The sequence below is a fragment of the Bacillus cereus group sp. MYBK15-3 genome, from assembly GCF_051916765.1.
In the GTDB taxonomy this organism is placed as follows: Bacteria; Bacillota; Bacilli; order Bacillales; family Bacillaceae_G; genus Bacillus_A; species Bacillus_A cereus.
The window spans coordinates 230686-288356 of the sequence record NZ_JBQAHG010000005.1 but is presented as its reverse complement, the minus strand read 5'-3'; the positions used below and the strand labels follow the sequence as shown (position 1 = coordinate 288356).

The window sequence follows — 57671 nt, the reverse complement described above, 5'->3', positions numbered from 1 at the left end:
GTACCGATCTATCAAGCGCTGGAAAAAGTAAACGGAATTGCAGAAGATTTAACGTGGGAAGTATATCGTGATACGTTAATTGAGCAGGCGGAGCAAGGCGTTGATTACTTTACGATTCACGCTGGTGTATTGCTTCGTTACATTCCAATCACGGCAAAGCGTACGACAGGTATCGTTTCGCGCGGTGGTTCGATTATGGCGCAGTGGTGTTTATTCCATCATAAAGAAAACTTCCTATATACTCACTTTGAAGAGATTTGTGAAATTATGAAGCAGTATGATGTTTCGTTCTCTCTTGGAGATGGATTACGTCCAGGGTCTATTGCAGATGCCAATGACGAAGCACAGTTTTCTGAGCTTGAAACACTTGGTGAATTAACCAAAATTGCTTGGAAACATGATGTGCAAGTTATGATTGAAGGACCTGGACACGTACCGATGCACTTAATTAAAGAGAATATGGAGAAAGAGCTTGATATTTGTCAGGGCGCGCCGTTTTACACACTTGGGCCACTAACGACAGATATTGCACCAGGTTATGACCATATTACATCTGCAATTGGAGCTGCGATGATTGGCTGGTTTGGAACAGCGATGCTTTGTTATGTAACGCCGAAAGAACATTTAGGTTTGCCAAACAAAGATGATGTACGCACGGGTGTTATTACGTACAAAATTGCAGCGCATGCGGCTGATCTTGCGAAAGGACATAAAACGGCTCATCAGCGTGATGATGCACTTTCAAAAGCACGCTTCGAATTCCGTTGGCGCGATCAATTTAATTTATCTTTAGATCCTGAACGTGCGATGGAATATCATGATGAAACGTTGCCTGCAGAAGGGGCAAAGACAGCTCACTTCTGTTCAATGTGTGGACCGAAGTTTTGTAGTATGAGAATTTCACATGATATTCGTGAATATGCAAAAGAAAATGATTTAGAAACGACAGAAGCAATTGAAAAAGGAATGAAAGAGAAAGCAGAAGAATTTAAAGAAGCTGGTAGTCATTTATATCAATAACATGTTACACCTCTTTACTTGATTGATCACACTGTAGTACCTAACTTTATTATAGAAGAAGCCCCATTTGCTAAGACGGTAGCAAATGGGGCTTCTGTTGTTTATAAGGCGAAGAAGAGATGTACCCAGTAGAATAAGAGGAATAGTGTGACGACTGTTGTGAGCGGGATAACGATAAGGGATACACTTAAATAGTCTTTCCATTTTACTTTAATTTTGTTTTGTTTCAGAATATACATCCAAATGAGTGAAGCTAGCGTACCAATTGGTAGTAATAGTGAACCGATGTCACTACCAATGATGTTTGCAAGATAGATAGTTTTTAATGTGACTGGATCTAGTCCCATTTCTGTTAATGTGATTGTACCAATCATAAGGGCAGGATGGTTATTGAAGACGTTAGAGAGGATGGATACAAGTCCGCCCATTGCAAAGCTAGCATAGAGTAGATGCTGATTCACAATTGGCTCGAGCCATTGTACAAGTGCAGCTGTTAATCCTGCGTTGTGGAGTCCGTAAATAATGACGTACATAGAGAAAGCGAAAATTAAAATGTGCCACGGTGTCTTTTTCAAAATGTCGACAGGATTTGTTCGTAAGTAGTACCATCTCCAAATGAGCAGAACGAGTGAACCAAGTACCGCAACGATTTCAATTGGGATGGATAAGAAGGATGCAACGAATAGAAGACAGCGCATAAGGAAGACGAAACCTAATACTTTTAACATGAATCTTGTCCGTTTTTGTTTCGTATCAACAGAATTATTTCCTTTTAGTGGATGGAAGTTTTTCGTGAAGAAAATTTCTTCAATATCATATGAAGAAACAGGTAATTTTTTCGGAAGTTTTTTCTTCAAAACTGTATACATGAGCCATGACATAAATAATAAGCCTAATGTTGCAGGTACAAACATCATAGCGGTATGCATATAAAGAGTCATATGGACGATGTTTAATGCGATTAAATTTACGATATTACTTACACCAATTGGTGCACTAGATGCCGTAGCGATTAAAGCTCCGCTTAATAAATAAGGAATTTGTTGATGTGGTTTTAATTGAAGGTTTTTTAGAAGAAGAATTAAAATGGGAGTTGTAATTAAAATACTACCGTCGTTATTAAATAAAAGAGTCATAAGAAAACATAATAATTGAATATACCAGTATAGACGGCGTCCGGAACCTTTCGCTAGATTTGCCAGTTTCGCTGCGGACCAATGGAAGAAGCCGAAGCTTTCTAATATAACTGCCATAACAATAGTTGCTAATATTGTTATGGAAGCACCGCCAATTTTACTTATAATATCCATGATGTCTGGTTTTGATACAAGTCCAGTAATTATGATGATACCAGCTCCGATTGCTGCTGGCCATGCCTCATTTAAGCCGCGAGGTCGCCAAAAGATAACGATCATCGTTAAGAAAAATACAATAATAGTAATCCATATTTCAATGCTCATATTTTGCCTACCTTTCTATTTTCCCTTGAACAGATGTAGCTTGTCTCAAGTTTATATTGGTAGTATATTCAGCAAAAAATAAGAAGAACTAGACGTATAACGAGATGAACCGAATATGTGTTTTTCAAGCTAAAGGACAAGTGTCACGAATAGTGAAATAACTATTATGAGAGGAGTCTATAAATTATTGGGCAGTAAGATAGTAAATGAAATTTATATGGGCGATTATTGAGATATATTGGCGCAAGTTAAAATATATCAGCGATTATTGAGATATATCGGCGCAAGTTAAAATATATCAGCGATTATTGAGATATATCGGCGCAACTAAAAATATATCAGCGATTATTGAAATATATCGGCGCAAGTTAAAATATATCAGCGATTTTTAAAATATATCGACTTATCGACAAAACATGAAAAAAGGAGCCCATCCCAAAATGCCTTTTGGAACAGACTCCAATGCTATATTATTTTTCTTTCAAAAAAGTACGATCCTTCAAGAATAAGTTCCAGAAGAAAATAAATCCTGGTAATAAAATTGCAATCCCAATTGCGTATAGAATGAGCAGTGCATAGAACGTTTCTTTCGTTGTAAAGCTTGTAAATACCGTTACGTCAGGATAAATAATATACGGTAAATGCGCGACCCCGTAAGCATAGCTTGCAAATGCATATTGAGCGACGACAGCTAAAACGGCAATGCGAGGGTATCCTAGTGTATTGTACTTTTTGTTTGTCCACCAAAGGGACGAGTATCCGATAACGAATAAAACAATAGAAACTGTAAACCATGGGAATTGCTTTATTAATCCTTGCATAAGCCAATGTGTTTCTGGATCCATTACAACGAGGGCAATAATTGCCGTAACGAGCGTTGCAGGACCAAGGATGATAGCATTTCTTCTATAAATTCTATACGTATCTTCTGAACTTTGTTCTCTCGAAAAATCAGCAAGAAAGAGAGAGGAGAGAAATAGTTCAGAAGTTAGTCCGAAGAGCATATAACAGTAGATAACTGGGCTAGAAAGAAGTTTTCCATATAGGAGTACTTCCTTTCCTTCAGACATTGTAATATAGGCTCCCTCTGTAACGGGTAAAACGGTAATTAATAGTGCTGGAATTAATAGACCAGTAATACCTGAAATAACCCGAAGAAGGTATTGATATTTTGGCAAGGAGTAAGCAAATACCATAAATGTACTACGTACTGCAATGAGCACTAAAATTAACATAACTGGTACGAACATTACTGTCGCAAGAGTAAAGGCCGCTTTCGGAAAGAAGCCGAGAAATGCGACAACGACGAAAACGAGAAACGTATTTGTTACTTCCCAAGTTGGTGATAAGTATCGATTCGCAAGTTTAGCAGCGAGCGTCGGATGTTTTGCGTATACCATGCCCCAAAAACCAGCGCCAAAATCAATGGACCCTAGTATACTGTATACGAAAATAAGGGCCCATAAGATGATGATTGCAATACTTTCCTCATACATGAGAATCGCCTCCTTGGTGTTGTAAATCATTCTTTAATGGATGTCTTCTAAAGAATGTCCGTAGAACAATGACTGTTAAAATAGCGAGTCCAATATACAAAATGATGAACAAAACAAATAAAGGACCGACGAAATCGGCGCGTGTAGATGCATCGACGGTACGTTGCATACCATAAATTGTCCATGGTTGACGACCGCTACAACTGAAAATCCATCCGAATTCAATACCGAGCATCATAATTGGTCCGCATGCGGCAGCCCCCCAAAGTAGCCACTTCGGTAGTTCTGTTCCCTTTTTTCGGTACACGAAATACCAATATAAGAGTGCAATTGTTGCAACAGCAAAGGTAAACGCAGCAGTTCCTACCATTAAGTTGAATAGTGTATGTGTATAAAATGGTGGCCATGTTTCTTGTGGGAATTCGTTTAGTCCTTTTACGACAGTGCTAGGGTCTAGTCCCACTAATAAGCTAAGCATGTTTGGAATTTCAAGTGCATAGTTTAGTTCAAGTGTATTAGGATCCACAACTCCGCCAATGGATAGCGGTGCGTGTGATGTCGTTTCAAATAAAGCTTCAGCAGATGCAAGTTTTTCAGGTGAGTGTTTATGTAAGGCAATCGCTGATTCATGTCCTGAAAGCCACATCGTAGCGCCTGTAATAAATGTAACGACAAGCCCTAATAGCAGCCCTTTTTTATGATAAGCAATTTCACGTGTACTTAAATTTTTCTTCAATAATTTAAATCCAGCAATAGAAGCAATGACAGCCGCACCGGTTGCATAAGCCGTAATAACGACATGAAATGCACTTGTGCCAAAACTTGGATTAAAGAAAGCTTTCCACGGATCAACGTTAAAAACAGATCCATCTGGATTCATTGAAAAGCCTGCTGGTGTATTCATCCATGTATTTGCTGATGTAATAAGCACGGCGGATGCCGTGGCACCAAGCATGACGAAAAATAGCGAGATTAATCTCATAAATGGAGGAAGTTTATCAGCTGCATATACGTAAATCGACATGAATAAAGCCTCCAAAAAGAAGGCGAAAATCTCAATTTGGAAGGGAACAGAAATAACTTGCCCAACAATTTTGGCGAAACCAGGCCAAAGAAGTGAGATTTGCACACCAACAATTGTTCCAGTTGGAATTGCTACACCGAGAAGAATAGCAAACGCCTTTGTCCATCTTTTCGCCATAATGGCATAGTCGGAGTCTTTCTTCCAGTGATAGAGTATTTCGCTTATAAAAATCATCAATGAAAGTCCGACGCCAAGTGTTGCAAAAATAATGTGGAATGCTAATGAAGAACCAAAAAATGCTCTTGCTAATGTTACCGTATCCATATGTAAACTCCTCTTCTTTTTTGCCATTATTTTCTGATTGAATTGGAAGATTTATTCAAAAAAACTACCAAAAATATATATGTATTTAAAAAGTGAATATGATAATATAATGTTGTAATATTTTGAATAGAAAGAAATAAATAGTTTCTCATGTTTTGTTTGTTTTTTTTACAGGAATCTTTTATAATCTTTTATGCGAACATAAGTTCTATTTTTCAAAAAGAAGAAGTTTATGTGAAATGGAGAGGGTGTTTTATGTATCCTGAAGTCATTAAAAAGATGGCATTTTCAAAAGAGCATAGAGATTTATTATTGAAGCTATATAATAAAGAGATTACACGTCGTGAATATGATCGGCTTGTACAATCGCTATATAAACCTTCTAAAGAGGTTTACGAGGGATAGAAATGGGGGAGACAATCTAGTGGATTGTCTTTTTTAAATTTATGTATGTTCTGATAAAATTAAGGTTAGCCTTACTAGGGAGGTGAAAAGATTGCGGAAACGTTTATATATAGGGATTGGAATTATCTTCTTGATCGCTTTAGGTGGAATTGTATTTTGGTCAGCTTTACAAGGAAACCGTACAGAAAATTTTATTTTAAGACATATGGTGAATGACAATGGAACGCTTGCCACGTACCGTTTAGTAGATACTAAGGCAGGTACGGGTGAAGCAAAGGGACGTGAAGCTTTATCAGAATCAGCGGGATTATGGTTACAATATACACTTGATAAAGATGATCAGGCGTTATTTGATGAGCAAGTAAAGGTTATTCAAGATAATTTCGTATATAAGAATCATATCGTTTTATGGAAACTCTCTGAAAAGGGAGAGAGGCAGTCAGCTACAAATGCACTTATAGATGATCTTCGTATTATAGAACAATTATATCGTGCTTATGAAATGTATAAGGAAGAGCGTTATAAAAACCTTGCCGATCAATTAAGTGATGCTGTACTTCGTTATAATAAAAAAGATAATTATTATGTTGATTATTATGATGCAGATGCAGGGAAACAAAATAATTTTGTAACAACATCATACATAAATCCACGTGCATTCTCCTATATGAAGAAGTACGACAAAGTTTCTGCTCAGCAATATCAGGAAGTCGTTCAATTTTTAGCGGACTATCCAAGGCATGGCTGGGCATTCCCGAAAGAGTATAAAGAAGATGGTACATTTACGTACGATAAAGAAGTGAATCTTATTGACCAATCATACGTTGCATATCATCGAAGTTTAGGTGGTCTTTCATCAACTGCTTATTTGGAATTTATAAAGAAGAAATTCCAGGAGGATGGAAAGCTATACGGTCGTTACAATTTAGAAACGGGAAAACAAACTGTGAATTATGAATCGCCAGCCGCATACGGATTAACGATTTTGTACGTACTACAAACAGGTGATAAAAAGTTTGCGAAAGAATTGTATGATCATATGGCCACATTCCGAAATGATAACGTATTTAGTAGATATTACGGTGGATATGTAACAGGTGAAAATAATAATACGCATATTTTTGATAATGTACTACCACTTTTAGCTGAAATGGAATTAAAAAAGAGTGAACAATAAAAGTTGCCACCATATGAGGGTGGCAACTTTTATTTGTTGATATAATTTTACGTCCTAATGTTGGAGAAGTAATCAATCACGAATTCACGGAATTGCTGAGCTGTTTTTGATAAGTAGCGTTTTTTTGACCAACTTAATCCGATGGTTCGCTGACAATTGGGTTCAATAATACGCAACTTGCTTGATGCTAAAGTAGAGTTTTTTAATAAAGTTAAACTTGGAACAAAAGCGATGCCGAGACCTTGCTTAATGAGGTCGCTAATCACGGTCGGTTCATCTACTTCAAAAGCAATATGCGGAGTGAAACCAGCTTCTTTGCAAAATCCATCCGTTAAGTGTCGAAATCCATAGCCAGTGTTCATACTAATAAACGGTTCGTTTTTTACTTCATGCAGGTGGATATTTTCTCGGCCTGATAAACGATGGCCTGAAGGGACGACTAAGAAAATTTCTTCTGTAATAAGTGGTTCCCAAACAATCTCCTCACCTTCAATTGGCACAGAGGAGATACAAAAGTCAATTTCTATATTATCTAGTTGTCGTTTCATAGAAGGAGTGGATGCAAGAAATTGTTGGAATCGAACGTTAGGATGTTCTAGTAAAAAAGAGCCAAGTAGTTCTGGTAATATTCTCGGAATAGAAACGGCCAGTGTAATAGAGCTTTGTTGTAATTCGGCTAAATCTTTAATTTCTCGTTGCCCTTCGCTTAATTCATGAAAAATACGTTCTACTCGTTTTAAAAATACTTTTCCGAAAGAATTTAAAGTAATCTGTCGGCCTTGGCGATCAAATAAAGGGACTCCTAAATCCTTTTCGAGTCTAGCGATTGTTTTGCTGAGTGAAGGTTGCGCGATATGCAATTCTTCAGCTGCCTTTGTCATGTGTTCTAGTCGTGCAACTGTCTGAAAGTATTTTAACTGGAGCAGTTCCATTTCGAGTCTCCTTTCTATAGACCAAAAGGAATGAATTAATAATTAAAGATGTATTATACAGTATGTAAAGTGACGTGTATAGTAAATCTGTTAAACCATTCGAAGGGTGTTAAATTAGAAGAGGAGTATGTTTCATGAAGGGAATTAAACTTATATTTAAAGATTGGAAAGCGATGTGGCACCATAAACATGGACGTATCGCTTTAATTTTTTTATTAATCGTTCCGTTAATTTATTCAGGATTCTTTTTAGCTGGATATTGGGATCCGTACGGAAAATTAGATAAATTACCTGTTGCGGTTGTGAATTTAGATAAGGGTGCTGCGATGGATGAAAAAACAATTCATGCAGGAGACGATTTTGTTAAAAATTTAAAAGAGAATAAGGAATTGGCTTTTCATTTCGTATCAGAAAAAAGTGCGGATGAAGGGTTAAAAGAAGATAAATATTATATGGTTGTTACGATTCCGGAAGATTTCTCTAAAAAGGTAAGTACACTTATGGATGAGAAACCAGAGCCAGCAAAGTTGCAGTACAAAGTAAATCCAGGTAAAAACTTTGTAGCGGCTCAAATTGGAACGACAGCTGTTGAAAATATGAAAACAAAAATCTCAAACAGTATTACGAAATCATATACAGAAGGTGTTTTTTCAAAGTTTCAAGATTTGGCACAAGGGTTGAGTGATGCAAGTAATGGTGCTGAGAAGTTACATGAAGGAACGACCGATGCAAAAAATGGAGCGAATCAGCTTGCGAATGGTATTGATCGTTTAAGTGACGGGACATCGAAATTGAAAGAAGGAAGTGACAAGCTTGAGTCTAGCCAATCTGCCTTAACGGGGGGAGCAAATGAGCTGAGTCAAGGAGCGACATCACTTCATAGTGGTATGGAGTTATTAGCACAAGGTGAAAAAACGTTACAATCAGGAGTTAGTGAATTAAGTGCTGGTACAAATGAATGGGTGAGCGGAAGTGAGAAGCTTGCTGAAGGGCAAGTAAAAGCGGATGGGGCGGCTAATAGTGTGAAACAACAATTAGAAGAGTACGTGAAAAATCATCCAGAAGTGCAGCAAGATCCCGCTTTTCAAAAAATTGTTGCTACGTCTAATGGACTAGCTAAAGCAACAAGTACTTTAAATAGTAGCCAACAACAATTGACACAAGGTGCGAAGAAGCTAACTGATGGTCAACATAAGATTGAAGAAGGCATGAATACATTCGGATTTAAGTTAAATGAAGCTACTGCTGGAACGAAAAAGATAGCAGATGGTGCATCGAATTTGGCTGATGGATTTATGAAGTGGGGAAATGGATTTACATCCCTGCAAGAAGGTGTAAATCAGCTTGCGAGTGGTGGAACGGAGCTGAATAACGGTGCTAGTAAATTAACAAATGGACTTGTTAAACTTGATGATGGTGCGAAAGAACTTTCTACGAAATTAGGAGAGGGCGCAGAGAAGATAGCGGATGTTCGTAATGATGATGCACGCAATACGATGTTCTCAGAGCCAGTTCAGTTAGTGAAGTCAACAGTTTCTGACGTTCCTAACTACGGTTCAGGCATTGCACCATATTTCTTATCACTTGCATTTTATGTTGGCGGAATTATGGCATCGAATATTTTACCTCTTGGCCGCAGACAAAACATGAAGGTAAGCGGAACGGTACATTTTATCAATAAACTAGGATTGGTATATTTAATTGGACTCATTCAAGCGCTACTCGTAGATGTAGTTGTGCTAGGAGTTATGAAATTAGAAGTTGCAAGTGTGCCACTTTTTGTTTTATCAAGTATTGTTATTTCCTTTACGTTCATGACATTTATTCTTATGTTAGTAACAGTATTTGGTCTTGTTGGAAAATTCTTAGCGGTAACGCTTCTTGTCCTGCAATTAGCGACGAGCGGAGGTACTTTCCCAGGAGAATTAAACATAGCTGTTCTTAGCAAAATTGGACAGTTTCTCCCAATGTCTCATTCTCTTAGAGGATTACAAGATGTTATTTCTTTAGGAGATTGGTCGCAATTACAAATGCAAATTTTAATATTGTTATGTTATCTCGTTGTTGCCGGTGGAATTGCTTGGATCACGAGCCATATACAGCATAGAGAAACGAATGCAGAACAAGTTTCTTAAAATGAAATAAGCTATCCGATTTTTCGGATAGCTTATTTTTTATTTGCGTTCCATTACTGCAAAGTAATTATTTTCATTATCAGCAAAGTTGAATGCTCTACCAGTAGGTAAATCTACAACCTGTCCAACTGTGACATTTTTCTCAGAAAGATCTTTATATAGACGGTCTAAGTCATTTGAGAAGAACATAAGTGAAGGTGTATTTAGGTTTAGTTCAGGTTGCATCTTCGCGATTAACGCTTTATCGTGAAGGACGATGCTTGTTCCTGCTTCTTTCGCCGGTGCAATTTCAATCCAGCGGAATCCGTTTCCGTTATTTTCTTCCGCAATGATTTGGAACCCTACTTTTTCTGTCCAAAATTGTACTGTTTCGTCTTGGTTATTTACATATAGCATAATTTGTCCAACTTGATTAATCATAGGTGTCTCTCGCTTTCTTTTTATATGCGTATTATTATATCAAATATATGGCTTGAATAGTTTTTTATGATTTTTTCGTAATACAACCTTCGTCCATTTCATCTTTGTTGTAGGAGAAGGCCCTGTAATCCAAGTATGAAATAGTATTGTGCTACAAATGACCATTGTTGAAATAGAGATAATGGCCGTTAACACAAATAGTAATAGGCTATATAATATAGTATTTTCTTGCAGTGTGAATAAGGAAAGAAGTTTTGTGCATAGTTGCAAGAAGAATAAATGAGCTAAATAAGCACCATACGTGTAATTACCAATGAAACGTAACGTTTTATATAAGAAACCCCGACGCTGTACTATCATAATAGATAACACATACAGTATGATAATTTCGCATACGATATATAAAAACATAGATGGTTTTAAATAGGTAGAAACAGTTAAATGAATAGAGTTTGCTCCGTAAAAACTAAACAACTCATAATTGATGAATAAAAATAAGATGAAAAATAATATTGTTATAAGCGGGATATGTTTCATGACGAATAGACGCCAAGTTTTTAGTGCTACAGCGGCAATGCCGCCCATAACGAAATAGAATGAGTAGAATAGAAATGATCGATCTGTATAATGTAAAATTGTTGAACTTGTTAATTTTTCTCCATTAAAAATATAGTGAGAAGAGAACCACATTAATAGAAAATATAGGCAAGCGAAAAAGGTCATATATTTATATATGTCTTTTTTATTTTCTGTTCGTTTTTGAAACCAATAAAAAAGTGTGCATAGTAAAGGGAACAATAAGTGAATTTGGAACATCATAATAACGTACCAAAGATGGGGCGCGGCTGTTCCGAGTAATAAACTTTTTATTCCGCTTTGTAATGTAATAAGATCGTTTGTTGTTAATAAGTAAAGAATAGACCAAAAGAAATACGGAATGAGTAAGTGTATCGCTTTTTCGGAAATATATTCTTTATATACTAATTGCTTTGTATAGTGACGAATTAAGTGAAATCCAACGATAAATATGAATGCTGGTGCTGAGAATTTTGCAAGATTAAATAGCATGCCCATAATGAGGGATTGCTCAAGTAAGACATTTCCTTGATTCATTGTATATAATAAGGAACTTTGCAAAACGACAGCGAGAAATGCAATGCTTTGCAAAACTTTAAATTCTGGTGCGCTTTGTGTCATTATTTCCATCTCCTGTTCCATACATGATTATAGTACGGAGAATGGATAATGGATGTGGAATATTTGTGAAGGTTTTAACAAATTTGTGGCGGAATGGATTAACAACAAAGAAAGAGGATGCTCGTTTGGAGCATCCTCTTTGTATTTATTAAGCAAATTTGTTTTTGATCCAGTTCTTACCTTCTACAAGGCGAGCTGTCATTACGGCACAAGCGTTATCTGCTGTTACGTTTAACATCGTTGCAGGAGGATCAATGATTGTACTGATTGCTGCGATAATTGGCAATGCTTCTGGCGGGAAGCCATATAAAGAAACGATTAACATTTCACCAATCATACCGCCGCCTGGAATAGCGCCCATTACTGTTCCTACTAATAGAGAAACAACAAGTGCGATTGCTAATGTTTTCGGTCCTTCGAATTCCATGTTGAAAATACCGAATAAGAAAGCAATTTTTAATACGCCGCCTAAAACAGAGCCATCTTTATGAAGAGTAGAACCAAGAAGGACAACTGTTTCACGAACGTCTGAAGAAATACCCATTTTCTTTGTTGCTTCTAAGTTTGCTGGAATACTTGCGGCACTACTACAAGTTGCAAGTGATGTAACTGTAGGAGAGACCATGTTCTTCCAAAATACTTGTACACCTTGTTTGCGACCTGCAAGGTATGCATAGAATGTGAAGAATACAAAGAAATAAATGAGAGAAGCAGGATAGTATACCATTGCTGCTCGGAAGTAAGTTCCAAGAAGTTGTGGTCCGAATTCGCCAACTAATGCTGCGAAGTAAGCAGCAAGTCCGATTGGAGCGTAGTACATAATGAAAGATACAACCTTCATTGAAATCTCTGCACCAGCTTGTAGGAATGTAGCAAATGGCTTTCCTTTTTCGCCAACTGCTGAAGTTGCAATCCCCATTAAGATAGAGAAGAAAATAAGAGCTAACATATTTTCACGAGATAGTAACTTCGAGAAGTCAGATACTGTTAAAATACCGACGATTTGATCTGCAACACTAACAGCTTTACCGGCTTTGTCAGGTTGTGTTAGTTCTAGTACAACACCTTGTGCTGGCGGGAATACTTTCACGACAATAATCATAAAAATAGCAGCTAAAATACTTGTAAATAAGAAAGTCCCAGCCATACTAGACATAATTTTACCGAAACGTTTTAATCCATCCATATTAGCAATAGACGATGCGATGCTAAAGAACACTAGAGGTACAACAATCGTAAACATTAAGTTTAAGAAAATGTCACCAAGCGGCTTTAAAGCAACTGCATCGGCACCCATGAAATAACCAATGAAACCACCAATTAGGATAGAAGATAATAAAATAAGTGGAAAGCGATATGCCTTCATAAATATATCCTCCTATCAATTAAAAAAATCATACTGAATCATTATAGCGAGTTAGGGGCCTCTTTACTAGGAGAATACGGATAAATGGAATAGCGTGAAAATCAAGAAATTTTTGTTTTTAAGCTCGGCATACAGCAGGAAATCTAGACATATATATTTGTAACCTAGTGGTGGCAAGGAGTGCACCATAACTTAGGTAGAGAAAAAGGGGGAGGGAAGCGGGATGAATATTTTACTTTGCTGTGCAGCGGGAATGTCTTCCAGTTTGATTGTTACAAAGATGGAGAAAGCAGCAGAGGCAAGAGGGATAGAAGTAACAATCTGGGCAGTATCAGGTTCTGAAGTGAATAGTCATATTGATAAAGCTGATGTTCTTTTACTTGGACCGCAAGTACGTTATTTATTACCGAAAATGAAAGAATTATGTAAGGATAAAGGGATACCTGTTGATGTCATTCAATCTGTTCATTACGGACTTTGTAATGGAGAAGCTATCTTGCAAGCAGCTTTGTTAATGAAACCATGAGGAGAGTGGGATAGATGATACGGTTTTTAGAGAAGTATGTGATGCCGGTAGCAGGGAAGGTTGCAGAGCAGAGGCATTTACAAGCAATTCGAGATGGAATTATTTTAACGATGCCTTTCTTAATTATTGGATCGTTTTTCCTCATTATTAGTGCACTGCCGATACCGGGATATAACGATTTTATGGCAGGTTTGTTTGGGGAGAATTGGCAGCGAGCTTTAGGGTATCCAGTTAGTGCAACTTTTAATATAATGGCTTTAATAGCTGTTTTTGGAATCGCTTACAGACTTGGGGAGTATTATAAAGTAGATGCTTTAGCATCCGGGGCATTGTCGCTTGTGACGTTTTTACTTGCGACTCCATTTCAAGTTGCATATATTATACCAAGTACAAAAGAAAGTGTACTTGTAGAAGGCGCTATCCCAGCTGCATTAATGGGAAGCCAAGGGTTATTTGTAGCAATGATTATTGCACTTATATCTACTGAACTTTATCGGTTTATTGTACAAAAAAAGATAATTATAAAGATGCCAGAGACAGTTCCACCAGCTGTCACGCGTTCATTTGTAGCACTTGTTCCAGGATTTATTGTTGTAACAGTTATTTGGATTTTACGCTTAATTATAGAAAATACTTCTTTTGGCAGTATCCATAATATTGTAGGACAAATTTTACAGGAACCGCTTAGTGTACTTGGTGCTAGTCTTTGGGGCGCGATAATAGCAGTTATTCTCGTTCATGTTCTTTGGTCTTGTGGAATTCATGGTGCTACTATTGTTGGTGGTGTAATGAGCCCCGTTTGGTTGTCGTTAATGGATCAAAACCGAGTTGCTTTTCAAGCTGGGCAAGATGTACCAAATACGATTACGGCACAGTTTTTTGACTTATGGATTTATATGGGCGGTTCTGGTGCAACGCTTGCTCTAGTTGTCGGAATGTTACTATTTGCACGAAGTCAACAATTAAAAAGTTTAGGGAGATTGTCAATTGCACCTGGTATATTTAATATTAATGAGATGGTAACTTTTGGTATGCCGATTGTGATGAACCCACTTTTACTAATTCCATTTATATTAGTTCCAGTCGTGCTAACAATTGTTTCTTACTTTGCAATGGAATGGGGATGGGTTGCACGTCCGAGTGGGGCCGCTGTACCTTGGACGACACCTATTCTTTTTAGTGGATATTTAGGATCGGGCGGGAAAATTTCAGGTGTTATTTTGCAACTTGTTAACTTTGCGCTAGCATTCTTCATTTATTTACCGTTCTTAAAAATATGGGATAAACAAAAACTGGCGGAAGAAAAGGGGGAGTAAAGAACTACAATGGATACGATAGAGACGAAAGCTTTTCATTTAATCTTGCATGGGGGAAACGCGAGAAGTTGTTCAATGGAAGCAATTGATTGTGCGAAGCGTGGGGAGTTTACAGAAGCTGAAGCTAAATTACAAGAAGCACTAGAGGAATTAAAGGAGGCGCACCGCGTACAAACGGAGCTTATCCAGAAAGAGGCTGGTGGCGAAAAGACCGAAGTTACTCTTTTAATGGTACACGCGCAAGACCATTTAATGAATGCAATTACGGTGAAAGAATTAGCGAGTGAGTTTGTAGAGTTATATAGGAAGATGTCGGTGGATGAATGAACCTTGCTTATGCAAGGTTTTTTTATTTCACTAAATAGTGGGTTAAAATAATGAATTATTTTTCATTGAAAAAGTTTTTTTAGTGTTTTTTCATGTTAAACACAACTAGACGACTAAACACTAATCTATTTTCATACAGTTATGTGTTAAAAGCGTGTTGTTTTATAACACACTGTGTGTTTTTGGGACGACACACTAATTGAAAGCGTTAACACACAAAGAAAATGCTCGAAAAAGCACTGATTTTAGTGGTTTTGAAAAGTTGGCACGCTAATTGCATTAATAAATAGCGTAAAGAAAAATAAATAAACATAAATTTTTTATACTACACAAGGGGGATTTTCAAATGAATATTTTATTATGTTGTTCAGCAGGGATGTCTACAAGTTTACTAGTTACAAAAATGGAAGCGGCTGCAAAAGCTCGCGGTCTAGAAGGAAAGATTTGGGCTGTATCTGGGGATGCAGTAAAAAACAATATCGACCAAGCTGATGTATTATTACTAGGACCACAAGTTCGTTATATGCTCTCTTCAATGAAAACGCTTGCTGACGAGAAAAACGTTGGAATCGACGTTATCAATCCAATGCACTACGGCATGATGAATGGAGAAGCAGTTTTAGATCACGCATTAACACTTAAAAAATAATTAGGGGGGAAGCGAAATGCAAAAGTTTATTGCATTTATGGAGAAATATATTGTTCCTGTCGCTGGTAAAATCGGATCGCAACGTCACTTAGCTGCGATCCGTGACGGATTTATTGCAGTTATGCCACTTATTTTAGTTGGTGCACTGGCATCACTAATTAATGGTTTTCCATCTGAAGTTTTCCAAGATTTCATGAAAGGTTTGTTTGGTGAAACGTGGAAACAAGTCGGCGGCGGAATGTGGACTGGTTCTTTCGCGATTCTAGCACTAATCATAGCATTTACAACAAGTTATAACTTAGCAAAATCTTACGGCGTTGATGGTTTGTCAGCAGGTATTATTTCATTTGGTGCGTTAATTATTCTTACACCAACAACACCGAAAGAAGGCGGATTGAACTTAGCTTGGACAGGTGCACAAGGGTTATTCGTAGCAATTATTGTGGCACTCCTTGTTACTGAAGTATTCCGTTTCTTTGTACAAAGAAACATTACTTTTAAAATGCCTGATGGAGTACCACCAGCAGTTTTAAGATCTTTCGCAGCTATAGTTCCAGCATTTGTTATCTTAACAGTAGTTGCAGGTATTCAATTAGCAGTGAAATTATCTGGTACAAGTGTTCATGAATTTATTTTTAATACGATTCAATCACCACTGCAAAGTTTAGCAGGGACATTACCAAGTGCAATTATCATTGTAATCCTTGTTCATCTTCTTTGGTTCTTCGGTTTACATGGGCCAAATATCGTTGGTGGTATTATTGAGCCATTATACTTACCGGCATTAGAGAAAAATATGAATTTATTCAAAGGTGGTACATCTGCATTTGATGTTCCAAATATTATTACAAAACCATTCTTTGATACTTTCGTATACCTTGGTGGTTCTGGTGCGACATTAGCATTCTTAGTAGTGGTATTACTCGTAGCAAAAAGTGCACAATTACGTGGTGTATCTCGCTTATCAATTGGACCTGGTGCATTTAACATTAACGAACCAGTAATATTTGGTACACCAATTATTTTAAATCCAATTTTATTCTTACCTTTTATCCTAACACCAATTGTATTAGTAATTACTTCTTATACAGCTATATCTATGGGGTGGGTACCAAAAACAGTTGTGATGATTCCATGGGCAACACCACCAATTATTAGTGGTTATCTTGTAACAGGTGGACATATTTCTGGTGCAATTCTACAGTTATTCAACTTTGTAATTGCAATGGTAATTTATTATCCATTCGTTGTGTTATGTGACCGTTCAGTTGTTCGTACTGAAAAAGCAGCAGCACAAGGTAATAGTAATTCTTTACCTATGTAACATAGTAATTGTTCTCACAGGCAACAGTGTCTGTGAGAACAATTACCTTTATATCATGTTCAAAAAGATGAAAAACATCTATATGAACACTAAACTATCATTAATAAATTCATACTTTAATAGACATGTTCAAACTGAAGGGGTATTTAAATCGGTTGAACCTTATAGAGAGGGCGGTAATTATGATGACTACAGCAGAACAAATTCCATTCCAATTGATTTTAAATAGTGGTAACGCACGAAGCTTTGCGATGGAGGCACTTCAATTTGCCAAACAGGGGAAAATGGTAGAAGCAGATGAAGCGATGGTAAAGGCGAAAGAAGCGATTAATGAAGCGCATCATTTCCAAACAGAGCTCATACAATCAGAAGCAAGAGGAGAAAAAACAGAGGTTAGTGTTCTTTTAATTCACGCACAAGATCATTTAATGAATGCGATTACAGTGAAAGAATTAGCAGCAGAGTTTATCGATCTTTATAAAAAGCTTGAAGCGAAAGGGGAATAAAGCATGACTGGAATTAAAATTGCTACAATCGGCGGTGGATCTAGTTATACACCAGAGTTAATTGAAGGATTTATTAAGCGTTATGATGAGCTTCCTGTTCGTGAAATTTGGTTAGTAGATATTGAGGCAGGAAAAGAAAAGTTAGAAATCGTTGGTAACTTAGCGAAACGTATGGTGAAAAAATCAGGTTTACCAATTGAGGTTCATTTAACACTTGATCGCCGTGAGGCATTAAAAGATGCTAACTTCGTAACAACACAACTTCGCGTTGGTTTATTAGAAGCACGTGCAAAAGATGAAGCAATACCGTTAAAATATGATGTAATCGGTCAGGAAACAAATGGTCCTGGTGGTTTATTTAAAGCGTTGAGAACGATTCCTGTTATTTTAGATATTTGTAAAGATATGGAGGAGCTCTGTCCGAATGCATGGTTAATTAACTTTGCAAATCCAGCTGGTATGGTAACAGAGGCTGTCCTTCGTTATACAAATATTCAAAGAGTAGTTGGTCTATGTAACGTTCCAATCGGAATCCGCATGGGTCTTGCAAGATTACTTGAAGTAGATGCAAGTCGTGTCCACGTTGATTTCGCAGGTTTAAATCATATGGTATACGGACTAGATGTATACTTAGATGGCGTAAGTGTAATGGATCGTGTGTTAGAGCTTGTGACAGATCCAGAAAAGCAAATTACGATGGAAAATATCGCAGCGCTTAACTGGGAACCAGACTTTATTCGCGGACTTCGTGCAATTCCATGTCCATACCATCGTTACTACTACAAAACACGTGAAATGTTAGAAGAAGAGAAAGAGGCTTCTGTTGAAAAAGGTACACGTGCAGAAGTAGTAAAACAATTAGAAAATGATTTATTTGAGTTATATAAAGACCCGAACTTAGATATTAAACCACCACAATTAGAAAAACGTGGCGGAGCTTATTATAGTGATGCAGCATGTAGCTTAATTACGTCTATTTACAATAATAAAGGTGATATCCAGCCTGTTAATACACGAAACAACGGAACAATTGCAAGCTTACCACATGATTCAGCTGTTGAAGTGAACTGTATTATTACGAAAGAAGGCCCAAAACCAATTGCAGTTGGAGATCTTCCAGTACCAGTTCGCGGTTTAGTACAACAAATTAAATCATTCGAGCGCACAACAATTGAAGCTGCTGTTACAGGGGATTATCATAAGGCGCTGCTTGCTATGACAATCAATCCACTTGTACCATCAGATAAAGTTGCAAAACAAATTTTAGATGAAATGTTGGAAGCACATAAAGAGTATCTTCCACAGTTCTTTAAAAAGGTAGAGAAGTAAAAGCGGCGCTATTTAGCCCGCTTTTTTTATTCTATTAGGAGGTATTATGATGATTAAGTTAATTGTAAATGCAGATGATTTCGGTCTTACAGAAGGTACAAATTACGGCATTATTGATGGGCATATAAATGGACTTGTAAATTCAACGACGATGATGATGAATATGCCAGGAACAGAGCATGCGGTACGCTTAGCGAAAGAGTATAACCTACTCGGAGTAGGCGTACATCTCGTATTAACAGCAGGGGAGCCACTTCTTGGAGACGTACCATCACTTGTAGGTAGCGACGGATCGTTTCATAAACAAAGTGTTGTAAGGGAAGGGAATATAAATCCAGAAGAAGTTGAGAGAGAGTGGACTGCTCAAATTGAGAAATTCCTATCTTACGGATTAACACCAACTCATTTAGATAGTCATCATCATGTACACGGATTACCGATCTTACACGATGTTCTTGAGAGATTAGCAGCTAAATATAATGTTCCAATTCGTCGTTGTGGGGAAGATAGAGCGGTGCATCCATTTTCTGATGTATTTTACAGTGACTTTTATGCGGATGGTGTGACGGAAGATTACTTTATGAAGTTAAAAGAAAGAGTACAAGGTGAACAAACGGTAGAAATTATGGTTCATCCAGCTTATATTGATCCAGAGCTTGTGAAGCGTTCTTCTTACGTAATGGATCGTGTGAAGGAATTGCGTATTTTAACAGAGAGTGAGTTGCCTGAAGGGATAGAACTTGTGAAGTTTTAATAGAAAAACGACGGCTACATCATGCCGTCGTTTTTTATTTACAAAATGGATAGAATATATCCGCCAAAAGCTCCAAGTATAACGATAACCCAAGGCGGTGCTTTCCAAAAAGCTAGTAAGCAAAAAAGAAGCGAAGCGAAAACGAAATCTGAAGCATTTATAATTGTACTCGTCCAAATGGGATCGTAAAAAGCGGCAATTAAAATACCAACAACTGCGGCGTTAACACCAAGTAGTGCGCCTTGTATGAATGATATTTTTCTCACATTGTTCCAAAATGGTAAAACACCAATAACGAGTAAGAAAGCAGGGAGGAAAATCGCAATTGTTGCGATTATTGCCCCAAGCGTCCCGTTTAACACTGCTCCTATATAAGAGGCGAATGTAAATAGTGGTCCTGGTACTGCTTGTGTTAATCCGTATCCAGCTAGGAACTGTTCTTTCGTCATCATTCCGTTTTGTACGAACTCACCTTCAAGAAGGGGCAGCACGACGTGTCCTCCTCCAAATACAAGTGCGCCAGAGCGATAGAAACTGTCAAATAAAGCGATGTAATAAGAGAACGGTCTTAATATTGGTAGCAGTAGTAATAGTCCAAAGAATAAGACGAGACAAGAAACTGCTATCTTTTTTGAAATAGGTACTCTTATATTTTGAGATTGGCTAATTGGTTGGTTGCGATATAAAAACCAACCGATAAAGCCACATATTATAATGAGGATCACTTGCGTCCAGCTACTTGGCCATAATAAGGCGATTGCGGCAGTTACAATCGCAATCGTCGCACGGTTGCGATCTGGAGTTAACTTTTGCGCCATTCCCCATATGGCGTGAGCGACAATAGCGACTGCTACAAGTTTTAGTCCATGAATCCAGCCAGCACTCCCAAGATCGAACTGATTAAGGAATGAGGCGAAGAAAACTAAAACAAGGACAGACGGTAAAGTGAATCCAATCCATGAAATAATAGCTCCTAAAAGCCCGCCCCGTAATAATCCAACCCCCATACCGACTTGACTGCTGGCAGGACCGGGAAGGAATTGACATAGTGCTACTAAATCTCCATAGCTTCGTTCATCCATCCATTTTCTTTTTTGCACGTATTCGTGGTGGAAATAACCAAGATGAGCGACAGGACCGCCGAATGAAGTAAGTCCTAATTTAAATGAGACGAGAAAAATCTCTAATAATGTGTGAAAGGTGTATTTGTTTTTTTTCAAAATAACCTCCTAGAATGTTTTTGCTATGTGCATTATACAAGAAGTGGTAAAGCAAAAGGAACAAATCTAATGTAAAGATTTTGTGAATCTTTTCTTTGTAATTAAAATTGAAAAAGTCATAAATGATTATGTCTAAACCATAAAGTAGTAGAAGTAGTGCTGGGAAATTTATATAAGGAGAATGCCTTATGACAACACATTTCTTTGCCAGGTTAACAGGTAAGAGGGAAGTGCCTCCTGTAAATACAGAAGCTTTTGGGGTAGCAGAGTTTATTTTTAGTGATGATTTAACGAAATTGCATTACAGAGTAATACTAAAAAATATAGAAAAGGTTACATCGTGTCAAATTCATTTAGGGAAGTCTACTCAAATTGGTCCTGTTGTTTTATATTTGTATGGTCCACTGGAGCAAGGGATTAGCTTGAACGAGGGAAGTATTACTGGTGTAGTGAATGTAGAGGATTTTGAGGGACCTTTACAAGGGAAATCATTCGTACATTTACTTCAAGAAATTATTCAAGCAAATGTATATGTTAATGTCCATACGAAATCACAAAAAAGAGGAGAAATAAGAGGGCGAGTTAGAAAAGTAAAGAAATAGAGGAAAAGGCTGTCCATATGTTGGAACAGCCTTTTCTCATTATATAAGGTGCTAGTTTTAGCAATTATTGTCGGTAAATCGATATATTTTGAAAATCGCTGATATAATCTGAGTTACGCCGATATATTTTGAAAATCGCTGATATAATCTGAGTTGCGCCGATATATTTTGAAAATCGCTGATATAATCTGAGTTGCGCCGATATATTTTGAAAATCGCTGATATAATCTGAGTTACGCCGATATATTTTGAAAATCGCTGATATAATCTGAGTTGCGCCGATATATTTCAATAATCGCTGATATAACTCACGTTACGGTCGATATTTTTAAAAACGGCCTCGATTAATTTTTCACAGGCTGATTTTTAATAAAGAAGTCCATAACATAAAATACTTCGTCATCAGGTATTTGTATTTCAAATGTATTTTCAATTGGTTGCAACGCTTTTTTTACTTTCATATACATCCAGTACTCATCTTGTCTTCTTTTCTCTTTATCAGGGTGAGGAAGAAGGCTTTCTCCTTTTTGAAGACGGTCAACCATACAGCTCATATGCAGAATAACACCCATTAAGCTATCAGGAGTTAGCTGTAAGGAAATTAATTCCTGAATTGTATTTAATGCGTAACGAATTGTTTTGATAAGTAATGCTCCATCGTTACGCTGCATTTGTTGTTCAAGAATATCCGCCATTTTTGCATATGTTTCTTCATACGTAATTAATTCTTGAATTGGCTGAATCGCTGTGTAGTTTACGATGTCTTGGAAATGATATGTTAAGCATGGTACTTGCACATCGAAATTCGTGACAATACAAATGATGTTACGCTCTTTTTTTATGTTCTCAATCATTTTCGTTAAATCTTTTTCATGGACGATACTAATTGGTATAATTTCAATTAAGTCTTTATCAAATCGTAAATAGTTCTCTAACATTTTTTGAATAGCTAAAGCACTTCCTTCACCAGTTAAGCAAGCTGTTAAAATAACAGATTTCATTGGAGAGAGAGGTTTTTTCTTTTCTTCTTGTACGTTTAAGTAAAATGGTGTTAAATTTTTTACTGTTTCATACAGCGCATCTAATGAATAACCGAGCTGAGCTTTTCGAGCTGCTTCTAGTGCGTGTGGTGTGCTCGTCATCGAGAGAACACGTACAGGGATTTTAAACTCCGTTTCTAATATGTCACCGATATAAGCAAGTGACCCCATATCGACAAGTAAGAGAAGCCCATTTACATTTTGTAGTGTTTTCATATACACTTTCACACGTTCCAAGAAATCTTTCGGTGATTCGTGTAACGGCATATCAATACCGGTTACTTCCTCAATGCCGAGAAGTTCGTTTGCGACGTTTGCCATTTCAGTTGCGATGCCATTACCGTGTGCTAATATTAATACTTTTACTTCTGTTTGTGAGGCAGGAATTGGATCAACAACGAAGAACATTGTTAAAAAGCCAGCTTCATCAATAGGCATTGTTATTTGTAATTCTTCCTCCAGTAGTTGAATGCATTGCATAGCTACGGAAAAAGCTTCTTTATATTTCGTACGAATTTGATTTAATTGTGGGTGATGTATTTGTTTTCCGCTTTGTAAACGTTGTAGAGTTGTCTGTACATGTAAACTTAAAGCGAGAAATACTTTTTCATCAAACGTCTTAGATAAATGCTTTTCAGCAAGTTCCGCTATTTTTTCACATACGGAAACGATATTACGATCCACAATTTTAAAAACATTTTCATGGCTTGTTTTTTTTGATATTTGGTTAAAATATTGTACGAAAAAGCTTTGAACATCATTTTCTATTAGTAATTCTAATTCTTCCTCTTCAATACCACGTGCTTGAAGTTCTTCGTATTTATAATCAATATAATCGTAAATAGAAGAGCGTTTTTCATCTTCTGTTTTATGATTACTCCAACCTTCCTCACCTGTAAATACAAATGTTTCATTTGGTATTTGGTATAAGTGACGGCTCTTCCTTTCAATGAACAACCCTTCTTTCATATACCAAGGTAAATCTGTACTTGAAACATAGACAGAATCACGTTTCTTTGTGACCAAATCAGAATAGGCTTTCGCACAGGCAATTTGAACATCTGTTTTTAATTGACCAATGTTATTGGGACAATTGTAAAAGACGAAAGCACGCATTGCATTTGGGCTAACGTGAATGTCTTTTCGCAGACGAATTGCTTCATTTGTGAAAAATAGCTGTAGTAAAGCAAAGCGCTCTTTATGTGTACGCTCACGAAGTGGTGGCAGCGTAACAGTCATTGGTATACGTCTTGTAAATGTTTTTAATAAAAATGAATTTGGTTCTTCTGTTGTTGCAGTAATGATTAATACTTGTGCTTTACGTTCGTTCTCTGTTTCTCCAAGGCGGCGGTATACTCCGCGGTCAATAAAGGTGAAAAGCATTTCTTGTCCCTCTGGAGGCAGGCGATGTACTTCATCTAAGAAAAGAATTCCTTCATGTGCTTTTTCAATTAACCCTTTTTGATCACTTGCTCCTGTATAAGCTCCTTTTTTAATCCCAAATAATTGCCCGAGTAGTAACTGTGGATTATTTGCATAATCAGCACAGTTAAATACGATAAATGGTGCATCTTTGGGAAGCTGTTCAACTTCAATTGCATATTCGTGCATTAAAGAAGCAAACATAGACTTTCCGACCCCTGTTTCTCCTAGTAGTAAAGTATGCATACCGTTTGGAGGATAGAGAATAGAAGCTTTCGCTTTTTCAATTGCAATTTTAAGGCTCGTATTTTCAATTGCAAATGTATCTAATGAAGTTATGTCTTTTGAATGCGTTTCCAACGAAGTGTTCGTTTCTATGTAAAAACGAACAGGTCGCGTATTTGTTTTTAATAAACGTTTATCTTTTACAAGTTTGTTTAAATCGCTACTTACATTGGCGCGATCTAGTTGCAGAAATGTAGCGAGTTCTGATGCGGTTACACCTTCTGTATAATTGCCTTTTTGTATTGCGTTAAAAATGAGATCTATTCGTTTCATTTCTATTCACCTCGAAACTTCATCACTATTTAAAATTTTACACAAAAATGGGAAGGGTGGGAAGAGAAAAATAAAACAGCTTTAGCACATAGGCACTAAAGCTGTTACAATCTTGTGTCTTTCCAAAAATTCACCTTGAGATGAGAAGAAGGATTATAGGGAAGAAGTTTGTATCCTTGTGACTGTAAATAATCAATTACTTTTGGCAGTATTTGTACGGTTACACTCGAATCATGCATTAAAATGACTTCGACTTGTTCATCACTTTGATTACGTACTCTTTCGAGTATGGCAGAAGGATTGTCATAGCTTTTCCAGTCGTATGTATCGATCGTCCAATCCCACATTTTATACTGGGCCGATACAAGTGCGTCACGGTAATTCTTTTTTAAGTAAGGCATACTACCATATGGAACGCGAACGAGATGTGTATTTAATTTCGTAACTTGCTGGACAATACTTTGTGTTTGTTCCATTTCTCCAATTAAAGTGGAAGGGTCACCAGTGTAAAGGCGTTTTACATCATGTGACATGCTATGGAGCCCGATATAATGTCCTTCTTTAATTAATCGTTGCATCGTTTTTCTGTAATGCGGCACTTTTCCGCCAATAACAAAGAAAGTTGCTTTTCCGTTCTTTTCTTTTAAGATGTTTAAAATTTGTGTAGTGTATTTGTTTGGCCCGTCATCAAATGTTAAGTACGCAATTTTTTGTGTAGGAGAAGTTGTTTCAGTATTTGGATGATATTCAGCAGGAATAACAGTTGTTGCTTCAGTATTAGATGATACGTACATAGTAATCGTTAAAAATAAAATAATACATTGAAATACTCGCTTGATCATAACATTCACCCTCAGTTTGACAATCAAGATGTAAAAAAGAAAACTTGATACTTTTCTTATTATGTATATCTTTCTCCAATAGAGGAACTCTCAAACAATCTATATTTTGGAAATATAAAATGAGAATAAAAAATAGCATCCTCTTATAAGAAAGAGGATGCTATTTGAATATTTCATAATTGAAAAGGCTATACTACAATTAGTCTTCGCGTTTTTTCACTTTTTTATAAAAGGAAATGATTGGTTTGTAGCGTTCATGTACAAGCCCGATTATTTCAGCGATGATTTCTGTGAAGAAAATCAAAGCGAAAAGAAGAATAATGGATAACCATAACGTTGCACTAGTGAAAATAATGGCATTTACACTAAAGAAAATACCGAATGCGTATATAATTAGTACCGTTTTGCGATGAGAGAATCCCATTGCAAGTAAGCGGTGATGTAAATGCGATTTATCTGGTGCTGAAATAGGTTTTTTATTTACGATACGACGGATGATTGCAAATATCGTATCAAATATAGGTACACCTAAAATGATAATTGGAACGATAAAACTGAATAACGTTACACTTTTGTATAATCCAAGTAACGATATAACAGAAATACAGTATCCTAAAAATAGTGCTCCTGTATCTCCCATGAAAATTTTTGCTGGATGGAAGTTGTAGAATAAAAATCCAATTGTACTTGCTAATATAATTAATGCAAGTGGCAAGATAATAGCTGTTCCAGTACCCCATGGGCTAGTGAAGGCCATATATGCTAGCGTTGCAAGTACGATAGATGAAATCCCAGCAGATAATCCATCTAAGCCGTCAATTAAGTTGATTGCATTCGTAATACCTACAAGCCAAAATACTGTAATTGGATAAGCAAGCCATCCAAGTTCAGTATCCCCAAGGAATGGGATATATAATACTTGCACTAATAATCCACTTTTTACAATCATAATGGCAACTAACAGTTGTCCACCGAATTTTACTCTCGCAGATAACTCGTACATATCATCTAAAATTCCGATGATTACAATGATAATCGCACCTAGCGTTATCGATAACATTCTTTGTTCATATAAGCCGCCGACAACAAATCCTACTGCTACACCAATAAATATTGCCAACCCGCCAAGACGTGGCATAATCTTTTGGTGCACTTTACGTGCGTTTGGCTTATCTGTCGCTCCTATTTTAAAAGCTAATTTAATAACTAAAGGAGTAACGACGAGTACAGTGATGAAAGATGCCAAAATGGCATAAATCACTTGTGAGTCCATTAATACCCCACCCTTTATAGTCTAACGTAATTTTTTTTGAAAATATATTTATCTGAAAATTATGATGTTTATTTACAGGCTCATAACATATGGTATCACAAAAAGATTAGAATTCAATCTTTTTTTCTTTTTACGGTTAATGGAAGCAGATAGAATATATGACAATTGTATATAGAATGTTGAATCATATAAGAAGGTTAATCGTACTGGGCTTTGGAATGTAACATTTCCTCTTTTTCTTCAATAGTGAATACTTTTATTTCAGTATTATAAGTGTTGCACGTAGAAATGAGTAAGTTTCGTGTTAAAATGTGGGAATTTATCACGCGTGAACTGGCAGCCGGATTCTCACTGATTAAGTTTTACTTTATAGTGCATTTAATTTTACAAAAACTTCAAAAAAAATAAGGGAAGTAATTCATATAATGAAGAAGGAAAAGGGTTTTCTCATTTTTAATATGAGAGGGGGAAGCACAGGAAGAGTTCTATATTTCATATCTTTTCTATTGTAAATTCCTGTGCGAAAAGGAAATGAAAATTACGATAGTAGGTACTGGATATGTTGGATTGATTACAGGAGTAGGATTGGCAAAATTAGGGCATTCAGTTACATGTTTTGATATAGATGATGAAAAAATTGAACGGATAAAACAAGGGGATTTACCTATTTATGAGGCCAGATTACATGAATTAATAAATTATGCATATGAGAATAATGCTTTAACTTTTACATCGAATAAAGAAGAGGCATTTGATGATGTAGAGTTTATATTTATTGCAGTTGGAACACCACCGTTATTAGATGGGACGGCAGATTTAACGTATATTCAGAGTGCTTGTAACGATATTGGATTATATGCGACGAACGATATTATTGTTGTTACGAAAAGTACAGTTCCAGTAGGCACAAATGATGTAATGAAGGGATGGATTGAGGAGAAGTTAAAAGAGAGGCATACAGTACATATCGTATCGAATCCAGAGTTTTTGCGTGAGGGTTCAGGTATTTATGATTTCTTTCATGGAGATCGTATTGTAATTGGAGCGGATAGTAAGGAAGTAGCAAGAAGAGTAGAGAGTTTGTATAGTGAATTATGTTTAGAAACGTATGTTACAGATATTAAAAGTGCGGAGATGATTAAATACGCGTCGAACGCCTTTTTAGCTACAAAGATTAGTTTCATTAATGAAATTTCAAATATATGTGAGAAGGTAGGCGCGAATGTATTGGATGTTGCCAAAGGGATGGGAATGGATAAGAGAATCGGTGCATCTTTTTTAAATGCGGGCATTGGCTACGGAGGGTCGTGTTTTCCGAAAGATACGAAAGCACTGGTACAAATTGCGGGAAATGTTGCTCATGATTTTCGTTTGTTAAAAGCAGTTATTGAAGTAAATAATAAGCAACAGCTGCTATTGATTGAAAAAGCGAAAAAAGTTATGAACATGAATAAAAAGCGAATTGCAGTTCTTGGCGCATCCTTTAAACCGAATACGGATGATATTAGAGAGGCATCATCTCTTATTATAATAGAAGCATTAATTAATATAGGTGCAGATATTGTTCTTTATGACCCAAAAGCAATTCAATATGTAAAGAATATATTTGGAGATGCTATACAATATAGTAGATGTATAGATGAATCGATTAGAGATGCGAGTGCGGTTTTTATCGTAACAGAATGGGGAGATATTCAAACTTATCCGTTAGAAAAGTACGTACAACTTATGAGGGAGCCTATTTTATTTGATGGGAGAAATTGTTATACTGATGAAGATGTTAAGAAACAAAAGATAGATTATTACTCGGTGGGAAGAAAAAGTATTTGTAATAGAAAAGTTTCTGTTATGCGTTAAAAAGGGATGTACTCATGCATATTTTTATATGTCATAATAGAAGCTGTAATTAGTGAAAGAAAAGAGGCAATCACATGACTGAACGTTTAAAAGTAATGACAATTTTCGGGACACGTCCAGAAGCAATTAAAATGGCACCTCTTGTATTAGAGTTGCAAAAACACCCAGAAAAAATTGAATCGATTGTGACTGTAACAGCACAACATCGCCAAATGTTAGATCAAGTATTAAGTATCTTTGGAATTACGCCAGATTTCGATTTAAATATTATGAAAGACCGCCAAACTTTAATTGATGTTACAACGCGTGGTTTAGAAGGTTTGGATAAAGTAATGAAAGAAGCGAAGCCGGATATTGTACTTGTACATGGTGATACAACAACAACATTTATTGCAAGTTTAGCTGCTTTTTATAATCAAATTCCAGTAGGGCATGTTGAGGCGGGCCTTCGTACGTGGGATAAGTATTCTCCATACCCAGAAGAGATGAATCGTCAATTAACAGGTGTAATGGCGGATCTCCATTTCTCACCGACAGCAAAATCAGCAACGAACTTACAGAAGGAAAATAAAGATGAGTCACGTATTTTCATCACAGGAAATACAGCGATTGACGCGCTACAAACGACTGTAAAAGAAACATATAGTCATCCTGTACTAGAGAAACTTGGGAATGATCGTCTTGTACTTATGACAGCTCACCGCCGTGAAAACTTAGGTGAACCGATGCGTAATATGTTCCGTGCAATTAAGCGTCTTGTTGACAAACATGAAGATGTACAAGTTGTGTACCCTGTTCATATGAACCCTGTTGTTCGTGAAATAGCAAATGAAATTTTAGGTGAACATAACCGTATTCATTTAATTGAGCCGCTAGATGTAATTGATTTCCACAATGTTGCAGCTCGTTCATACTTAATGTTAACGGATTCTGGTGGTGTACAAGAAGAAGCTCCATCACTTGGTGTACCAGTTCTTGTTCTTCGTGATACAACAGAGCGCCCTGAAGGTATTGAAGCAGGTACGCTGAAATTAGCAGGAACAGACGAAGAGACAATCTTTGGTCTTGCTGATGAGCTGTTATCAGATAAAGAAGCTCATGATAAGATGGCGAAAGCATCTAACCCTTACGGTGATGGTCGTGCATCAGAGCGTATTGTAGAAGCGATTTTACAGCACTTTAATAAGTAAATAAAAAAGGCCCAATCGGATAGATTGGGCCTTTTTGTTACGGCTGATTGCGCATAATCCACTCTGCATGAGCATTTGTAGAAGGTGGCGGATCAGTTGGTGTTTTATTTTGGTTTGTTGCTTTTTTTGTTTGTTCGTTAGAATTAGAACTTGAATTTGAATCAGGATTTGAGTTGTTTTTTGTAGTTGGGTTTTTTGCTTTTTCTCCTAATTCTTTTTCAATTTCGTTACGCACCGTTTCTACACTGATTGGATCTGGAAGGAAGTAATAAATACCGCCTATCTTTTTGTCTTCGCCTTCAAGCTTTAACGTTTGCATTGTAGAAGGATCAAATCCAGAAAGTTTATTGTAAAGAGCAAGTCCGTCTGAAATAGGAATGTCGGTTTTTATATATTTTCCAACGACAGCTGTTAAATCTTTAATTTTAAATACAGTAGAGGTGGAGTTTAGTTTATGAGCAACAGCGGCCAGTAATTGTCTTTGTCTAGCAGCTCGACCATAATCGCCATTTGGATCTTGCTTTCGCATACGGACGTAAGCAAGTGCTTCTTCACCGTTTAAGTTTTGCTGTCCTTGCTTAAATTGAATTTTTTTGTAGTAATCCACGTCAGAGCGCTCCCAGAAATCGAAGGGTACGTCAACGGTAACGCCGCCAACAGCATCAACGATACCTTTAAAGCCTTGGAAATCAATTTTAATATAATGGTCTACAGGAACTTTTAGAAAACCTTCTACAGTTTTGATTGCCATTTCCTCTCCACCGTAAGCATGGGCGGCATTAATTTTGTCTTCTTTTCCCTTTCCAACAATCGGAACGCGGCTATCACGAGGAATGCTCATAAGCGAAATCTTTTTAGTTTTCGGATTGACTGTTGCAAACATTAATGAGTCTGTACGACCATTTTGACCATCTGTCGCATAATCTTCTATACCCATAATGAGAATTGTAAAAGGTTCTTTTGTAATTTCTACATCTTCGTTTCTTAAATCCGATTTTTCACGAGTAAAACCACTATATATCCCCATAAGAGAAGAGTAAGAATTTAACACATAAACTCCTATACTGCCAAATAAAAATGCGAAAATAAGGAAGAAGAAAAGTTTCCTTCTTCGCTTCTTTTTTATTCTGCTATTTTGGAGATGATAATAACGTTCTTCCATATATAATCTCCTTAGTTCGTTAGTTCATTTGTAGGGAAGTAATTCACTACATTAATCTTTGAAGGGGATAAATGGGTTATGCTTAGATAACATCTTGTTCTAAGTACAACATATCTCCTTCTGTAATTGTACATTTCCCGTTTGTTAATTCAATCATCCAATCTGTAAATGCTTGTTTGCCATCTTCTTCTACATACGTATCAAATGTGACATTTTCTAGATAATGTATATCTTTAATGGCATATTTTGAATTGCGTAATTCATTTTCCACTTTGCCAAGTAATGTGTAATCAATCTCGGTTTGCATCACACGCATTAGTTTTCGCTGGACAACACCGACATGATTAATGCCTTCGCTTGTACACTTTCCATATGCACGAATTAATCCACCTGCGCCAAGTTTAATGCCACCAAAATAGCGTGTTACGACAACAACGGTATCTTTTAGTCCACGTTTTTTAAGTACCTCTAGCATTGGTACGCCAGCTGTACCGCTAGGCTCGCCGTCATCATTTGCTTTTTGAATATGATCTTGTTCGCCAATTAAATAAGCGGAACAATTATGTGTTGCATTCCAATGTTGTTTTTTTATTTTTTGTATAAATTCTTGAGCCTCTTCCTCAGTCGTTGCTCGGCTAATATAACAAATAAATCTTGATTTTTGAATGACGATTTCGTGTTCGCCGTAGTCTTTGATTGTAAAATATTGTAATAGCACTTGTGTACGCCCCTATCTATCAAAATGACTAGTACTTTCCATTTTAAAAGCGAGCCTTTTTATATTCAAACATTTTTTCTAAATATGCTGAAGTTTTTGGTGAGTATTTTATCTTTTTGTTGTAATTTGTCGAGATGGTAGGTATAATTTCAACCGGCATTTTCATGTATGGATGCACCATTTGTAGTTTTCGTGTAAAATTAGGAAATAAAACTTTTTATAAGGCAGGTACGAAAATGAAAATAGCTATTGTTACTGATAGTACGGCATATATACCGAAGCAAATTCGTGATGAACTCAATATATATATGATTCCATTAAACGTTGTGTTTGGAACAGAATCTTATCAAGAAGAAGCTGAAATTTCAGCAGATGATTTTTATGTGAAAGTACGTGAACAAGAGGAACTTCCAAAAACTTCTCAACCAGCAATCGGAAAGTTTGTTGAGCTATATGAAGAACTAGCTAAAGATTATGATGCAGTTATTAGTATTCACCTATCAAGTGGAATTAGTGGTACATATCAAACATCAACGACAGCTGGACAGATGGTAGAGGGTATTGATGTATACACGTATGACTCTGAAATTAGTTGTGAAGTACAAGGATTTTATGTGCGTGAAGGTGCAAAGTTAGCAAGTGAAGGAAAGAACCCGAAAGAGATTATCGCTCGTTTTGATGAAATGAAGAAAACGATGGACGCCTATTTTGTAGTTGATGATTTACATCATTTACAACGTGGTGGTCGATTAAATAGCGCGCAAGCTTTCATCGGCAGTCTGTTACAAGTGAAGCCAGTTTTATATTTTAGAGATAAAATCATTATTCCGTTTGAAAAGATTCGTACACGTAAAAAAGCATTAAAACGTATCATTGAAATTTTTGATGAGCAAGCAAGTAAAGGTGTACCTATGGAAGCAGTTATCATTCATGCGCAACGTGAAGAAGAAGCGAATGAATGGAAGAAAGAATTAGAAACAAAATATCCTCACGTCACAATTCGTACAGGTTATTTTGGAGCTGTAATTGGTACGCACTTAGGTGAAGGTGCACTAGGTCTTGGATGGTATACGAAGTAATAAAGATATAAAAAGCTCTCTTTTTAAGAGGGTTTTTTTACGGGTATGTTACGTTTAGTTGACAAGTTAATATTTGGAAATGGTAAAATGTACGTAAAATAAAATAACGAGGAAAGTTTTATAACTTACTTTTTACAAGAAACTATATTATAATAGAAGAGAGGTGAAACATATGGAGCATAATTCTTGTTTATGTCCAAAGTTTGAGTCAGCTTTTACTCTGCTTAGTAAGAAGTGGACTGGCTTAATTATTAAATCTTTGCTTGAAGAGTCGAAACGTTTTAGAGAAATCGCAGATATTATCCCAAATATGAGCGATCGTATGTTGTCAGAGCGTTTAAAGGAATTGGAAAGCGAGGGCATTGTAGTTCGTAATGTCTATCCAGAAGTACCAGTTCGAATCGAGTATGGCTTAACTGACAAGGGAAAAGCGTTAGAAAGTGTTATGGATGAGGTCCAAAATTGGGCTGAGAAATGGATGAAGTAGCATTTCATCTGTATTCGTATATTTAATAAAACGTAAGGAATTCCTTACGTTTTTTCTTTGTTTATAGAAGTGAGAAAAGTATATAAATTTCTACACATACATACAAAAATATACGCATTTTGCGCTAGAGCTACATATAATATTACATTTGTTTTACAAAAACGTAACATTAGCAAAAAAAATCCCGAATTATGGTATAAATTTTATAGGTTATATACGGAAAAAGAAAAAAGAAAGCGGTGTAAAAAATAAAATGAAAAAGCTAAAAATGGCATCTTGTGCATTAGTTGCAGGATTAATGTTTTCTGGGCTAACACCAAATGTATTTGCAGAAGATAAAATTTCTGATGTGAAATCACAAATTAACACGCAAAATGACACTTTACATAAACAACAACAAGAACGTGATGAATTACAAAAACAAATGAATGACTTAAACAAAACAATTCAAGGTTTAGATAAATCTGTTCAAGAGAATGCTGCAAAGCTTGATGAAACAATGAAAAAAGTTGCTGATACTGAGCAATTAATTGAAAAGAAAAATAAAGATATTGCAGAATTACAAACAAAGATTGCAAAACGTGAAGAGTTATTAAGAAAGCGTTTAGTTGCACTTCAAGAACAACCAAATACGAACGTTGTAACAGAAGTTCTTGTAAACTCTAAAAACGTTGCAGATTTAGTTGATCGTTTAACTTCTGTTTCTAAAATTCTTGAGTCTGATGAAGATATCATGAAAACACAACAAGAAGACCAAGCTAGTGTAAAAAAAGATGTTGCAACGGTAAAAGAAAAACAAAAAGAATTAAAAGAAGCACAAGCTCAAATTGAAACTGCTAAGAAAGAACTTGACGCTGAAAAAGAGAAAAAAGCAACAGCGGTAAACGATTTAAGCGGTAAAATGGATACAGTTGTAACTTCAATGACAAGTACGGAAGGTCAATTGAAAGAGCTTGAGAAACAAGCATTACAATTACAACGTATTGCCGAAGAAGAAGCACAAGCAAAAGCTGCACAAGAAGCTGCTGCTCAAAAACAAGCAGAGCAAGCTGCTAAAGCTGCGCAAGCTCAACCAGCACAAGCACCTGCAGAGCAAGCTGCACCAGCAAACAATGGTGGACAAGCTCAAAAAGAAGAGCCTAAAAAAGAAGCACCTAAAAAGGAAGAGCCTAAGAAAGAAGAGCCTAAAAAAGAAGCACCTAAACAAGAAGAGAAAAAACCAGCTCCAAATGTGGGTGGCGTAATTGGTAAAGCGCAAAGCTACTTAGGTTTACCATATGTTTGGGGAAGTGCATCTCCATCAAACGGTGGTTTTGACTGTAGTGGATTCATTTCTTACATCTTTGGTGTAGGTCGTCAAGACGTTAGGGGTTACTGGAACTCAGTTTCTAAAGTAGATAGCCCACAACCAGGAGACTTAGTATTCTTCCAAGGTACTTATAAAGCAGGTCCATCTCACATCGGTATTTACGTTGGTAATGGCCAAATGATCCATGCTAGCGATAAAGGAATTGCGTACGGTGATATTAACAGTTCGTATAACAAAAAACATTTCTTAGGATACGGTCGATTCTAGGATTTATAAAAGAATAAAACATGTGTATAAAGTCGATAGCTTACTATTTTATAAGTAGGTTATCGGCTTTTTTAAGTTTTTACGAGATGATGAGAAAGGTTTATAGTAGTGCTGGAGGTGATTGTTGATGCTAGCGGGGAAACAGTTGCTATTAGAAGAACTTTCTTCAGATTTACAGAGGGAATTAAACGATTTGAAAAAGAAGGGAGAGATCGTATGTGTACAAGGTGTAAAAAAGAAGAATTCTAAATATATGTGCCAACGCTGCGGAAATGTAGATCGGCGGCTATTTGCGTCGTTTTTATGTAAAAGGTGCAGTAAAGTGTGCGCATATTGCCGGAAGTGTATAACGATGGGGAGAGTAAGTGAATGTGCTGTACTTGTTCGCGGGATTGCTGAAAGAAAGAGAGAAAAGAATTCAAATTTGTTACAGTGGAACGGGACGTTGTCTACTGGCCAGAATTTGGCGGCGCAAGGGGTTATAGAGGCTATTAAGCAAAAAGAATCATTTTTTATTTGGGCTGTATGCGGGGCTGGGAAAACAGAGATGTTGTTTTACGGAATTAACGAAGCGCTTCAAAAAGGAGAAAGAGTTTGTATCGCAACGCCGAGAACGGATGTTGTTCTGGAATTAGCACCGAGATTGCAAGAAGTATTTCCATATATAAAGGTAGCGGCTTTATATGGAGGGAGTGTGGATAAAGAAAAAGATGCAGTACTAGTCGTTGCGACTACGCATCAATTATTACGTTATTATAGGGCGTTTCATGTCATGGTTGTAGATGAGATAGATGCTTTTCCATATTGTGCAGATCAAATGTTACAGTACGCGGTAAAACAAGCGATGAAAGAAAAAGCGGCGCGTATTTATTTAACTGCGACTCCAGATGAAACGTGGAAGCGAAAACTTAAACAAGGTAAACAAAAAGGTGTTATTGTTTCTGGGCGATATCATCGTCATCCTTTGCCAGTTCCTTTATTTTGTTGGTGCGGGAATTGGAAAAAAAACCTCATTCATAAAAGAATTCCTCGAGTTTTACTACAGTGGTTACAAACATACTTAAATAAAAAATTCCCTATTTTTTTATTCGTCCCCCATGTGCGATATATAGAAGAAATAAGCTTGTTGTTAAAACCATTAAACAATCGAATTGAAGGTGTATATGCAGAAGATCCAGGGAGAAAAGAAAAAGTAGCGGCTTTCAGAAAGGGCGAAATCCCATTATTAGTTACAACGACAATTTTAGAGCGAGGCGTAACGGTGAAAAATTTGCAAGTTGCAGTTTTAGGGGCGGAAGAAGAAATATTTTCAGAAAGTGCGCTCGTACAAATCGCGGGCCGAGCAGGGCGGAGCTTTGAAGCACCGTATGGAGAAGTCATTTATTTTCACTATGGCAAGACAGAGGCGATGGTGCGCGCGAAAAAACATATTCAAGGTATGAATAAAAATGCGAAAGAACAAGGATTGATCGATTAATGCATTGTTTACTTTGTGATGAGTGTTTTGTAGAAAAGATTAGTTGGTACACTTTTTTTGTAAAGTGTCATAGAAAATATATATGTGATAGATGTGAGCAGAAACTTTCCTATATTATAGGAAAAATTTGCATGGAATGTGGGCGGCCTTTAGAATTTGTTCCTGCCTCATTTCAAGAAGACGGTATTTGTATAGATTGTATAAGGTGGATGAAAGAGGAGGAGTATCGTTCTTTTAAAAACCGTTCGTTATATATGTATGATGATGAGATGAAAGAAATAGTAGCGCAGTTTAAGTTTCGGGGGGATGCAGAGTTAGTGCACATTTTTTATCGTCCTTTTCGAAATTTATTTCAAAAGCATTTTGCCAATGTTTCAACTGTTATCGCTGTTCCGCTTAGTAAGGGAAGGGAAATTGAACGTGGTTTTAATCAAGCTGAGTTATTAGCAACTTGTTTGCCTGTCAAAATTTCTTATCCATCATTAAGAAGAAGGGAAACAGAAAAGCAAAGTAAGAAGACACGTAAAGAAAGGGTGTCAGGAAGCAATCCTTTTTATTTTCAGGGAGAAGAGATGTTTTCTGGGCAACATATTTTACTCGTTGATGACGTGTATACGACAGGGATTACAGTTAGGCAAATCGGAAGTTTGTTATATGAAAGAGGGGCAAGAGAAGTATCTAGTTTGACACTTTGTAGAAGTTAATATGGCAGTGTCGAAAGGGATAATAAAAAGGCGATAAGTCTTCTTTGACTTCATATGTTGTCATTCGTTATAGTCAAAATATGGGGCGAATGCCCTGATTTTTAGAGTGAAGGGAATGGAATGAACATGCAAGGAAGAGTGAAATGGTTCAATGCAGAAAAGGGATTTGGGTTTATTGAGCGTGAAGATGGTGACGATGTATTTGTCCATTTTTCTGCTATTCAACAAGATGGATATAAGTCATTAGAAGAAGGGCAACAAGTAGAGTTTGACATTGTAGATGGAGCACGTGGACCACAAGCAGCTAATGTTGTGAAACTGTAGGGGATATTGTTTTTGGAAGAGAAAGCTGCGTTTGTGGCAACGTTATATATATGTAGTAGAACCTCTTGTTTTTCGCAAGGGGTTTTTGTTATAGGGTAAGTTGTCAAAAAGTTGTTTCTTTTCTGTAACGAATTGTCCACAGAAACATTCGTTATTCACGATGTTAATAGGATAAAATAAAGATAGAAACGATGCATCTTTTCATTTCAACAAAAAACGATAAAAAAATTGCAATTCTACTAATTTTTTTAAAAAAGTTAGAAGGAGTTTTTAAGCCAATGTCGAAATTATAATACATAGGCTTGAAAGGAGGAATTCATCTATGAAATTCAACATTCGTGGTGAAAATATTGAAGTAACTCCAGCATTAAAGGAATATGTAGAGAAAAAACTAAGTAAGTTAGAGCGTTATTTTGATACATTCCCAGAGATTAAAGTTAATTTAAAAGTATACTCTGACAAGCAACGTGTCGAGGTAACAATACCATTTACTGATTTATTACTTCGTGCAGAAGAAACTAATAGCGATATGTACGCTGCTATCGATTTAGTAGTTGATAAAATTGAGCGACAAATTCGTAAACATAAAACAAAAGTAAATCGTAAGTTACGTGAGAAAGGTTCTATGAAAACGAACTTTATCCTTCCAGAAGCAGTAGCTGTTTTGGATGAGGTAGAAGAAGATGAATTAGAACTTGTACGTACAAAACGATTCGATTTAAAACCGATGGACGTTGAAGAGGCAATCCTACAAATGGATATGCTAGGACATAATTTCTTCGTCTTCACAAATGCTGATACAAACGAAACTAATGTTGTATATGGCCGTAAAGATGGGAAATACGGTTTAATCGAAACTAAATAATAATTCGAAAGCGCAGCCGAAATGGCTGCGCTTTTTTTTATTTTTCGCAGCAAGGTTAAAAAAGTTTTATAAGTAGCCGATTTCATTAAGAAATGATTTTTAGGCGGTATTTCCTCAAAACAGCAGGAGAAAATTCGAAATTTAGAGAGGTGAGTTACTCTTTATTATTTGGAACAAGCATAGGAATATAGCTACCTTTACAAGTAATTCTTTGCTAGGGATATAGTATTGTTTTTAAAAATTTAACGAAATGTTCGCAAGTGTAAAAGTAATATTAAATATTCTGAAATCCATTGAAGGTGTGTTGAGGTGTTGTTACCATAATATTGTATTATATTGATTTTGTTCCTTCAGTGGAAAAATACAATCAATATAATGCTACAAATTATCGGAGGTGCTTTTAGTGGGAATTAAGAAAAAAAGTCGTTTTATGTTTGGATCTGTTTTATCGTTAGGTATTTTAGCTAGTACTTTCGCTTTAACCGAACCGGCTAAGGCTAGTACAAGGGATGACCATGTGAATTTTACCTTTAGACTTTGGAGTCCATATGATTATACTAATGCACGTCCTAAAGAGACGCCTACCTCTATGTATATGCGTGTGAAGAGCAGTGAGAAGGGCGGAGGTTCTTTCAATGTTTGGACAGAAGCAGATAAAAATAAAAATGCAGAAGATAGAAAATGGGTAAATGTTTCAGGTAAGCATGAAGGAACAGTGATACCAGGTAGAACATATCTTTTTCAAAATTATGCATATGAAATCCATGGGGAAAATGTGCCTGTGAGATTTGGTGGTTATTCTAGAGAAAATAATGCTTATCCTACTGCTTGGAGTCCTGATAGTGTAAGACCTAGTGGACCTTACATTGAATATTGATTTAGAAATTATTTATTTTATAGTACTAGAAAAAGTCGTATAGTTTCAAATCCGGATTATACGACTTTTCCTGCTATTTCATTTTTAAAATAGGAGGAGCTGTAATGAGGTTTATTTCAAAATATATTTTAGTTTGTTTTTTTATATTGAGTATTAGTTTCTTAGTTTCTTGTCAAAAGAAAGTAGATGAACCTATTGTACATATTGAAGATACTTTAACGGAAAAAGATAATTTGAAAAGTATTGAATTAAAAGGAATTAACAAAAATACTATTTTTGAACAAGTGTTTTTGGAAAGTGAAAATGGTGATGATTTCTTTCAAGGACAAATAGAAAAAAATGATAGTTTAATAGAGGATAAGCTTTCAAATAAAAAATTGAAATTAGGAGTTATACCAGAAAATTATTATGTTTTTTTGACGGGTGTTACGAATAAGAAAAAACCAACGTATCTCTTGGGACGGATTGAACAAACTGATGGAGAAGTAATTCAGTGGAAACAAGAAGTTAAGAGTGTAAAAAGAAAAGGCACAAATGATGTTTATCAGTATGAAGTTGAGTTTCCTAAATTTGAAGGAGAGAGAGCAAATGTTTCTTTTCGTTACATTTGGTTAAATAAAGAAAAGAAATGTTATGGTGTTGCGGATCAATTGTTCATATTAAAAAAGATTTAAATTTAATGGTTTATGGAGGAGCTATAGATGAGTTACTTTTTAGGAAGGATTTTAAAAGGTAGGATGTTTTGGTTGTCTTTATTTATTGTGTTAGTAATTGTTATTGCTCAATATATTGCTATGTTTGTGACAACTAAAGGATTTAACGATGCTGGGATTATAAAGGTATCCCCATATTTATCTAATATTTTATATTTTAATAGATTATCGTTTTATAGTGAGTTTTATTTACTTATATTTCCTATGCTTTCCGCAATGGCTGTAGCAGGGATTTATAGAATTGATAAAAATTATGGATTTATTTATCCTGTTATTTCTAAGATGGGAACATGTTATTATTTTAAGCTGCTTTATTTTATTAATTTTATTGTATCTTTTTTTATTATAAGTGTCCCTTTACTATTTAATTTTTATTTATATGTGATGACTTATCCAACAGTTGCTCCGCATCCAATATTAAATTATATGGCTTCTACTGTTTCGCCAACAGCTCAATTTCATATAGTTTATTATAAGTACCCTACTTTATATTTTCTAATGTATGTATTTTTAAATGGTTTATACGGTGCGGTTTTTTCGAGTTTAGCTTTATCAGTTTCGTTTTTTATAAAACGAGTTTATTTTATTTATTTAGTTCCATTTATTTTACATATTTTTTGGCTTGGTATTGGAAAAGGGATTCTCAATCCTAAAGATTATTTAATTAAAGATTTTGGCTTTTTTGAATTACAAATTTTTCTTAGTGTACTGTTATGTATTTGGTTTTGTTCTGTAGTTCTTTATTTACGGGGGAGTAGGAAGCATGTTCTTTTATAATGTTATGAAAGAAACTATAAGGATGAAATATGTTTGGTTAAGTATTCTTTTTGTACTTAATGTTAGTATCATTGGTTGCTTGTTCAATTATTTTGAACCCGGAATTGTAAAAGAGAAAATGAACGAATTGGAAGCTTTGTATAAGGTTATGTCGTTGTATAATTTGTCGACTATATTTATTCCTTTGACAATTGTTTTTTCTGTATATTCTATGTCGAACTTTTTTAGTATTTATGTTGTTTACAGAGTGAATAATGCATTGAAATTAGTTTCTATATATTATTTAAAATTATTCGTTTTTGTTTACTTTTTTGCTGGGAGTATGATTTTACAGTTGTTTTTGATGTCAACTATGATGGCTGTAACTAGTGTTGATGTAAATTATCCATTATTATTTTGCATTCAATTATTTGCGAGTGTTTTTATATGTATGATAAGTGCTTTATTGCAATTATTTTTACCTAGTTTACTTGTAATAATATGTATGATTACTGCTGTTTTATTAGATAGATTTATATTACATGGATTTTTATTTACAAATGCTTTTTATATAAATGTCTTTGAAGATGCTACTGGTTTATTTATACGCTTATTTGGCTGTTTTTTTATCTTTTTTATAAGTGTATGGATTTTATCTAAAAAAAGTTATATTTCTATGAATGATGAGACAGAGGTGGTCTAGTTTACATTATGATCTTATATTATTTGTTAAAAAGAGATTTATATGTAAGGTTTCGAGATTCCATCAAGATAATGGTTTTTTTATTCTTAATTTACGCTATTATTGCAATTGCTTTTTTATACAATCAGCCTCTTAGTAATGGTAAAGAATCTGTATTAGTAGATGTTCCCTTTTATCAATTTTTTCATGGAGTAGACTTTGTGGATTTATCTTATTTTTATAAGGAGGGGCGATTTTCTATCCCTTTTTATTGGATATTCTTTCAAATCACTCCTTTGTTGCTTGTAGGGGATTTTGCTTTTTCAGATATTCAACAGAATGGTGTTTATTTATTTCCTCGTGTTAAGAAGAAGCATTTTCTGTGGTTAACGAAAATATTATCTTTGTTTTTTTATATAATTATTATTTGGATTGGTATGTATTTTATTTGGTTTAGCGCTTACTATTTGCTTTCTTTAGGCGAGTATAATTTTTTAAATTTATATAGTCAATTTCCTTATAAGATATTAGGTACTATGCTAATTCAAATAATTATAAGCTTTTTATTAGCTTTGATTTTTGAGTTCTTAACTTTTTATATACCGATAACTATTGTTTTTGTACTAATGTTGTTGTACCTATTTTTGTCTATTTTCTTTCATAGTATTTATTTTTTAGGCTCTTTTGTTATGCCAAATCGTTGGTATTTTGTTGATCACAGTTCAATTCAATTGACTTTAGGTAATAATCAGTCTATTCAATATAATGATTTACTTTTAATGGGAGTAGTAATTGTTGTTGTAATGATTTTATTAGGTAGTTTTTGTTTTAAAAAACTAGATGTGATAGGTGAATAATTTATGGACAATTATATTAAATGTGAATGTATGACGAAAAGATTAAAAGGAAATATTGTGTTAGATAATATTAGTTTGGTAGTAAAAAAAGGCGAATTTTTAGTTTTGAAGGGGCATAATGGCTCTGGTAAAACGATGATTTTACGCGCTATATCAGGGTTAATGCGTTTGAATTCTGGAGTTGTTTATATAGATAATGAAATAATCGGAAAACAAAAGCAATTTCCTGATTCTATGGGAATATTGATTGAATATCCAAGTTTTATTCCAGGGTATACTGGTTTTCAGAATTTGAAATTTTTATCATCGATTAACAATAAAATCTCCGATGAGGAGATTTATAATATTATTCAAAGGGTTGGACTTGATAAAACAGATAAGAGAAAGTATAAAAGATACTCTTTAGGTATGAAACAACGTTTAGGGATAGCGCAAGCTTTAATGGAACAACCAAAATTACTGTTATTAGACGAGCCAACTAATGCTTTAGATAGTGATGGGATAAAAGATGTTTTAGATATTTTGAAAGTAGAAAAAGCCAAGGGAACGACTATTGTTGTAGCCAGTCATGATGTGCATGTTCTAGATAATGAAATGGTAGATCGTATTGTACATGTTAATAATGGAAAGTTGGTAGATTAAGAGTGACGAGAAAACATATCTTAATAAGTATTGGATTGTGTCTGTTGCTATGTATATTTGCTAGTTTATTAAGATTTAAAACATTAAATCTTAATAATGAATCTTATAAAGTGGTAAAAGATGAGTTTTTATCTAATAGAACTTTTGAAGATGGGCAAGGAGTTACGTTTCATGCACTCAATCCTCTTGATCCTACAAAAGTTTATGATCCCTATGAAGACCGTGAAGTAGTGACGTATGTTTTACCTTTAGATATTACAAATACAACAAATCGAGATATTAACTTGCTTAGTAATAAGTCTATTTCCGATACAATGTTTTATTCTAAAATAGGTGAGTTTTATAATTTAATCCCTTATTCAATGGAATTACCTAAAAAATATCAGTTTGATCTTGTAATACCTGCTGGTAAAACAGTACGAGGGTATATAGGGACAAATTATTTTATAGGAGATGACCCTTATAAAAATTATAAAAACTTTTCAAATGAATCAACTAAAGTGAAATTCATTTCTTGTATAAAGGATAAGAAAGGGAAATATCATGAATTAGAAATACCGATAAATTAATAAAATTTATGATTGATACAGCTATATTTTAATGGTGTTTGTAGATCTTGCAACATAACAATATCTTTTAAAGTCGGAGTTTTTTTGTAGGTGTAAGTATCTATGGATGCTGCACCTGCAAAGTTTCCGGCTTTTTGTAATTGTTGATTTAGATTTTATTAAGGAACTTCTGGTAGTCATATTCTTTAAAAGGAAACTTGAAAGAATATGACTTAGATTTAATACGAAATTTGTAACGTGAAATTGAAATAGCGAGACAGAGAAAAGGAACGTAACAAATGAAATAAAAACTTTTTTTGAATATAAGGCCCGACATCTTGCCGATTGTTGTCATAGTTATAAGACAAGTGTTACAATTATCATTAGGTATATACATTTTAGTTTTTTTAATTAGGAGAAAAATTGGCATAACATACATTTGATTTTTATAACGACTGATTGTAATAGAGAAAAAGAAAAACAATCGGAAGTTTTATTTTAATAAAAAGAGGAGCGTATTTCCTATGATCGGTATTTTAAAAAAGGTGTTTGATGTAAATCAACGCCAAATTAAACGTATGCAAAAGACAGTTGAGCAAATTGATGCATTAGAGTCATCTATTAAGCCACTAACTGATGAACAATTAAAAGGAAAGACGCTTGAATTTAAAGAACGTCTAACAAAAGGTGAAACAGTAGATGATCTACTACCTGAAGCTTTCGCGGTTGTTCGCGAAGCGGCAACTCGTGTTCTTGGAATGCGTCCATATGGCGTACAGTTAATGGGTGGTATTGCCTTACATGAAGGGAATATTTCTGAGATGAAAACGGGTGAAGGTAAAACGTTAACATCTACATTACCTGTATATTTAAATGCTTTAACAGGAAAAGGTGTTCATGTTGTTACAGTCAATGAATATTTAGCACAACGTGATGCGAGCGAAATGGGACAACTTCATGAGTTCCTTGGCTTAACGGTAGGGATTAACTTAAATAGTATGTCACGCGAAGAGAAACAAGAGGCTTATGCTGCTGATATTACGTATAGCACAAATAATGAGCTTGGATTCGATTACTTACGTGATAACATGGTTTTATATAAAGAGCAGTGCGTTCAACGTCCACTTCACTTTGCTATTATCGATGAAGTCGATTCTATTTTAGTCGATGAAGCACGTACGCCGCTTATTATTTCAGGACAAGCTCAAAAATCAACAGAGCTATACATGTTTGCAAATGCATTTGTTCGTACGTTAGAAAATGAAAAAGATTATTCATTTGATGTGAAAACGAAAAATGTAATGCTAACAGAAGATGGTATTACGAAAGCAGAGAAAGCTTTCCATATTGAAAACTTATTCGATTTAAAACATGTAGCACTTCTTCACCATATTAATCAGGGACTTCGTGCACACGTTGTTATGCACCGTGATACAGATTATGTTGTACAAGAAGGCGAAATCGTAATTGTAGACCAATTCACTGGTCGTCTTATGAAAGGTCGTCGTTATAGCGAAGGATTACACCAAGCGATTGAAGCAAAAGAAGGTGTAGAAATTCAAAATGAAAGCATGACGCTTGCAACAATTACATTCCAGAACTACTTCCGTATGTATGAAAAATTATCTGGTATGACTGGTACAGCGAAAACAGAGGAAGAGGAATTCCGTAACATTTACAATATGAACGTTATTGTAATTCCGACCAACAAACCGATTATTCGTGATGATCGTGCCGATTTAATCTTTAAATCAATGGAAGGTAAGTTCAATGCTGTTGTTGAGGATATTGTAAATCGTCATAAAAAAGGACAACCTGTTCTTGTAGGTACAGTTGCAATTGAAACTTCAGAGCTTATTTCAAAAATGTTAACGCGTAAAGGTGTACGTCATAACATCTTAAATGCGAAAAACCATGCTCGTGAAGCAGATATCATTGCAGAGGCTGGTATGAAAGGTGCTGTAACAATCGCGACGAACATGGCAGGTCGTGGTACAGATATTAAGCTTGGAGACGATGTGAAAAACGTTGGTTTAGCAGTTATCGGTACAGAGCGTCACGAAAGTCGTCGTATTGATAATCAGTTACGTGGTCGTGCTGGTCGTCAAGGGGACCCTGGTGTTACGCAGTTCTACTTATCGATGGAAGATGAATTAATGCGCCGATTTGGTTCAGATAATATGAAAGCAATGATGGACCGCCTTGGTATGGATGATTCTCAGCCGATTGAAAGTAAAATGGTTTCTCGTGCGGTAGAATCTGCACAAAAACGTGTTGAAGGAAATAACTATGATGCACGTAAGCAGTTACTGCAATATGATGATGTACTTCGTCAACAACGTGAAGTTATTTACAAACAGCGTCAAGAGGTAATGGAGTCTGACAACTTACGCGGCATTATTGAAGGTATGATGAAATCTACAGTAGAACGTGCTGTTGCCCTTCATACACAAGAGGAAATTGAAGAAGATTGGAACATTAAAGGTCTTGTTGACTACTTAAATACAAACCTTCTTCAAGACGGAGATGTAAAAGAAGAAGAATTACGTCGCCTTGCTCCTGAGGAAATGAGCGAACCGATTATCGCGAAATTAATAGAGCGATACAATGAAAAAGAAAAGCTTATGCCAGAAGAGCAAATGCGTGAGTTTGAGAAGGTTGTTGTATTCCGCGTTGTAGATACGAAATGGACAGAGCATATTGATGCGATGGATCACCTTCGTGAAGGTATTCATTTACGTGCTTACGGTCAAATCGATCCACTTCGTGAGTACCAAATGGAAGGGTTCGCGATGTTCGAGTCAATGGTTGCCTCTATTGAAGAGGAAATTTCTCGTTACATTATGAAAGCTGAAATTGAACAAAACTTAGAACGTCAAGAAGTTGTTCAAGGTGAAGCTGTTCATCCTTCTAGCGATGGCGAAGAAGCAAAGAAAAAGCCAGTTGTAAAAGGTGACCAAGTGGGCCGCAACGATTTATGTAAATGTGGTAGCGGTAAAAAATATAAAAACTGCTGTGGTATCGTTCAGTAATATAGGACGGTAGCTTTGGCTGTTTTGCAAACTTTTATATCAAAAATGTATAATTAAGAAGGATTAAACTCTCTCCGTAATAAGTGGAGAGAGTTTCCCTTGTTTTCATACGAAAGTAACAGCAATTACATAGAGGTGAAGGAAATGGAATTAGTAGAAATTAGACAGGAATTAGAGAAAATGGCTAAGCGATTAGCGGCTTTTAGGGGGTCTCTTTGACCTCCCTACTAAGGAGAAACAAATTGCAGAATTAGAAGAAAAAATGATGGGCGCAGGATTTTGGGATGACCAACAAGGCGCGCAAGCTGTAATTAATGAAGCGAATGCGTTAAAAGATATGGTTGGAAAGTTCCGTCAGTTAGATGAGACGTTCGAAAATTTAGAAATCACGCATGAGCTTTTAAAAGAAGAGTATGATGAAGATTTACATGAGGAATTAGAATCAGAAGTAAAAGGCTTAATTCAAGAAATGAATGAGTATGAGCTTCAGTTACTATTAAGTGATCCTTATGATAAAAATAATGCGATTTTAGAATTACATCCAGGTGCAGGTGGAACTGAGTCACAAGACTGGGGTTCTATGTTATTACGTATGTACACACGCTGGGCTGAAAAACGCAGATTCAAAGTAGAAACGGTTGATTATTTACCAGGTGATGAAGCTGGTATTAAGAGTGTAACTTTATTAATTAAAGGTCATAACGCTTACGGTTACTTAAAAGCAGAGAAAGGTGTACATCGTCTTGTACGTATTTCACCATTCGATTCTTCAGGGCGCCGTCATACATCGTTCGTATCTTGTGAAGTTGTACCAGAGTTCAATGATGAAGTTGAAATCGAAGTACGTACAGAAGACTTAAAAATTGATACGTACCGAGCAAGTGGAGCTGGTGGGCAGCACGTAAATACGACAGATTCAGCAGTTCGTATTACACATACACCGACAAATACGGTTGTAACATGTCAGTCGGAGCGTTCTCAAATTAAAAACCGTGAGCATGCGATGAAAATGTTAAAAGCGAAATTATATCAAAAGAAACTAGAAGAGCAACAAGCAGAATTAGATGAAATTCGCGGAGAGCAAAAAGAAATCGGATGGGGTAGCCAAATCCGTTCTTACGTATTCCACCCGTATTCTCTTGTAAAAGACCATCGTACAAATACGGAGGTTGGTAACGTACAAGCTGTTATGGATGGAGAGATTGATCCATTTATTGATGCTTACTTACGTTCTCGCATCTAATAAGCGTAAAAAAAGCCAACGAAATTGTTGGCGCATGCTGAGGACAATAGAGGATATAAAGAATTTGATTCTATTTTTATAGATGAAGTAAAGAGGAAGAGAAGTTGGAAACGACAACTTCTCTTTTTGATGGGATTATATGTAGATTACAATGCTGTATATTGTTTTGTAAAAAGTAGAGAATAGTAAAATAGAGCGGTAATAGGGTAAAGATTTATATAGAACTTTTCTAATTTTTCTTTTAAAAAGGATACTTTATAGAAGTTTTTTAAGTTGTTCACAGAATTGAAACAACTTATGAAAGCTTTATTTTATCAAGGTTCTCACTGTATTTTTGAGGAATATGAAATACACCTTAGTTTTTCTATATAAAGATAATGCTTATAATGAAAATGAGTGTGTTAGGAATAAAAAGAATATCAACAATGGGGAGCGATAGAAGTGAAAAAGAAATTGTTGGCTATTGCGCTAGGGACATCGGTTGTTTTTGCTTTAGGAGCATGCGGAAATAAAGAAGAGAGTAAGTCTTCGAAACAGTCTGCAAGCACAGACAGCGCAGAACAAATTTTCCAAAGAAGTTGTGCGGGATGTCACGCAACAGATTTATCAGGGGCAACTGGACCTGATTTAAGAAAAGTAGGCGGTAAGTACGACGCTGCAGATATTGAAGAGATTATTAAAAAAGGCCGTGGTTCAATGTCACCAGGACTTATTCAAGGTGAAGATGCGAAAAAAGTATCTGAATGGTTAGCTGAACATAAATAAAAAGGTGAAATGGGCGAGTTGATAATATAGTCAGCTCGTTTTCCTTTTTTCTGGTATGTAACATAACTGTAACAAAAATGTATCCAAATTGGAAACCGTTTGATGTTACAATGGGGTTTGTAGAATTTTGCTGAAATATATTACATAGAGTGGTATTGCTTATGAGAAAGCATAAGTAAACTACCTTCAACAAGGATGACTAAATGAAAATGAAGGATGTCTTTTATTTTCAGATGTACAGAAAAGTATTTCGAAAAAAATCATTAAGTATTGGGTGATAAATAATGATAAAAATGACGAATGTTTATAAGGAGTACCCGAATGGTATGAAAGCCATTGCTGGTCTTACAGTTAACATTAAACAAGGTGAATTCGTATACGTAGTTGGACCGAGTGGAGCCGGGAAATCTACATTTATTAAAATGATGTATCGTGAAGAGAAACCATCTACAGGATCTATTAATGTAAATGGACTTACTATCGAAACATTGGCAGAAAGAGACGTTCCGTATTTTCGTCGTCAATTAGGCGTAATTTTCCAAGATTTTAAATTGCTACCTAAATTAACGGTATATGAGAATGTTTCGTTTGCTTTAGAAGTAATTGAAGAAGAACCGGATGCAATTCGTGAGCGTGTAACAGAAGTGCTAGGTCTTGTAGGCCTTGAAGATCGTGCAGACGCACTTCCAAGTGAGCTTTCAGGTGGGGAGCAACAACGTGTGGCTATTGCAAGAGCAATTGTAAATAGACCAAAGGTTGTAATTGCCGATGAGCCAACAGGTAACTTAGATATTGAAACAGCTCTTGATATTATGAATATTTTTACTCGCATTAATGAGCGCGGCACAACGATCGTTATGGCGACGCATAATGCAGATATCGTAAATACAATCCGTCATCGTGTAATCGCGATTGAAGGCGGAAAAATTGTTCGAGATGAGATTGAGGGAGGATACGGATATGAAGGCTAAGACCCTTAGTCGACATTTGCGAGAAGGTGTAAAGAATCTATCACGTAACGGATGGATGACATTTGCTTCTGTTAGTGCAGTAACAGTTACATTATTACTTGTAGGTGTCTTTTTAACAGCGATTATGAATATGAACCATTTTGCGACGAAAGTAGAGCAAGATGTAGAGATTCGTGTACACATTGATCCAGCTGCAAAAGAAGCGGATCAAAAGAAATTAGAAGAAGATATGAGTAAGATTGCAAAAGTAGATTCTATTAAATATTCTTCTAAAGAAGAAGAGTTAAAACGTTTAATTAAAAGCTTAGGTGATAGTGGAAAAACGTTTGAGTTATTTGAACAAGATAACCCACTTAAAAACGTATTCGTTGTAAAAGCAAAAGAACCAACCGATACAGCGACAATCGCGAAGAAGGTTGAAAAAATGCAGTTTGTTAGTAATGTTCAGTACGGAAAAGGGCAAGTTGAACGATTATTTGATACTGTAAAAACTGGTCGTAACATTGGGATTGCGTTAATTGCTGGCCTTTTATTCACAGCGATGTTCTTAATCTCTAATACAATTAAAATTACAATTTATGCTCGTAGTACAGAAATTGAAATTATGAAACTTGTTGGTGCAACAAACTGGTTTATTCGTTGGCCATTCTTGCTAGAGGGATTATTCTTAGGAGTATTAGGATCAATTATTCCAATTGGCCTAATTCTAATTACGTATAATTCGTTGCAAGGTGTGTTTAATGAAAAACTTGGCGGAACAATTTTCGAGCTTCTACCATACAGTCCGTTCGTATTCCAATTAGCTGGTTTACTAGTGTTAATCGGTGCTTTAATCGGTATGTGGGGAAGTGTAATGTCAATTCGTCGCTTCTTAAAAGTATAAAAAGTTGCAAACATAATTCGTACAAGCTTATCATATAGTAGAAATAGGTAAAGGCATCACACACTGTGTGATGCCTTTTGCTACACCACCTGTGTGTTTTGGAAAGGGGAATTCCGCATTGAAACGTAGAGTTGCAATTATTGGAATGGTTGTTGCATTTTTAATTGGTGCTGGCGGAATGTTTGCAGGCATGTCTGTATTTGGGGTTAACCCATCAGAAGTAACGCAAACAATTTCGAGTGGGAATGCTAGCACTGCGCAAGGGAATTTGGCAAAAATTAATGAGGCGTATGCACTAATTGATTCACGTTATGTGGAAGACGTGAAAGATGAAAAGTTAGTTGAAGGTGCAATACAAGGTATGTTGTCTACGCTGAAGGACCCTTATTCCACGTATATGGATAAAGAAACAGCCAAACAGTTTAGTGAATCGCTTGATCCCGAATTAGAGGGGATTGGGGCTGAGGTGAACAAGACGGACGGTAAGCTTATTATCGTATCGCCAATTAAAGGTTCACCAGCAGAAAAGATAGGAATTAAACCGAATGACCAAATTTTATCTGTAGATGGAAACAGTGTGAAAGACTTATCACGTGAAGAAGCAGTATTAAAAATTCGTGGTAAAAAGGGAACGACTGTCGCAATTGAAATTAAACGTGCGGGAGTAACTGATCCGATCGTATTTAAAATTAAGCGTGAAAAGATTCCAATCTTTACAGTATTTAGTTCTGTGAAGCAAGAGAGTGGAAAAGATATCGGTTATATGCAAATCACTTCTTTTGCTGAAAATACAGCGAAAGAATTTAAGGATCAGTTAAAAGAGTTAGAGAAGAAAAATATAAAAGGCTTAGTTATTGACGTGCGTGGTAATCCTGGTGGCTATTTAAATAGTGTAGAAGATATACTAGGGGAAATTATGACGAATAAAAAGCCGATGCTACAAGTAGAGCAGCGAAATGGTGAGAAGAAGAAATTCTCTACGGAACTGAAAGAGAGAAAACCATATCCAATTTCAGTATTAATTGATAATGGAAGTGCTTCTGCTTCAGAGATTTTAGCGGGTGCGCTAAAAGAAGGAGAAGGATACGATTTAATTGGTGAAAAGACATTTGGTAAAGGTACTGTCCAGCAAGCTGTTCCATTTAAAGACGGCAGCAACATTAAATTAACGATGTTTAAATGGTTAACACCGGATGGGAACTGGATTCATAAAAAAGGAATCGCGCCAACAGTAGAAGTGAAGCAACCAAATTATTATCATGCGACACCAATTCAAATTGAAAAAACACTTTCATACAATTCAAATGATGTACAAGTAAAACATGCTCAAGAAATGCTTAAGAGCTTAGGGTATGTACCAGGTCGTGAAGATGGATACTTTAGTAAAGAGACAGAATCGGCTCTGAAAGCATTCCAAAATGCAAATGAGATGGAAGCGACAGGACAGCTTGATAAAAAGACAGCTGAAGCGATTCAAACTAAAATTATCGAAAAAATTCGTTCTGGAGAAAATGATCTACAATTACAGTCAGCATTAAAATTAATGGCAAAATAAGAAGAAATACAGGCAGTTTGCTGCCTGTATTTTTTTGTGTTAAACAAACGTTTGTTTAGTTATGATAATATAAAAAGAAAGAATGATATAAATGGTGGTGAATGAGTTCATGGAGGCGTGGATTTTTGAAATAATGCGGGCAGTTGGACGTTTTTTCTTACACCCTGCTGTCTATATATTTGTAATAAGTAGTATCTTCGTTGGATACTTACGTATGTTAAGAGAACGAAAAGATTTTTCTTTTAAAGTTTATGATATTTGGTTTGAACTGCGAACCTCTCTATTTGCAGGGATTGGATACGGATTAGTAGTATCTATTGTTACGATTGGGCTTGGACTTGTTGTTTCTAAAGCGAGCTTATGGGCCATTTTAATTTGGACGTTACTATTTGGATTAACGGCTATGTATCGATATTTATCGGCAGCTTATACATTTAGCATTGCGATTGTATGTGTTCTATTATCTTCTAAGCTACCAGTTTCCTTTTTACAGCTTCGAGAAGGTGAAGAGAGTACCATTGTATCCCTTGTTATTTTACTAGGCGTTATGCTTATTGTAGAAGGCTTATTGATTTCTAAAAACGCAGTAGGATATTCGACGCCAAGGATTAGGAAGGGGAAGCGTGGATTAAAGATTGGTTTACACGAATCAAAGCGTTTATGGATCGTTCCTATTTTTATTCTTGTACCGGGTGATGCGGTAACGCAGTTTATTTCATGGTGGCCTGTCGTTTCAATCGGTTCAAATACATATTCTCTATTCCTCGTTCCATTTTTAATTGGATTTATGAGAAAGATTAAAAGTTATGAGCCGACGGAAGCTTTATTATTTACAGGAAGACGTGTTTATGGATTAGCAGGATTTGTGCTCGTTTTAGGAATCGCAAGTTATTGGTGGCACGTACTTGCAATTATCGCGATGGGAGTCGCAATGCTTGGGCGTTTCACAATCTCGATGCAAGAGAAAATTGCCGATGAAACAAGACCAGCATATTTTGCTGCACGCAATGATGGGCTCGTTGTACTAGATACAATTCCAAATACAATTGGAGCAGAGCTAAAATTACTGCCTGGAGAAATTATTACGAAAGTAAATGGAGTCATTCCAAAAAGCGCCGAGGAATTTTATGATGCGCTTCAAACGAAGACGACAGGAGCATTTTGTAAATTAGAAGTATTAGATACAAATGGTGAGCTTCGTCTTGCACAAACTGCATTATATGCTGGTGGACATCACGAATTAGGTATTGTATTCGTTGAACAGGAGCATGAGTGGGATTCGGAAGCGATGTAATAGAAGGAATGGTATCACCTTGTGGTGGTACCTTTTTTATTTTTGGGGGAGGGGAGAGTAGTTAGTAAATGAAATTTATATCGGCGATTATCCGAATATATCAGCGCAACTTGAAATATATCGGCGATTTTGCAAATATATCAGCGCAACTCGAAATATATCGGCGATTATTCGAATATATCGACTTTCCAGCAAAAAACGACAACTATCGCAAAGCTTATTTTCAGTTTCATAGACGGATAACTTGAATAATTATTTGATAATGGTTATCATTTAGGGAGTCTTTTTAATTTTGGAAAATGGAGGTAAGATATGCTGCGTAAATTTTTCTCGTACTATAAACCGTATAAAGGTTTATTTATACTCGACTTTTCTTGTGCGGTTGTCGCAGGATTATTAGAACTCGGCTTCCCGCTTATCGTAAATCAATTTATTGATAAGTTATTGCCAGGGCAAAACTGGACGCTTATTTTATGGGCTTGTTTCGGTTTACTCGCAGTTTATATGTTAAATGCAGGCTTACAATATGTCGTTACATATTGGGGACATATGCTTGGTGTTAACATTGAAACAGATATGAGGCAGAAATTATTTGATCATATTCAAAAGCTATCATTCAGATTTTTTGATAATAATAAAACAGGTCATTTAATTTCACGCCTTACAAACGATTTAATGGAAATTGGGGAAATTGCTCACCATGGACCGGAAGATTTATTTATCGCCGTAATGACTTTAGTTGGGGCATTTTCATTTATGATGATGATTAACTGGAAGTTAGCGTTATTAACGTTCTTCGTCATTCCATTCCTATTATGGTTAGCACTTTACTTCAATAAAAAAATGACAGGTACATTTAGACGTTTATTCTCAGACGTTGCTGATTTTAATGCATGCATTGAGAACAATGTTGGGGGAATTCGTGTTGTACAAGCATTCGGAAATGAAAAGTTTGAGAAAGAGCAATTTGCTGTCAACAACGCTCGTTTCCGTACAACGAAATTAATGGCGTATAAAATTATGGCGTTAAATTCATCGATTAGTTATATGCTCATGCGGCTCGTAACGCTCTTCGTCTTAATATGCGGTACATGGTTTGTTCTGCAAGGAGAATTAACGTACGGTGGATTTATCGGATTCGTTCTATTAACGAATATTTTCTTCCGCCCAATTGAAAAAATTAACGCGGTAATCGAAAGCTATCCGAAGGGAATCGCTGGTTTTAAAAGGTATGTAGAGCTTCTTGAAACAGAGCCTGACATTGTAGACTCTAAAGATGCAATGGAAGTTAAACATGTACATGGTGATATTCAATATAACAACATTACGTTCGGATATGAAAATAAAGAACCAATTTTAAATGACATTAGTTTGAAAATACATGCAGGTGAAACAGTTGCGTTCGTTGGACCATCAGGAGCTGGGAAAACGACTTTATGTAGCCTATTACCACGTTTTTATGAGCAATCATCTGGATCAATTCAAATTGATGGAATTGATACGAAAGATATGACATTATCTTCACTTCGTAAGCAAATTGGAATTGTGCAGCAAGACGTGTTCTTATTTTCAGGAACAATTCGTGAAAATATCGCTTACGGAAATTTAAAGACATCAGAGGCTGAAATTTGGCAGGCAGTAAAACGTGCGCAGTTAGAAGATTTAATTTACTCACAGCCGGACGGTTTAGATACTGTTATCGGTGAGCGCGGTGTGAAACTTTCAGGTGGACAAAAGCAGCGTCTAGCTATTGCTCGTATGTTCTTAAAAAACCCACCAATTTTAATATTGGATGAAGCAACTTCTGCACTAGATACAGAGACGGAACTTGCGATTCAAAAATCGCTTGCTGAACTATCTGTTGGTCGTACAACATTAGTTATCGCTCACAGACTTGCAACGATTAAAAATGCAGATCGCATCGTCGTTGTAAATAAAGATGGCATTGCAGAACAAGGTTCACATAATGAATTAATTGAGCAAGGCGGAGGATACAGTAGGTTATACGAAGCTCAGTTTAGTTCGTAAATATAATTTGTACTGAATTAGTGCACCATAAGTAGGTAAAAATCTCATATGGGAGGCTATAAAGTATGATTGTAACAACAACGTCTACAATTCAAGGAAAAGAAATTATTGAGTATATCGATATCGTCAATGGAGAAGCGATTATGGGCGCGAATATCGTTCGTGATCTTTTCGCTTCTGTTCGTGACGTTGTCGGTGGTCGTGCTGGCGCTTATGAAAGTAAATTAAAAGAAGCGCGCGACATCGCAATGGAAGAGATGAAAACTTTCGCAAGACAAAAAAATGCAAATGCAATTGTTGGTATTGACGTGGATTACGAAGTAGTTCGCGAAGGTATGTTAATGGTTGCGGTGAGCGGGACTGCTGTCCGTATTTAAAGTAAAAGCCGTGCTGATGCACGGCTTTTTACTTTGTATGTCGAAGTTTCAATATTTCTTGGGAAATGTGGAAGGCCCCGTCGATATATAGGGAAGACATCAGAGCGCTTCTTTACATTTTTGAATTTGAGTTAATAATTTTGCGTATTCTTGTTCGAGAGATGTGATGTCATCGTGATGATTTGGAATGGAAATCCGGCCGATGACTTCTGTTAATTTTGTTTGTAATCGTAACAATTCTTGCTCAGTAACGTTTACAGAATCTCCAGTGGTTCTTTTTGTGTATTGCTCGTAATTACCGTGGAAGATTCTTGGTTCACTCTCATCTACTTGTAGAATATGGTCTGCAACAGAGCGAATAAAGGCACGGTCATGGCTAATGAAAAGTATTGTGCCAGGATATTCTTGTAACATGGTTTCTAATTCTTCTTGCGTTGCTAAGTCTAAATAGTTTGTCGGTTCATCTAGCAGAAGCATATTATAGTTTCCTAAAAATACTTTTGCGAGTGCAACCTTCATTCGTTCACCCCCGCTTAGAACGTGCACAGGTTTATGAACATCCTCACGGCGGAATAGAAGTCGTGCAAGTATTGTTCGAACGAATGCTTCTGTATAGTTTGTTTCTTCTAGAACATTTTCTAAAATGGTTTTATCTGTTTTTAAAATAGATAATGTTTGTTCGAAGTATCCAATTTTACAACTTTTCGATAGTTGCATGCCACGCTCGTTTGTGAGAAGCATGTTGAACAAAGTGGTTTTGCCGCTTCCATTTGCCCCTAAAACGGCAAGCTTTGCACCAGGGGCAATAGTTCCATTCATATTTTTAAATAGTGTGCGATCGCCTATTTTCTTTGTTGCTTTATTGAATTGTACTGCCACCTTACTATGAATGGGGGTATGGTATTGCGCGTCAAATTGAGCTTGAGAAAGATCCTTTGGCTTTTCCTTCTTTTCTAGTTTTTCGAGACGTGTCTCTAATGCTTTCGCTGCTTTGCTAACCTGTTCTTGGCCGTGAGCCCCACTTAACCTATAAAGTCTAGATTCAGATGAACTGAACCGTGTTGGGATTTTTGTCATGTTAGAAGCACGTTGCTTTCTTTGTAGAATGGACTGTTCTAAACGATTTTTTTCTTGTACATATTGCTCATATTCTGCTTGTTTTTGTATTCGTTCACGTTCTTTTTGTTTTCGATAGTTTGAATAATTCCCTTTGTATTCTTGAATAGTACCGTCTTCAATTTCAATAATTTTGGTACATATATTATCTAGAAATTCACGATCATGCGATATTAAAACAAGTGCTCCTTTATAAGAAGAAAGTGCCTTTTCTAATTGCTCTGTACCGACCATATCTAAGTGGCTTGTTGGTTCATCAGCGAATAAAATGCCTGCATTTTGTTCGAGAGCATGGGCAATCTTTAGCCGCATTCGTTCACCGCCGCTCATTGCGTCGGTAACGTTTGAAATACTCCATTTTCCTTTTGCAAGAGAAGAAGCGGTTTCCGGTAGTTCTTCGCTAAGCTGAGGAATGATGCTGATAGAACTATGATGAGTTACTATGCCTCTGTCAGCTTTTATTTCTTTACTTAATATTTGTAATAACGTAGATTTACCAGCTCCGTTGACTCCGACAATTCCTATGCGATCCTGTGCTTGAATTTCCAGTGATGGTAATGTAAATAGTGTGCGATCACCAAAGCTCTTTTCAATATTACTTGCGAATAAAATAGTCATAAAAAAACCTCCCTAGTTTCACTAGAGAGGATAAACGTCGCCCTTGTATGTAAAAAATCGTACATAAATAAACAATTTTTTACATGATCGTTTCGAAAGAAAGTATCGACAAATGGACAGACTAATCCCCTGCTAGTTTTCATCATTTTTGTTCACTATTTGTGATGGATGAAATAAATAAGAGAATTAGAACTTCATTGGTCAAAGTACCTTCCTTTCATAATATTACTTTTATTGTATGCGCATACAAAAGGGTTTGTCAAACTTATTTCTGTTCGCTATTTTTGAATTTATTATTATACAATTGTGCTTTTGCCAGCGCCTCAGCATCGTTTTTAATTTCATCCAGTCCATTCGCATCCCCAATAACATAACCTTCAAATGAAGAGCCAACAAAATCAAAGATATATTGGAATTGAGCAATAAGCGGTAATGCTTTTAGCTTTGGATTGTCCCCGCCAACGATGACAACGTACATTTTTTTGCCTTTCATTTTTTCTTTGAAATGAAGGGATGTATCGCGCAAGCTTTGTGACCAGCGATCAACAAAGTTTTTCATATGTCCACTCATTCCATACCAGTATAGCGGTGTAGCAAAGATAATTGTGTCGTGCTCTAGCATGCGGTTGGT

At 35.9% G+C, this 57671-nt stretch carries 53 protein-coding genes (2 of these 53 only partly in view); 38 read left to right on the top strand and 15 right to left on the bottom strand.

The genetic code is table 11. The annotated features are described in order from the left end of the window. Positions 1 to 1020 carry the 3' portion of a phosphomethylpyrimidine synthase ThiC gene (thiC, locus tag ACTFR8_RS21440; protein WP_000814479.1) on the top strand. It extends 741 nt beyond the left edge of the window, so the window shows 1020 of its 1761 coding nt (coding positions 742-1761); the start codon falls outside the window, past its left edge; the stop codon is at positions 1018 to 1020. A gap of 101 nt (positions 1021 to 1121) precedes the next feature. Here thiC and ACTFR8_RS21435 read toward each other — a convergent pair whose 3' ends face one another. The 3 genes from ACTFR8_RS21435 to cydA form a co-directional block, all read right to left on the bottom strand. Further along, positions 1122 to 2480: an arsenic transporter gene (locus ACTFR8_RS21435; RefSeq protein WP_030029375.1), complete on the bottom strand. Its 1359-nt coding sequence runs from the start codon at positions 2478 to 2480 to the stop codon at positions 1122 to 1124. Positions 2481 to 2950: 470 nt separating this feature from the next. Beyond that, positions 2951 to 3976 carry a cytochrome d ubiquinol oxidase subunit II gene (locus tag ACTFR8_RS21430; protein WP_000272787.1) on the bottom strand — a complete coding sequence of 342 codons (1026 nt, stop codon included), beginning with the start codon at positions 3974 to 3976 and terminating at the stop codon, positions 2951 to 2953. Further along, a complete protein-coding gene (gene cydA / locus ACTFR8_RS21425) occupies positions 3969 to 5324 on the bottom strand; it encodes a cytochrome ubiquinol oxidase subunit I (protein WP_000381987.1) in 1356 nt (451 codons plus the stop codon). Before cydA ends, ACTFR8_RS21430 begins: the two co-directional genes overlap by 8 nt. Positions 5325 to 5579: 255 nt before the next feature. Between cydA and ACTFR8_RS21420 the strand changes: the two genes are divergently transcribed. Both ACTFR8_RS21420 and ACTFR8_RS21415 read left to right on the top strand, forming a co-directional pair. Then, the gene (locus tag ACTFR8_RS21420) at positions 5580 to 5729 is read left to right on the top strand and encodes a hypothetical protein (RefSeq protein ID WP_000283181.1); all 150 of its coding nucleotides are present in this window, start codon (positions 5580 to 5582) and stop codon (positions 5727 to 5729) included. A gap of 91 nt (positions 5730 to 5820) precedes the next feature. Continuing rightward, a complete protein-coding gene (locus tag ACTFR8_RS21415) occupies positions 5821 to 6906 on the top strand; it encodes a hypothetical protein (protein WP_001231654.1) in 1086 nt (361 codons plus the stop codon). A 47-nt stretch (positions 6907 to 6953) separates the two neighbouring features. Here ACTFR8_RS21415 and ACTFR8_RS21410 read toward each other — a convergent pair whose 3' ends face one another. Further along, positions 6954 to 7838 carry a LysR family transcriptional regulator gene (locus tag ACTFR8_RS21410; RefSeq protein WP_000421939.1) on the bottom strand — a complete coding sequence of 295 codons (885 nt, stop codon included), beginning with the start codon at positions 7836 to 7838 and terminating at the stop codon, positions 6954 to 6956. A 134-nt stretch (positions 7839 to 7972) separates the two neighbouring features. Here ACTFR8_RS21410 and ACTFR8_RS21405 point away from each other — a divergent pair, with 134 nt between their 5' ends. Beyond that, on the top strand, positions 7973 to 9973 hold the full coding sequence (locus tag ACTFR8_RS21405) for a YhgE/Pip domain-containing protein (protein WP_100616806.1): 2001 nt from the start codon (positions 7973 to 7975) through the stop codon (positions 9971 to 9973). Positions 9974 to 10012: 39 nt separating this feature from the next. Here ACTFR8_RS21405 and ACTFR8_RS21400 read toward each other — a convergent pair whose 3' ends face one another. The 3 genes from ACTFR8_RS21400 to ACTFR8_RS21390 all read right to left on the bottom strand — a co-directional run bounded on the left by ACTFR8_RS21400 (position 10013) and on the right by ACTFR8_RS21390 (position 12956). Further along, on the bottom strand, positions 10013 to 10393 hold the full coding sequence (locus tag ACTFR8_RS21400) for a VOC family protein (RefSeq protein WP_000610162.1): 381 nt from the start codon (positions 10391 to 10393) through the stop codon (positions 10013 to 10015). 39 nt (positions 10394 to 10432) lie between these two features. Then, the gene (locus tag ACTFR8_RS21395; RefSeq protein WP_252209734.1) at positions 10433 to 11590 is read right to left on the bottom strand and encodes an acyltransferase; all 1158 of its coding nucleotides are present in this window, start codon (positions 11588 to 11590) and stop codon (positions 10433 to 10435) included. A 148-nt stretch (positions 11591 to 11738) separates the two neighbouring features. Beyond that, a complete protein-coding gene (locus ACTFR8_RS21390; RefSeq protein WP_000649376.1) occupies positions 11739 to 12956 on the bottom strand; it encodes a dicarboxylate/amino acid:cation symporter in 1218 nt (405 codons plus the stop codon). A 223-nt stretch (positions 12957 to 13179) separates the two neighbouring features. On the opposite strand from ACTFR8_RS21390, the gene ACTFR8_RS21385 reads away from it, so the two are divergent. From ACTFR8_RS21385 to chbG, 8 genes are all read left to right on the top strand, one after another. After that, the gene (locus ACTFR8_RS21385) at positions 13180 to 13482 is read left to right on the top strand and encodes a PTS sugar transporter subunit IIB (protein WP_001023554.1); all 303 of its coding nucleotides are present in this window, start codon (positions 13180 to 13182) and stop codon (positions 13480 to 13482) included. Between the two features lie 14 nt (positions 13483 to 13496). After that, positions 13497 to 14798 (top strand): PTS cellobiose transporter subunit IIC, encoded by a 1302-nt coding sequence (gene celB, locus ACTFR8_RS21380; protein ID WP_252209733.1) that lies wholly within the window; start codon positions 13497 to 13499, stop codon positions 14796 to 14798. Between the two features lie 9 nt (positions 14799 to 14807). Next, the gene (locus tag ACTFR8_RS21375) at positions 14808 to 15125 is read left to right on the top strand and encodes a PTS lactose/cellobiose transporter subunit IIA (RefSeq protein WP_000379645.1); all 318 of its coding nucleotides are present in this window, start codon (positions 14808 to 14810) and stop codon (positions 15123 to 15125) included. A gap of 346 nt (positions 15126 to 15471) precedes the next feature. Next, positions 15472 to 15774 carry a PTS sugar transporter subunit IIB gene (locus tag ACTFR8_RS21370; RefSeq protein WP_001023563.1) on the top strand — a complete coding sequence of 101 codons (303 nt, stop codon included), beginning with the start codon at positions 15472 to 15474 and terminating at the stop codon, positions 15772 to 15774. Between the two features lie 16 nt (positions 15775 to 15790). Then, positions 15791 to 17098, top strand: a complete 1308-nt coding sequence (gene celB / locus ACTFR8_RS21365) for a PTS cellobiose transporter subunit IIC (RefSeq protein WP_001168837.1) — start codon at positions 15791 to 15793, stop codon at positions 17096 to 17098. Between the two features lie 182 nt (positions 17099 to 17280). Continuing rightward, positions 17281 to 17604 (top strand): PTS lactose/cellobiose transporter subunit IIA, encoded by a 324-nt coding sequence (locus ACTFR8_RS21360; RefSeq protein ID WP_000989059.1) that lies wholly within the window; start codon positions 17281 to 17283, stop codon positions 17602 to 17604. Positions 17605 to 17607: 3 nt separating this feature from the next. Then, the gene (gene celF, locus ACTFR8_RS21355) at positions 17608 to 18933 is read left to right on the top strand and encodes a 6-phospho-beta-glucosidase (RefSeq protein WP_097918901.1); all 1326 of its coding nucleotides are present in this window, start codon (positions 17608 to 17610) and stop codon (positions 18931 to 18933) included. A 49-nt stretch (positions 18934 to 18982) separates the two neighbouring features. Further along, positions 18983 to 19687 carry a chitin disaccharide deacetylase gene (chbG, locus tag ACTFR8_RS21350; protein WP_000593487.1) on the top strand — a complete coding sequence of 235 codons (705 nt, stop codon included), beginning with the start codon at positions 18983 to 18985 and terminating at the stop codon, positions 19685 to 19687. Positions 19688 to 19725: 38 nt separating this feature from the next. Here the strand turns inward: chbG and ACTFR8_RS21345 are convergent, their stop codons facing one another. Next, entirely contained in the window at positions 19726 to 20907 is a 1182-nt protein-coding gene (locus ACTFR8_RS21345) for a chromate transporter (protein ID WP_100619744.1), read from the bottom strand. Between the two features lie 188 nt (positions 20908 to 21095). On the opposite strand from ACTFR8_RS21345, the gene exsM reads away from it, so the two are divergent. Continuing rightward, positions 21096 to 21509 carry an exosporium regulatory protein ExsM gene (exsM, locus tag ACTFR8_RS21340; protein ID WP_000207046.1) on the top strand — a complete coding sequence of 138 codons (414 nt, stop codon included), beginning with the start codon at positions 21096 to 21098 and terminating at the stop codon, positions 21507 to 21509. 344 nt (positions 21510 to 21853) lie between these two features. On the opposite strand, the gene ACTFR8_RS21335 is transcribed toward exsM, so the two are convergent. From ACTFR8_RS21335 to ACTFR8_RS21325, 3 genes are all read right to left on the bottom strand, one after another. After that, positions 21854 to 24529 carry a PRD domain-containing protein gene (locus ACTFR8_RS21335; protein WP_000820967.1) on the bottom strand — a complete coding sequence of 892 codons (2676 nt, stop codon included), beginning with the start codon at positions 24527 to 24529 and terminating at the stop codon, positions 21854 to 21856. A 104-nt stretch (positions 24530 to 24633) separates the two neighbouring features. Continuing rightward, on the bottom strand, positions 24634 to 25371 hold the full coding sequence (locus ACTFR8_RS21330; RefSeq protein WP_000597151.1) for a polysaccharide deacetylase family protein: 738 nt from the start codon (positions 25369 to 25371) through the stop codon (positions 24634 to 24636). 199 nt (positions 25372 to 25570) lie between these two features. Further along, the gene (locus ACTFR8_RS21325; protein ID WP_000378319.1) at positions 25571 to 26644 is read right to left on the bottom strand and encodes a glycosyltransferase family 4 protein; all 1074 of its coding nucleotides are present in this window, start codon (positions 26642 to 26644) and stop codon (positions 25571 to 25573) included. Between the two features lie 531 nt (positions 26645 to 27175). On the opposite strand from ACTFR8_RS21325, the gene ACTFR8_RS21320 reads away from it, so the two are divergent. Together ACTFR8_RS21320 and wecB are read left to right on the top strand one after the other, a co-directional pair. Next, complete coding sequence (locus tag ACTFR8_RS21320) at positions 27176 to 28501, top strand: UDP-glucose dehydrogenase family protein (RefSeq protein ID WP_000704915.1); 1326 nt, start codon at positions 27176 to 27178, stop codon at positions 28499 to 28501. A 74-nt stretch (positions 28502 to 28575) separates the two neighbouring features. Then, entirely contained in the window at positions 28576 to 29691 is a 1116-nt protein-coding gene (gene wecB, locus ACTFR8_RS21315; protein ID WP_000140145.1) for a non-hydrolyzing UDP-N-acetylglucosamine 2-epimerase, read from the top strand. Between the two features lie 37 nt (positions 29692 to 29728). Here wecB and ACTFR8_RS21310 read toward each other — a convergent pair whose 3' ends face one another. Together ACTFR8_RS21310 and ACTFR8_RS21305 are read right to left on the bottom strand one after the other, a co-directional pair. After that, on the bottom strand, positions 29729 to 30853 hold the full coding sequence (locus ACTFR8_RS21310; protein ID WP_000392784.1) for an LCP family protein: 1125 nt from the start codon (positions 30851 to 30853) through the stop codon (positions 29729 to 29731). A gap of 82 nt (positions 30854 to 30935) precedes the next feature. After that, entirely contained in the window at positions 30936 to 31571 is a 636-nt protein-coding gene (locus ACTFR8_RS21305) for a YigZ family protein (protein WP_000926665.1), read from the bottom strand. Between the two features lie 236 nt (positions 31572 to 31807). Between ACTFR8_RS21305 and ACTFR8_RS21300 the strand changes: the two genes are divergently transcribed. The 23 genes from ACTFR8_RS21300 (at position 31808) to ACTFR8_RS21190 (ending at position 55306) form a co-directional block, all read left to right on the top strand. Further along, a complete protein-coding gene (locus ACTFR8_RS21300; RefSeq protein ID WP_002097936.1) occupies positions 31808 to 32650 on the top strand; it encodes a DegV family protein in 843 nt (280 codons plus the stop codon). Positions 32651 to 32822: 172 nt separating this feature from the next. Further along, positions 32823 to 33137: a winged helix-turn-helix transcriptional regulator gene (locus tag ACTFR8_RS21295; protein WP_000400857.1), complete on the top strand. Its 315-nt coding sequence runs from the start codon at positions 32823 to 32825 to the stop codon at positions 33135 to 33137. 148 nt (positions 33138 to 33285) lie between these two features. Further along, positions 33286 to 34713: a C40 family peptidase gene (locus tag ACTFR8_RS21290; RefSeq protein ID WP_000499468.1), complete on the top strand. Its 1428-nt coding sequence runs from the start codon at positions 33286 to 33288 to the stop codon at positions 34711 to 34713. Between the two features lie 127 nt (positions 34714 to 34840). Beyond that, positions 34841 to 36190, top strand: a complete 1350-nt coding sequence (gene comFA / locus ACTFR8_RS21285) for an ATP-dependent helicase ComFA (RefSeq protein WP_047387211.1) — start codon at positions 34841 to 34843, stop codon at positions 36188 to 36190. Beyond that, positions 36190 to 36894 carry a ComF family protein gene (locus tag ACTFR8_RS21280; protein WP_074595201.1) on the top strand — a complete coding sequence of 235 codons (705 nt, stop codon included), beginning with the start codon at positions 36190 to 36192 and terminating at the stop codon, positions 36892 to 36894. The genes comFA and ACTFR8_RS21280 overlap by 1 nt, the downstream gene beginning before the upstream one ends. Before the next feature lie 126 nt (positions 36895 to 37020). Next, positions 37021 to 37218 (top strand): cold shock protein CspC, encoded by a 198-nt coding sequence (gene cspC / locus ACTFR8_RS21275; protein WP_001990088.1) that lies wholly within the window; start codon positions 37021 to 37023, stop codon positions 37216 to 37218. 322 nt (positions 37219 to 37540) lie between these two features. Continuing rightward, entirely contained in the window at positions 37541 to 38083 is a 543-nt protein-coding gene (hpf, locus tag ACTFR8_RS21270) for a ribosome hibernation-promoting factor, HPF/YfiA family (RefSeq protein ID WP_000671186.1), read from the top strand. Between the two features lie 403 nt (positions 38084 to 38486). Further along, complete coding sequence (locus tag ACTFR8_RS21265; protein WP_144609809.1) at positions 38487 to 38960, top strand: hypothetical protein; 474 nt, start codon at positions 38487 to 38489, stop codon at positions 38958 to 38960. A gap of 104 nt (positions 38961 to 39064) precedes the next feature. Then, positions 39065 to 39634: a hypothetical protein gene (locus ACTFR8_RS21260; protein ID WP_001211058.1), complete on the top strand. Its 570-nt coding sequence runs from the start codon at positions 39065 to 39067 to the stop codon at positions 39632 to 39634. A gap of 27 nt (positions 39635 to 39661) precedes the next feature. After that, entirely contained in the window at positions 39662 to 40450 is a 789-nt protein-coding gene (locus ACTFR8_RS21255; protein WP_144609808.1) for a hypothetical protein, read from the top strand. After that, the gene (locus tag ACTFR8_RS21250) at positions 40437 to 41132 is read left to right on the top strand and encodes a hypothetical protein (RefSeq protein WP_000466510.1); all 696 of its coding nucleotides are present in this window, start codon (positions 40437 to 40439) and stop codon (positions 41130 to 41132) included. Before ACTFR8_RS21255 ends, ACTFR8_RS21250 begins: the two co-directional genes overlap by 14 nt. A gap of 71 nt (positions 41133 to 41203) precedes the next feature. Further along, positions 41204 to 41968 carry a hypothetical protein gene (locus tag ACTFR8_RS21245; RefSeq protein ID WP_144609839.1) on the top strand — a complete coding sequence of 255 codons (765 nt, stop codon included), beginning with the start codon at positions 41204 to 41206 and terminating at the stop codon, positions 41966 to 41968. Between the two features lie 3 nt (positions 41969 to 41971). Continuing rightward, positions 41972 to 42610, top strand: coding sequence for an ATP-binding cassette domain-containing protein (locus ACTFR8_RS21240; protein WP_144609807.1), 639 nt, complete (start codon positions 41972 to 41974; stop codon positions 42608 to 42610). 41 nt (positions 42611 to 42651) lie between these two features. Further along, positions 42652 to 43179: a hypothetical protein gene (locus tag ACTFR8_RS21235; RefSeq protein ID WP_098389752.1), complete on the top strand. Its 528-nt coding sequence runs from the start codon at positions 42652 to 42654 to the stop codon at positions 43177 to 43179. A 503-nt stretch (positions 43180 to 43682) separates the two neighbouring features. After that, complete coding sequence (gene secA / locus ACTFR8_RS21230) at positions 43683 to 46190, top strand: preprotein translocase subunit SecA (protein ID WP_000579387.1); 2508 nt, start codon at positions 43683 to 43685, stop codon at positions 46188 to 46190. A gap of 144 nt (positions 46191 to 46334) precedes the next feature. Next, a protein-coding gene (gene prfB / locus ACTFR8_RS21225) for a peptide chain release factor 2 (protein ID WP_144609806.1) occupies positions 46335 to 47433 on the top strand; the annotation gives its coding sequence in 2 pieces (ribosomal slippage) (positions 46335 to 46406 and positions 46408 to 47433; 1098 coding nt in all). A 441-nt stretch (positions 47434 to 47874) separates the two neighbouring features. Further along, a complete protein-coding gene (gene cccB / locus ACTFR8_RS21220; protein ID WP_000727971.1) occupies positions 47875 to 48198 on the top strand; it encodes a cytochrome c551 in 324 nt (107 codons plus the stop codon). Positions 48199 to 48482: 284 nt separating this feature from the next. Then, positions 48483 to 49169 carry a cell division ATP-binding protein FtsE gene (gene ftsE / locus ACTFR8_RS21215; RefSeq protein ID WP_000594321.1) on the top strand — a complete coding sequence of 229 codons (687 nt, stop codon included), beginning with the start codon at positions 48483 to 48485 and terminating at the stop codon, positions 49167 to 49169. Continuing rightward, on the top strand, positions 49159 to 50052 hold the full coding sequence (gene ftsX, locus ACTFR8_RS21210; protein ID WP_000645027.1) for a permease-like cell division protein FtsX: 894 nt from the start codon (positions 49159 to 49161) through the stop codon (positions 50050 to 50052). The genes ftsE and ftsX overlap by 11 nt, the downstream gene beginning before the upstream one ends. A 118-nt stretch (positions 50053 to 50170) precedes the next feature. Further along, the gene (locus ACTFR8_RS21205) at positions 50171 to 51607 is read left to right on the top strand and encodes a S41 family peptidase (protein ID WP_000830313.1); all 1437 of its coding nucleotides are present in this window, start codon (positions 50171 to 50173) and stop codon (positions 51605 to 51607) included. 109 nt (positions 51608 to 51716) lie between these two features. Then, positions 51717 to 52901 (top strand): PDZ domain-containing protein, encoded by a 1185-nt coding sequence (locus ACTFR8_RS21200; RefSeq protein ID WP_000388613.1) that lies wholly within the window; start codon positions 51717 to 51719, stop codon positions 52899 to 52901. A gap of 312 nt (positions 52902 to 53213) precedes the next feature. Beyond that, complete coding sequence (locus ACTFR8_RS21195; RefSeq protein WP_144609805.1) at positions 53214 to 54929, top strand: ABC transporter ATP-binding protein; 1716 nt, start codon at positions 53214 to 53216, stop codon at positions 54927 to 54929. 65 nt (positions 54930 to 54994) lie between these two features. Next, on the top strand, positions 54995 to 55306 hold the full coding sequence (locus ACTFR8_RS21190; RefSeq protein WP_000637523.1) for a heavy metal-binding domain-containing protein: 312 nt from the start codon (positions 54995 to 54997) through the stop codon (positions 55304 to 55306). A 99-nt stretch (positions 55307 to 55405) separates the two neighbouring features. Here the strand turns inward: ACTFR8_RS21190 and abc-f are convergent, their stop codons facing one another. After that, the gene (abc-f, locus tag ACTFR8_RS21185; protein WP_252209732.1) at positions 55406 to 57040 is read right to left on the bottom strand and encodes a ribosomal protection-like ABC-F family protein; all 1635 of its coding nucleotides are present in this window, start codon (positions 57038 to 57040) and stop codon (positions 55406 to 55408) included. A 265-nt stretch (positions 57041 to 57305) separates the two neighbouring features. Beyond that, positions 57306 to 57671 carry the 3' portion of a flavodoxin family protein gene (locus tag ACTFR8_RS21180; RefSeq protein ID WP_000497627.1) on the bottom strand. The gene runs 180 nt beyond the window's last position, so only the last 366 of its 546 coding nucleotides appear in the window; its start codon lies off the right edge, out of view — the gene reads right to left on this strand; its stop codon occupies positions 57306 to 57308.

Excerpts from the sequence above, each read along its gene's own strand:
- ACTFR8_RS21410 (WP_000421939.1), bottom strand. The coding sequence starts at position 7,838 with ATGGAACTGCTCCAGTTAAAATACTTTCAGACAGTTGCACGACTAGAA.
- ACTFR8_RS21330 (WP_000597151.1), bottom strand. The coding sequence starts at position 25,371 with ATGATCAAGCGAGTATTTCAATGTATTATTTTATTTTTAACGATTACT.
- ACTFR8_RS21310 (WP_000392784.1), bottom strand. The coding sequence starts at position 30,853 with ATGGAAGAACGTTATTATCATCTCCAAAATAGCAGAATAAAAAAGAAG.
- hpf (WP_000671186.1), top strand. The coding sequence starts at position 37,541 with ATGAAATTCAACATTCGTGGTGAAAATATTGAAGTAACTCCAGCATTA.
- ACTFR8_RS21435 (WP_030029375.1), bottom strand. The coding sequence starts at position 2,480 with ATGAGCATTGAAATATGGATTACTATTATTGTATTTTTCTTAACGATG.
- ACTFR8_RS21395 (WP_252209734.1), bottom strand. The coding sequence starts at position 11,590 with ATGACACAAAGCGCACCAGAATTTAAAGTTTTGCAAAGCATTGCATTT.
- celB (WP_001168837.1), top strand. The coding sequence starts at position 15,791 with ATGCAAAAGTTTATTGCATTTATGGAGAAATATATTGTTCCTGTCGCT.
- ACTFR8_RS21385 (WP_001023554.1), top strand. The coding sequence starts at position 13,180 with ATGAATATTTTACTTTGCTGTGCAGCGGGAATGTCTTCCAGTTTGATT.
- cydA (WP_000381987.1), bottom strand. The coding sequence starts at position 5,324 with ATGGATACGGTAACATTAGCAAGAGCATTTTTTGGTTCTTCATTAGCA.
- ACTFR8_RS21295 (WP_000400857.1), top strand. The coding sequence starts at position 32,823 with ATGGAGCATAATTCTTGTTTATGTCCAAAGTTTGAGTCAGCTTTTACT.
- exsM (WP_000207046.1), top strand. The coding sequence starts at position 21,096 with ATGACAACACATTTCTTTGCCAGGTTAACAGGTAAGAGGGAAGTGCCT.
- ACTFR8_RS21245 (WP_144609839.1), top strand. The coding sequence starts at position 41,204 with ATGGTTTTTTTATTCTTAATTTACGCTATTATTGCAATTGCTTTTTTA.
- celB (WP_252209733.1), top strand. The coding sequence starts at position 13,497 with ATGATACGGTTTTTAGAGAAGTATGTGATGCCGGTAGCAGGGAAGGTT.
- ACTFR8_RS21190 (WP_000637523.1), top strand. The coding sequence starts at position 54,995 with ATGATTGTAACAACAACGTCTACAATTCAAGGAAAAGAAATTATTGAG.
- cspC (WP_001990088.1), top strand. The coding sequence starts at position 37,021 with ATGCAAGGAAGAGTGAAATGGTTCAATGCAGAAAAGGGATTTGGGTTT.
- ACTFR8_RS21430 (WP_000272787.1), bottom strand. The coding sequence starts at position 3,976 with ATGTATGAGGAAAGTATTGCAATCATCATCTTATGGGCCCTTATTTTC.
- ACTFR8_RS21370 (WP_001023563.1), top strand. The coding sequence starts at position 15,472 with ATGAATATTTTATTATGTTGTTCAGCAGGGATGTCTACAAGTTTACTA.
- ACTFR8_RS21325 (WP_000378319.1), bottom strand. The coding sequence starts at position 26,644 with ATGGACTCACAAGTGATTTATGCCATTTTGGCATCTTTCATCACTGTA.
- ACTFR8_RS21200 (WP_000388613.1), top strand. The coding sequence starts at position 51,717 with ATGGAGGCGTGGATTTTTGAAATAATGCGGGCAGTTGGACGTTTTTTC.
- ACTFR8_RS21250 (WP_000466510.1), top strand. The coding sequence starts at position 40,437 with ATGTTCTTTTATAATGTTATGAAAGAAACTATAAGGATGAAATATGTT.
- secA (WP_000579387.1), top strand. The coding sequence starts at position 43,683 with ATGATCGGTATTTTAAAAAAGGTGTTTGATGTAAATCAACGCCAAATT.
- ACTFR8_RS21375 (WP_000379645.1), top strand. The coding sequence starts at position 14,808 with ATGGATACGATAGAGACGAAAGCTTTTCATTTAATCTTGCATGGGGGA.
- comFA (WP_047387211.1), top strand. The coding sequence starts at position 34,841 with ATGCTAGCGGGGAAACAGTTGCTATTAGAAGAACTTTCTTCAGATTTA.
- ACTFR8_RS21420 (WP_000283181.1), top strand. The coding sequence starts at position 5,580 with ATGTATCCTGAAGTCATTAAAAAGATGGCATTTTCAAAAGAGCATAGA.
- ACTFR8_RS21280 (WP_074595201.1), top strand. The coding sequence starts at position 36,190 with ATGCATTGTTTACTTTGTGATGAGTGTTTTGTAGAAAAGATTAGTTGG.
- ACTFR8_RS21335 (WP_000820967.1), bottom strand. The coding sequence starts at position 24,529 with ATGAAACGAATAGATCTCATTTTTAACGCAATACAAAAAGGCAATTAT.
- ACTFR8_RS21390 (WP_000649376.1), bottom strand. The coding sequence starts at position 12,956 with ATGAAGGCATATCGCTTTCCACTTATTTTATTATCTTCTATCCTAATT.
- ACTFR8_RS21260 (WP_001211058.1), top strand. The coding sequence starts at position 39,065 with ATGAGGTTTATTTCAAAATATATTTTAGTTTGTTTTTTTATATTGAGT.
- ACTFR8_RS21400 (WP_000610162.1), bottom strand. The coding sequence starts at position 10,393 with ATGATTAATCAAGTTGGACAAATTATGCTATATGTAAATAACCAAGAC.
- ftsE (WP_000594321.1), top strand. The coding sequence starts at position 48,483 with ATGATAAAAATGACGAATGTTTATAAGGAGTACCCGAATGGTATGAAA.
- abc-f (WP_252209732.1), bottom strand. The coding sequence starts at position 57,040 with ATGACTATTTTATTCGCAAGTAATATTGAAAAGAGCTTTGGTGATCGC.
- chbG (WP_000593487.1), top strand. The coding sequence starts at position 18,983 with ATGATTAAGTTAATTGTAAATGCAGATGATTTCGGTCTTACAGAAGGT.
- ACTFR8_RS21255 (WP_144609808.1), top strand. The coding sequence starts at position 39,662 with ATGAGTTACTTTTTAGGAAGGATTTTAAAAGGTAGGATGTTTTGGTTG.
- wecB (WP_000140145.1), top strand. The coding sequence starts at position 28,576 with ATGACTGAACGTTTAAAAGTAATGACAATTTTCGGGACACGTCCAGAA.
- ACTFR8_RS21240 (WP_144609807.1), top strand. The coding sequence starts at position 41,972 with ATGGACAATTATATTAAATGTGAATGTATGACGAAAAGATTAAAAGGA.
- ACTFR8_RS21405 (WP_100616806.1), top strand. The coding sequence starts at position 7,973 with ATGAAGGGAATTAAACTTATATTTAAAGATTGGAAAGCGATGTGGCAC.
- celF (WP_097918901.1), top strand. The coding sequence starts at position 17,608 with ATGACTGGAATTAAAATTGCTACAATCGGCGGTGGATCTAGTTATACA.
- ACTFR8_RS21360 (WP_000989059.1), top strand. The coding sequence starts at position 17,281 with ATGATGACTACAGCAGAACAAATTCCATTCCAATTGATTTTAAATAGT.
- ftsX (WP_000645027.1), top strand. The coding sequence starts at position 49,159 with ATGAAGGCTAAGACCCTTAGTCGACATTTGCGAGAAGGTGTAAAGAAT.
- ACTFR8_RS21320 (WP_000704915.1), top strand. The coding sequence starts at position 27,176 with ATGAAAATTACGATAGTAGGTACTGGATATGTTGGATTGATTACAGGA.
- ACTFR8_RS21300 (WP_002097936.1), top strand. The coding sequence starts at position 31,808 with ATGAAAATAGCTATTGTTACTGATAGTACGGCATATATACCGAAGCAA.
- ACTFR8_RS21195 (WP_144609805.1), top strand. The coding sequence starts at position 53,214 with ATGCTGCGTAAATTTTTCTCGTACTATAAACCGTATAAAGGTTTATTT.